The sequence below is a fragment of the Citrobacter sp. Cs237 genome (assembly GCF_030332325.1).
Classification (GTDB): Bacteria; Pseudomonadota; Gammaproteobacteria; order Enterobacterales; family Enterobacteriaceae; genus Citrobacter_A; species Citrobacter_A sedlakii.
The window spans coordinates 1-49514 of the sequence record NZ_JAOWIB010000110.1 but is presented as its reverse complement, the minus strand read 5'-3'; the positions used below and the strand labels follow the sequence as shown (position 1 = coordinate 49514).

General features: G+C 52.5%; 45 protein-coding genes and 1 pseudogene. 37 read left to right on the top strand and 9 right to left on the bottom strand.

The features are described 5' to 3' along the window. Window positions 1–110: 110 nt before the first annotated feature. From OGY07_RS23140 to OGY07_RS23115, 6 genes are all read left to right on the top strand, one after another. Window positions 111–479, top strand: a complete 369-nt coding sequence (locus OGY07_RS23140) for a hypothetical protein (RefSeq protein ID WP_165463604.1) — start codon at window positions 111–113, stop codon at window positions 477–479. Between the two features lie 55 nt (window positions 480–534). Continuing rightward, window positions 535–891: a hypothetical protein gene (locus tag OGY07_RS23135; RefSeq protein ID WP_165463603.1), complete on the top strand. Its 357-nt coding sequence runs from the start codon at window positions 535–537 to the stop codon at window positions 889–891. Between the two features lie 92 nt (window positions 892–983). Then, window positions 984–1130, top strand: a complete 147-nt coding sequence (locus tag OGY07_RS23130; protein WP_033876058.1) for a hypothetical protein — start codon at window positions 984–986, stop codon at window positions 1128–1130. Between the two features lie 45 nt (window positions 1131–1175). Next, window positions 1176–2000, top strand: coding sequence for an N-6 DNA methylase (locus tag OGY07_RS23125; RefSeq protein ID WP_165463602.1), 825 nt, complete (start codon window positions 1176–1178; stop codon window positions 1998–2000). A gap of 723 nt (window positions 2001–2723) precedes the next feature. Continuing rightward, window positions 2724–2936, top strand: a complete 213-nt coding sequence (locus OGY07_RS23120; protein WP_165463601.1) for a hypothetical protein — start codon at window positions 2724–2726, stop codon at window positions 2934–2936. Between the two features lie 61 nt (window positions 2937–2997). After that, window positions 2998–3819 (top strand): DUF932 domain-containing protein, encoded by an 822-nt coding sequence (locus tag OGY07_RS23115; RefSeq protein ID WP_284556511.1) that lies wholly within the window; start codon window positions 2998–3000, stop codon window positions 3817–3819. Between the two features lie 35 nt (window positions 3820–3854). Here OGY07_RS23115 and OGY07_RS23110 read toward each other — a convergent pair whose 3' ends face one another. Further along, the gene (locus OGY07_RS23110; protein WP_165463599.1) at window positions 3855–4400 is read right to left on the bottom strand and encodes a lytic transglycosylase domain-containing protein; all 546 of its coding nucleotides are present in this window, start codon (window positions 4398–4400) and stop codon (window positions 3855–3857) included. A gap of 577 nt (window positions 4401–4977) precedes the next feature. On the opposite strand from OGY07_RS23110, the gene OGY07_RS23105 reads away from it, so the two are divergent. Then, window positions 4978–5373, top strand: coding sequence for a relaxosome protein TraM (locus OGY07_RS23105; RefSeq protein ID WP_284556510.1), 396 nt, complete (start codon window positions 4978–4980; stop codon window positions 5371–5373). A 32-nt stretch (window positions 5374–5405) separates the two neighbouring features. Here the strand turns inward: OGY07_RS23105 and OGY07_RS23100 are convergent, their stop codons facing one another. Then, on the bottom strand, window positions 5406–6047 hold the full coding sequence (locus tag OGY07_RS23100) for an Arc family DNA-binding protein (RefSeq protein ID WP_284556509.1): 642 nt from the start codon (window positions 6045–6047) through the stop codon (window positions 5406–5408). 195 nt (window positions 6048–6242) lie between these two features. Here OGY07_RS23100 and OGY07_RS23095 point away from each other — a divergent pair, with 195 nt between their 5' ends. The 28 genes from OGY07_RS23095 (at window position 6243) to repA (ending at window position 37989) form a co-directional block, all read left to right on the top strand. Next, window positions 6243–6596, top strand: coding sequence for a type IV conjugative transfer system pilin TraA (locus tag OGY07_RS23095; protein WP_019843218.1), 354 nt, complete (start codon window positions 6243–6245; stop codon window positions 6594–6596). A 3-nt stretch (window positions 6597–6599) separates the two neighbouring features. Then, window positions 6600–6902: a type IV conjugative transfer system protein TraL gene (gene traL, locus OGY07_RS23090; RefSeq protein ID WP_019843219.1), complete on the top strand. Its 303-nt coding sequence runs from the start codon at window positions 6600–6602 to the stop codon at window positions 6900–6902. A gap of 5 nt (window positions 6903–6907) precedes the next feature. Next, the gene (locus OGY07_RS23085; RefSeq protein WP_284556508.1) at window positions 6908–7492 is read left to right on the top strand and encodes a TraE/TraK family type IV conjugative transfer system protein; all 585 of its coding nucleotides are present in this window, start codon (window positions 6908–6910) and stop codon (window positions 7490–7492) included. 11 nt (window positions 7493–7503) lie between these two features. Continuing rightward, window positions 7504–8244, top strand: a complete 741-nt coding sequence (traK, locus tag OGY07_RS23080) for a type-F conjugative transfer system secretin TraK (RefSeq protein ID WP_165463596.1) — start codon at window positions 7504–7506, stop codon at window positions 8242–8244. Further along, a complete protein-coding gene (gene traB / locus OGY07_RS23075; RefSeq protein WP_284556507.1) occupies window positions 8241–9644 on the top strand; it encodes an F-type conjugal transfer pilus assembly protein TraB in 1404 nt (467 codons plus the stop codon). The genes traK and traB overlap by 4 nt, the downstream gene beginning before the upstream one ends. A gap of 86 nt (window positions 9645–9730) precedes the next feature. Continuing rightward, window positions 9731–10285 carry a type IV conjugative transfer system lipoprotein TraV gene (gene traV, locus OGY07_RS23070; protein WP_284556506.1) on the top strand — a complete coding sequence of 185 codons (555 nt, stop codon included), beginning with the start codon at window positions 9731–9733 and terminating at the stop codon, window positions 10283–10285. Beyond that, window positions 10285–12885, top strand: coding sequence for a type IV secretion system protein TraC (gene traC, locus OGY07_RS23065; protein ID WP_284556505.1), 2601 nt, complete (start codon window positions 10285–10287; stop codon window positions 12883–12885). The genes traV and traC overlap by 1 nt, the downstream gene beginning before the upstream one ends. Beyond that, window positions 12882–13295, top strand: a complete 414-nt coding sequence (gene trbI, locus OGY07_RS23060; protein WP_284556504.1) for a type-F conjugative transfer system protein TrbI — start codon at window positions 12882–12884, stop codon at window positions 13293–13295. Before traC ends, trbI begins: the two co-directional genes overlap by 4 nt. Beyond that, complete coding sequence (gene traW / locus OGY07_RS23055) at window positions 13292–13927, top strand: type-F conjugative transfer system protein TraW (RefSeq protein ID WP_165463592.1); 636 nt, start codon at window positions 13292–13294, stop codon at window positions 13925–13927. Before trbI ends, traW begins: the two co-directional genes overlap by 4 nt. Next, a complete protein-coding gene (locus OGY07_RS23050; protein ID WP_019843227.1) occupies window positions 13924–14217 on the top strand; it encodes a hypothetical protein in 294 nt (97 codons plus the stop codon). Before traW ends, OGY07_RS23050 begins: the two co-directional genes overlap by 4 nt. Then, the gene (locus OGY07_RS23045; RefSeq protein WP_080218295.1) at window positions 14208–14777 is read left to right on the top strand and encodes a hypothetical protein; all 570 of its coding nucleotides are present in this window, start codon (window positions 14208–14210) and stop codon (window positions 14775–14777) included. Before OGY07_RS23050 ends, OGY07_RS23045 begins: the two co-directional genes overlap by 10 nt. A gap of 103 nt (window positions 14778–14880) precedes the next feature. Further along, window positions 14881–15102, top strand: a complete 222-nt coding sequence (locus OGY07_RS23040; protein ID WP_080218296.1) for a hypothetical protein — start codon at window positions 14881–14883, stop codon at window positions 15100–15102. A gap of 63 nt (window positions 15103–15165) precedes the next feature. Beyond that, window positions 15166–15492 (top strand): hypothetical protein, encoded by a 327-nt coding sequence (locus OGY07_RS23035; RefSeq protein WP_165463589.1) that lies wholly within the window; start codon window positions 15166–15168, stop codon window positions 15490–15492. Then, complete coding sequence (traU, locus tag OGY07_RS23030; protein WP_284556503.1) at window positions 15489–16475, top strand: conjugal transfer pilus assembly protein TraU; 987 nt, start codon at window positions 15489–15491, stop codon at window positions 16473–16475. The genes OGY07_RS23035 and traU overlap by 4 nt, the downstream gene beginning before the upstream one ends. Window positions 16476–16484: 9 nt before the next feature. After that, window positions 16485–17105, top strand: coding sequence for a type-F conjugative transfer system pilin assembly protein TrbC (trbC, locus tag OGY07_RS23025; protein WP_284556502.1), 621 nt, complete (start codon window positions 16485–16487; stop codon window positions 17103–17105). Further along, window positions 17102–18931: a type-F conjugative transfer system mating-pair stabilization protein TraN gene (gene traN / locus OGY07_RS23020; RefSeq protein ID WP_284556501.1), complete on the top strand. Its 1830-nt coding sequence runs from the start codon at window positions 17102–17104 to the stop codon at window positions 18929–18931. Before trbC ends, traN begins: the two co-directional genes overlap by 4 nt. Further along, the gene (gene traF / locus OGY07_RS23015) at window positions 18928–19707 is read left to right on the top strand and encodes a type-F conjugative transfer system pilin assembly protein TraF (RefSeq protein WP_284556500.1); all 780 of its coding nucleotides are present in this window, start codon (window positions 18928–18930) and stop codon (window positions 19705–19707) included. The genes traN and traF overlap by 4 nt, the downstream gene beginning before the upstream one ends. A gap of 33 nt (window positions 19708–19740) precedes the next feature. Beyond that, a complete protein-coding gene (locus OGY07_RS23010) occupies window positions 19741–19959 on the top strand; it encodes a hypothetical protein (RefSeq protein ID WP_165463584.1) in 219 nt (72 codons plus the stop codon). After that, on the top strand, window positions 19949–20557 hold the full coding sequence (gene trbB, locus OGY07_RS23005; RefSeq protein ID WP_284556499.1) for an F-type conjugal transfer protein TrbB: 609 nt from the start codon (window positions 19949–19951) through the stop codon (window positions 20555–20557). Before OGY07_RS23010 ends, trbB begins: the two co-directional genes overlap by 11 nt. A gap of 16 nt (window positions 20558–20573) precedes the next feature. After that, window positions 20574–20843: a hypothetical protein gene (locus OGY07_RS23000; protein ID WP_284556498.1), complete on the top strand. Its 270-nt coding sequence runs from the start codon at window positions 20574–20576 to the stop codon at window positions 20841–20843. Beyond that, complete coding sequence (gene traH, locus OGY07_RS22995; RefSeq protein ID WP_284556497.1) at window positions 20836–22197, top strand: conjugal transfer pilus assembly protein TraH; 1362 nt, start codon at window positions 20836–20838, stop codon at window positions 22195–22197. The genes OGY07_RS23000 and traH overlap by 8 nt, the downstream gene beginning before the upstream one ends. After that, the gene (gene traG, locus OGY07_RS22990) at window positions 22197–25763 is read left to right on the top strand and encodes a conjugal transfer mating-pair stabilization protein TraG (RefSeq protein ID WP_286603461.1); all 3567 of its coding nucleotides are present in this window, start codon (window positions 22197–22199) and stop codon (window positions 25761–25763) included. Before traH ends, traG begins: the two co-directional genes overlap by 1 nt. Continuing rightward, window positions 25760–26476, top strand: coding sequence for a hypothetical protein (locus OGY07_RS22985; RefSeq protein WP_284556495.1), 717 nt, complete (start codon window positions 25760–25762; stop codon window positions 26474–26476). Before traG ends, OGY07_RS22985 begins: the two co-directional genes overlap by 4 nt. Window positions 26477–26606: 130 nt before the next feature. Beyond that, a complete protein-coding gene (gene traT / locus OGY07_RS22980; protein ID WP_277109003.1) occupies window positions 26607–27338 on the top strand; it encodes a conjugal transfer complement resistance protein TraT in 732 nt (243 codons plus the stop codon). Window positions 27339–27566: 228 nt separating this feature from the next. Then, entirely contained in the window at window positions 27567–30125 is a 2559-nt protein-coding gene (gene traD / locus OGY07_RS22975; protein ID WP_284556494.1) for a type IV conjugative transfer system coupling protein TraD, read from the top strand. Further along, window positions 30122–35548, top strand: coding sequence for a conjugative transfer relaxase/helicase TraI (gene traI / locus OGY07_RS22970; RefSeq protein WP_284556493.1), 5427 nt, complete (start codon window positions 30122–30124; stop codon window positions 35546–35548). The genes traD and traI overlap by 4 nt, the downstream gene beginning before the upstream one ends. Window positions 35549–35572: 24 nt before the next feature. After that, window positions 35573–36355 (top strand): DsbA family protein, encoded by a 783-nt coding sequence (locus OGY07_RS22965; RefSeq protein ID WP_206160276.1) that lies wholly within the window; start codon window positions 35573–35575, stop codon window positions 36353–36355. Window positions 36356–36972: 617 nt separating this feature from the next. Then, window positions 36973–37989 (top strand): plasmid replication initiator RepA, encoded by a 1017-nt coding sequence (gene repA / locus OGY07_RS22960; RefSeq protein WP_284556492.1) that lies wholly within the window; start codon window positions 36973–36975, stop codon window positions 37987–37989. Window positions 37990–38790: 801 nt separating this feature from the next. On the opposite strand, the gene OGY07_RS22955 is transcribed toward repA, so the two are convergent. The 4 genes and pseudogenes from OGY07_RS22955 to OGY07_RS22940 all read right to left on the bottom strand — a co-directional run bounded on the left by OGY07_RS22955 (window position 38791) and on the right by OGY07_RS22940 (window position 41722). Then, a complete protein-coding gene (locus OGY07_RS22955) occupies window positions 38791–39558 on the bottom strand; it encodes a TraX family protein (protein WP_284556491.1) in 768 nt (255 codons plus the stop codon). Between the two features lie 710 nt (window positions 39559–40268). Further along, window positions 40269–40771 (bottom strand): annotated as a pseudogene (locus tag OGY07_RS22950) (Tn3 family transposase); the annotation flags it as partial. 29 nt (window positions 40772–40800) lie between these two features. Next, window positions 40801–41136, bottom strand: a complete 336-nt coding sequence (locus tag OGY07_RS22945) for a colicin E1 family microcin immunity protein (protein ID WP_284556490.1) — start codon at window positions 41134–41136, stop codon at window positions 40801–40803. A gap of 214 nt (window positions 41137–41350) precedes the next feature. Continuing rightward, entirely contained in the window at window positions 41351–41722 is a 372-nt protein-coding gene (locus OGY07_RS22940; RefSeq protein WP_284556489.1) for a type II toxin-antitoxin system VapC family toxin, read from the bottom strand. A gap of 956 nt (window positions 41723–42678) precedes the next feature. On the opposite strand from OGY07_RS22940, the gene OGY07_RS22935 reads away from it, so the two are divergent. Beyond that, window positions 42679–43725 (top strand): SIR2 family protein, encoded by a 1047-nt coding sequence (locus tag OGY07_RS22935; RefSeq protein ID WP_284556488.1) that lies wholly within the window; start codon window positions 42679–42681, stop codon window positions 43723–43725. After that, window positions 43722–45548, top strand: coding sequence for an ATP-binding protein (locus OGY07_RS22930; RefSeq protein WP_284556487.1), 1827 nt, complete (start codon window positions 43722–43724; stop codon window positions 45546–45548). Before OGY07_RS22935 ends, OGY07_RS22930 begins: the two co-directional genes overlap by 4 nt. 27 nt (window positions 45549–45575) lie before the next feature. On the opposite strand, the gene OGY07_RS22925 is transcribed toward OGY07_RS22930, so the two are convergent. From OGY07_RS22925 to OGY07_RS22915, 3 genes are all read right to left on the bottom strand, one after another. After that, on the bottom strand, window positions 45576–46664 hold the full coding sequence (locus OGY07_RS22925; protein ID WP_284556486.1) for a transcriptional regulator: 1089 nt from the start codon (window positions 46662–46664) through the stop codon (window positions 45576–45578). Window positions 46665–47121: 457 nt separating this feature from the next. After that, entirely contained in the window at window positions 47122–48540 is a 1419-nt protein-coding gene (locus tag OGY07_RS22920; RefSeq protein ID WP_284556528.1) for a PIN-like domain-containing protein, read from the bottom strand. Between the two features lie 206 nt (window positions 48541–48746). Further along, window positions 48747–49451 carry an IS6-like element IS26 family transposase gene (locus OGY07_RS22915; protein WP_001067855.1) on the bottom strand — a complete coding sequence of 235 codons (705 nt, stop codon included), beginning with the start codon at window positions 49449–49451 and terminating at the stop codon, window positions 48747–48749. Between the last annotated feature and the right edge of the window lie 63 nt (window positions 49452–49514).

Here is a 49514-nt window from a genome sequence, read left to right as displayed (position 1 = left end):
CTTTTTGTCTCCGCCCCCTGCGCTCCTCCCTGCGGCGTTGCTCCTTTGCCCTTCGCCGCGAGAGAACTCACCGAGAGATGACTTAACCACCAGAAAAGGGGACAACCAGAATGCACACACAGAACGTCAAAACCGCCGCTCCCGAATCTTCCGAAAGATGGGGTGAAAAATCATGTCTGCGGACTGATGGCTTTATCCGCAACCTTCATTCATCAAATGCGTTTGATGTGATCCGCGCTGATGTGGTGCTTATCCGAATGGAGGCACAGGCGAACCGGGGATGTGGTCTGCATTACGAAATTTTTGAATCCCGTCTGTTAGGGGCGGCAATGGGTTATCTCGAAAAATTACCGGTAAAAGACCGCCCGGTCTTTATGGGGGCCGCCGCCCGCCGTGGATATTCCTTAACGCTGGCTCATGAGCAACAGGCACACAATGACTGTGATGAACTCATGGCCGAACTGGCCCGCGATTACTGACACAACGTTTAGCCTGGCGGCCTGCGCCGCCTTAACCAACCCGAAGGAGAAAACCATGCTTACACACATCACTGAATCATTACGTTATCCGGCGATTAACGCCAGCGCCGAAGCCGAGCGGGCTTACTGGATGGGCCGCGAAAGAATGGCAGTAAAAGCGCCCGAAGAAATTGATGTTCATCGTTTTCACGATGCGCTGGGGCGTATGTACCCGCTCAACTGGGCATCCGGTGATAACGGGGAAAGTGAAACGTTTATGAGCGCGGAAATGTACTGCGGGAACGTGACTGAAATTTTTACCCGCATCGGCATCCGTTATTACCGTATGCGTGATTACAGCAACATGAACCACGCGCAGATCGTGCAGCGCGTTAAGGAGGTGTTTTACCGGGACAACGACAGCCAGAAATGAAAAAAGCAGGCTTACGCCTGCTCATTCCCGCCGGGTTAACGCCTAGGAACGTAAGACCCGGCAACCATCAAATTTCAGTAGAGGATAAATCTATGAATTTCGACCCGCAAATCGTCGCACAGGCGAAAGCGTTTGTAAACGACTTAAGAACGAAAGGAAGCGCCCGCGTCCCGGCCCTGAAGCTGGAGCACTGGCAGCAGTTTATGACTCAGGTTTACGCGGGCCTGGGGCTCGCGTGATGTGAAATCAGCCGCCCCTGACGGGGCGGCTTTAAGGAGAAACGCATGTCACAGCTAAGCCTGGATTCCCTGTTTGATGCCTTTGATAACCTGCCCGCCGTTGTTAACAGTACGCCAGCCATTCAGACCGCCCCGCCGGTTAAAACTGTTTCGCGCATGGTCACGTATGACATCGCAAAAAAGCAGTTTATCAGCGTATTTAAAGCCACCGGGCGGCATCTGCGGCGCTGGGATGTTTTCAGTGATTTTATTACCCTTGCCGCCAGTGAGCTGGATATGGCGCGGATACGAACGCAGGATAACATCGAGCGAAGCCGTAAAATTTGTGAACGGTACGACGGGCAGGATCAGGAAAACCTGAAAATGCTGTTTTGTATGCTCGTCGCGGCGCTGGAAGGTAAGTTTCAGGATTTTCTCGGATCGATATTCATGGAGCTTGAACTGGGTTCCGGTGACATGGGCCAGTATTTTACGCCGTACAGTGTCCAGTCCATGATGGCCCGTTTGCTGATACCTGGTGTGGCGGAAATCATCCGTGAAAAAGGATGGTTCACCCTCAGTGAACCGACCTGCGGCGCGGCGGGTATGGTGATTGCGTATGCTGAATGCCTGCTTGACGCCGGGTTTAATCCTTCGGAACACATGTTTGTTCAGTGCATCGATATCGATCCCATTGCGGCGGATATGGCTTTTATTCAACTGAGCCTGTTAGGCATCGCCGCAGAGGTGACCACCGGGAATACGCTGACGTTGCAGTGCAGCCGGGTGCGGTACACACCAGTGTATTACCTCAATGAATGGGAAGCGCGCCTGAAACTGCGCCGACAGGTGGACGCGATGAAAGATTTTCTGGCCAGCCTGGCAGCATAAATAACCGGGCAGGGGACACCCTGCCTTTTTCCGGCCCCGTAAACCCGCAGCGCCTGACGGCGCAGGGAAGGGCAGCGCTGACGCGCTGCCCCCATCCCTCCGCGTAAGTTTTTGTCCCGTCTGCATTCCAGGTCATTCCGGGAATAGCCTTTGTTGTCACTTACGGGTTCCTGTCCTGGTGAACATCTGGCCTGTGGTCCTGTACCGCTTTTCGTTCAGTAAAAGACAGATCAACACCATGCTGGCCCCCTTCGGCTCCTGACCCGCTGCGCGGTTCAGTCGTCGAGCCAGACTCCGACAGGCAGCTGCTTCGCACCGGCCAGTCTCCGCCGAACCCGCAGGGCGGTTTCGGGCCTGACGGCTACTGTCTGATGGCGGAGGTCAAGGTCAACAGCATGCAGCCGGCATTCGCCGGCGCGTTCACCGCACCGGCGTGCCGGTGCTCTGAAGTCGCCACGCCGTTCCGCCGTGTCGGGTGTGTGCATTCTGCCGGTTGCCCGGTGTCCATCTCCCGGCCGTTCTCACGCGGAGGGCTGTTCGTAGCACCGCCTTGTCGTCGCACAAGGGGTGAAATGAACTCCGCCAAAAACTTTTTGCGAAAGGACTGCAAAAACTTTTTGTCTCCGCCCCCTGCGCTCCTCCCTGCGGCGTTGCTCCTTTGCCCTTCGCCGCGAGAGAACTCACCGAGAGATGGCTTAACCACCAGAAAAGGGGACAACCAGAATGCACACACAGAACGTCAAAACCGCCGCTCCTGAATCTTCCGAAAGATGGGTTTTGGCATTTCCCGAGCCGAAAACGGCGCGCCTTATTGCTGTTTATGGCACAGACGTCAGCTACGCCAGAAATGTTCTGGAAGATTTGAAGGCCGCCGGTGCCTCTTATTCCCGTCGAAATATCATCGCCGATATGTTCCGCCGTCTGGGGGTTAATTAATTCTTTTGTGAGCCCGCAAATCATTTAACTGATATGAAAACCGTAAATTAAGGAGAATGTTATGACCCGTCTTGCATCCCGTTTTGGCGCTGCTCATGTTATCCGCCAGGAACGTCCCTTAACCAATGATGAGCTGGCAAAATATGTACCCAGCGTTTTTACGGGCGATAAGCATGCGTCACGTTCGGAGCGGTACACGTATATTCCGACCATCACACTCCTGGATAAACTTCGCGAAGAAGGGTTTGAACCTTTTTTTGCCTGCCAGACCCGTGTGCGTAATTTTGACAAGCGGGAATTTACGAAACATATGTTACGTCTTCGCCGCCGTGACCGAATTACCGGAACAGAAGTGCCGGAAATTATTTTACTGAACAGCCATGACGGATCCAGTAGTTATCAGATGATCCCGGGCATGTTTCGGTTCGTCTGCACAAATGGCATGGTTTGCGGACAGACGTTTGGTGATATTCGCGTACATCACAAAGGGGATATTGTCGGGCAGGTCATCGAAGGTGCTTACGAAGTCCTGGGAATATTTGACAGGGTTGATGAAAATATCGATGCCATGAAAAGTTTAACCCTGTCACCGGCAGAACAACGGGCCTTCGCAGGTGCGGCGCTGGAATATCGTTACGGAGAAGAACATAAACCCGTGACTGTTGACCAGCTGCTTGACTGGCGTCGTCGCGACGATAACAAGCCCGATTTATGGAGCACATTTAACCGGGTGCAGGAAAATATGATTAAAGGCGGCGTGCCTGCCCGTTCAAAAACCGGGAAGAGTACCCGAACGCGGGCGATAAACGGAATTGACGGAGATGTAAAACTCAACCGGGCATTATGGTCACTGGGTGAGGAAATGATAAAACTCAAAAACTGAAAATTTAACCCGCCATCCGGCGGGTTTTTTGTGCACTATTGCGAGACTTTATTTAACTGACCGGGGGAGATATTTTCGGAAAAGGTGGCTGCCGCTGTTTTCTGACTTTCGTGCACGGATGAATTTTCGGACACGATTTTTCTTGCCAGCAGTACGCGATATATTCTCTTTATATGATCGGCATAAGCCCGCCGTTTTTTTATGAACTTTTCAGACGGCCCGGTGTTATACATCCCGACACTGTCCCAGTTCCTTCCCCATGCGCTGAAGTTATGCGCCAGTACCCATGCTCCGGTATAGACACATATACACGGATCCGAAAGAAGATCCTTTCGCGTAATATTAAAGTTTTTCAGCTTCCCGTAGTGCGAACTGTTGATCTGCATTCCACATACATCTTCCGTTCCGTTGCTGTTACTGCCGTTTATGGCATCGGGAACAAGACGCGATTCTTTAATTGAAATAGCCGTAAGCAGCAGCGGGTCGATGCCAAAATCACGCCCGGCCTGGTTAAAACACATTTCCGGTGCCGCGCGTGCAGATAATGAGATGGCAAGGAGAACCAGCAGGCTTTTTTTCATTTAGGCTATTCCTTCAGGGATGCATCCAGGAAACTCCAGGAATGTTGCCCGTAAAAATACCCCCGCCGATCGTCTTAATCAAGAAATTTCCTTACAGACGCGCAGGAGGCGCTTATTTTAAACATTTTCCGGCAGGCTCAAATAAAGAGAAATGAGGAAATCTCTTTATTTCAGGCCGCTCTTTGCCTGACCCTTAAAACATCACACCCCACGCAAGACTTCGTCTTGCAGATTTTTGCTTTAATTTCAGTTGGTTGTCTTTAGTAGTAATGCGGGTCGTTTGAGTTATTCGGGTTTTTGTCGTACACACCGACACTAATTTATCGTAGTAATGTAATACCTGTTAGTGCAGGTATGTGTTACCTGTATCGTACAATAGTAGATATCATTGAATATTATTGATTTAGATGTCGCACAGTGTCACACTGTCGTAGACGTTAGTGTCTGATTGTACTACTGTATAATCAGGTTTAATATTGCTTTCGCCGGTATCTGTCATACAATTCTGCGATATCATTAAACTCATTATCAAAAATGATAGTGTCGGATTCGACACTATCAAGGAAAGGCCAAAAATATGGGCAGAGTGGGAATTTACCTTAAAGACAAAATAGAACGTGAAGTACGTGATATTGTTCAGCATGACCTGCAAAATGGAGCAAATCCGGGAGAAGCAAACATATCTGCTACCTGCAATGAATTAATAAGACTGGGTTTGCTGGTTTATAAGAGGGATGATTCTGACGGCCACAGATTCGATCTGGAAGGGTATCAACGCGACCTTATTCGAAAAGCAGCGGGCTCCCGCGAGGGAACGGTATTGATAGCTACGTTACTTTCAGAAATGTATCTGAAAATGACTGAAAAAGATGGTCACGGGAAACTGGAAGAAACGCTGAATATGATTATAACTGGTATAAACGATGCGGAAGACGAGGCTGAATCGCGGCATTTTGTTAATCAGGACGATTAAAACTGTGGCCGGAGAAATCCGGCCACAGGCGGTCACAGATGGCTGTCCTTATCCCACGGCAGTTCCCCTTTTTCTGCCTCAGATATTCTGTCTTTCAAAAACACTTCAAATTCCATACACAATACTTTCAGTGCCTGCGTATCTTCGTTCTGGTCGAGTATGCGCCCGGTAAAATAACCCAGTGTATTCATCAGGCGGGTCAGCATCTCGTCGTTCAGGCTGCGTTTATGTACGCGTGCCATCACCCGTATCTCTTCGGCCAGATTTTCAGGAATACGCATACTGTACCCGGTCGTTTTACCCGGAAGTAATATTCTTTCTCCGTCACGCCACATCCACAACTGCTCTGACTGCGTCTTTGTTGCTTTAATTTCTTCATGCTCAGCCTCACCAGTGTCAAGCAACTGACCAAGCCACTCCTCAAACTTTACCGCCAGGGAAATAAGCTTTTCTGCTTCAGCAGTTTTAATTACAGGCAGTCCCGGCTGGTAATTAAGCGATAACAGTAAGCGCGCAATAATTTCATCGTTAACACTTCTTTTGCCCACCCTGGCACATATTCGTAATTCCATTAACAAATTATCCGGCGCACGCAGCCGCCACTCCACGGCTTCGCCCGGGCGGAACTTACGCGGGCGGCCACGACCTTCCCACATTTTTTCTTTAACTTTCATATAGCTGGATCTCGCAAGCATTACCAGGTTAACTGCCCGACCAAGCCTACCCCCTAATATATTCAGATAATTCTGAAACAATCCGCAAATGTGTGACATGTGTCACGGTTTTTTTTTTTAGGGTCATGGGATAATAACGCTCGCGTAAACAAGCACTTACGCGAATCACTTTTGTTTACTTCGGAGAAAACAAGCATGAAAACCAGTGGCAATGCCCTTCAGGCAGGAAAGGGATGGGCGGTAGCGTCTTTATTTCGCAAGGCGCGAAATAATCTTAAGTTAAATAAATGGGCAAAATACGGAGGACTTGCCTTAATTTCATTTATGTTTGCTCACCCGGTTCTGGCTGCAGGTACGGATTTATTGTCCAGTCAGAACACCACCGTTAATTCAACATTCGGTTCCGGTTCTTCTCTCGTTAAATGGTTCTATATCGCCGAAATCATCATGGGCCTGTTTATTTATATTAAAACCCGCTCGCCCCTGGTTTTCGTCGGTATTGTCATGGCTATCATCTTTACCCGGGTCGCTTTCGGTATTGCGAGCTAAAAGATGAACGGGGAAGATGATAAATATTACTTCCCGGAAACGCTGAATCAGCAGGCTCGCTACTTTGGTTTACCGATTGATGAATTACTGGTTACGGCACCGCTTGTTGTATTTGGCGTGCTGAACAATATAGCGATTGAGTTAACCGCAATAGCGGGCCTTCTCTGGTTTGTCATGAAATATCTCAAGAAAGGGCAGGGGTCATACTGGCTTCTTAATTTCTGTTACTGGCACCTTCCATCCTTTTTATTCAGGATGACTTTTCGACAGATACCTGATTCAAGTTTCCGGCACTGGAGAGCCTGATTAGTATGAAACTAAAAATTAAAGGAGAACGGGATAAGCAGCTGCGATATACATTTATTGGAATTTCCGCTCTGGCTCTGTTTTCAACAGCCGGAACTGTAATTACCGGTTCACTGGCATGGTATTTCGCCATGAACCAGAAAACCATTACCACGCCAATGACCTTCAATCATCCCTTCAGCTCAGATGCACTCACCGCCGATGCAACCGGTATGACCATGTTCGCCACTTCCTTTATTTACTGGCGTTTGAATGTGAGTCCGGAAAACATTGATAACAACCAGAAAATGCTGCTCGGATTTGTTCCCTCCGCCAGTCGGGACACGCTGAAAAAAGCGCTGGATGTTGAAGCTGAGCGCATCAAAAAAGGCGGCATAACCACCCGCTTTGAGACAAGGGAAGTACGGTCAATGAACGAGCCTGGTGTGGTGGAGTTCAGCGGAACGCTGAAGTCTTCCACCACAAACGGAGCTATCACCACGCCCCTGAAGGACCAGGATAAAACCTACCGGCTGAAAATGAGCTACGAGAGCGGACAGATTAACCTCCTGACTTTTGAAGAGCTTCAGCCGGTTCCCACCTTAAACTGACAGGACTGCCAATGAAATCTCGTTTTTCACCGGTGGCTGCTGCTGTATTAATGACGACAGGACTTTTTGCAGGCGGCCTCCGGGCCGCCACTGCGCCTGCCGCCATCCCGTTTGAGAACGACGCCGCCTTTAACGTCGTGTTAAGTAACAACAGTCCCAATAAAGTTGTTATAGACGGGGAGCTGATTACCAGCATCAGCGGACCGGCCGGAGCGTACGACCAGAGCACCACTGAAAGCGGTGCGCTGATTCTGTCTCCGCTGGTCGGCCAGAACTTCACGCTGTTTATTCAGACTGAACGAGGCTCAGCCCTGAGTCTGAATGTCAGTCCCCAGCCCGGAAGCGGCAGAACGCTGCGCTTCACGCCTGTGTCGCCCCCTCTGCGTAAGAATGAGGATGCGAAGACATGGGAAGAGGGTCAGACTTACGAAAAAACACTCGTCACCCTGTCCCGTGCTGTCGTGAATGGCCAGGTTCCTGATGAGTATGAGGAATATCCGGTCAGTCGCATGACTGCATATGCGCCGGCAGTCAGCGTGCGACTTACTCCGGAACGCCAGTTTGTGGGCAACCATCTTCGCGTGGTTCGCTTCCGTCTGACTAACCCCGGAAGTATCACGCAGAACCTGCGCGAGCGTGATTTCTGGCGCAAGGGGGTCCGGGCCGTCATGCTCTCGCAAAATCAGCTTTATGCGGGCGGTGAGGGGTATGCATGGATTGTCTTTTCAGATGACGGAGTACCACGCTCATGAATCTGAATGAAAATCTGAAAACGCGCCGCCGGCAGCTGACCATTCTCGCAGGGGTTCTCGCCGCCGGTTCAGCACTTGCCGGTGGCGTGATGTGGTACGGACAGCATCAGGAAGCAAAGAAAAATCCGCCTCCTGCTGTCGCACCTAATATGACCGGCGTTGTCACTGCCGCATTCAACGAACAGGTCAATGACTCCGCGCTGGCGCAGCAACAGGCCAAAACGTCTGCACTTGAACAGCAGATTGCTGTGCTGGCGCAACAGGTTACCCAGAACAAACTCACCACTGAACAAAAACTCGCTGACAAAGACAATCAGATTGCGCTCCTGACCGAGCAGCTGTCGAAAGCCTCCGGTGGCAACCAGACCACGGGCCCGCAGACACCACCTGCGGGCACGAACGGCACACCACTGCCCGGTCCGGTTGCTGCCGGTCAGGCCCGGCCACCCGAATACACACTGACCCCTGCTTCCTCACCGGCCGCCACTGGTGCAGTGAATATGGGGCAGGGTACAGGGTTCTATCCTGGGGGGTCAGGTCAGCGCATCACAGGTGGCCTGGCCACCACGTCTTTCAGTTACGACACGCTGAAGAAGAAACCCACGAAACTACCCTGGATCCCGTCAGGCTCCTTCTCTGACGCCATCATGATTGAGGGGGCCGATGCCAACGCCAGCGTTACCGGGCAGCAGAACACCCGCCCTGTGACGTTTCGACTTATGGGTAATATCCAGATGCCCAATAACAAGGAATACAGCGCGGATGGGTGCTTTGTGGTGGGGGAAATCTGGGGTGACATCTCCAGTGAGCGGGGCGAAGTCCGGACAAAGTCTATCAGTTGCGTGCTCAAAAACGGAAAGCACATCGATATGGCGTTTAATGGTCATGTCAGCTACCAGGGCAAGGGCGGTATTCGCGGCAAACCGGTGATGCGTAACGGTAAAATTATTGGGTATGCCGGTGCGGCGGGGTTGTTGTCCGGATTTGGTGAAGGCATCAAATCTGCCGCCACACCGGCAGTGGGGCTTGGCGCAACGGCCAGTATTGGTGCCAGCGATGTGTTTAAGCAGGGCATTGGTGGCGGTGCTGACAAGGCCGCTGACACACTGAGTCAGTACTGGATCAAGCGTGCTGAACAATACCATCCTGTGATTGATATCGGTGCCGGTAACCGCGTGACGGTGGTGTTCCAGGAAGGCTTCCGTCTTGAAACCCTGGAGGATGCAGAAGAAGAAAAAGCCAGAGAAGCCCTGCAACAGGCCGGTAATGCCGCGCAGGGAGCGGTGGCAGCACAGCCCGCCAGTCAGATATCTTCCGGCACTTCCTCAGTGGAAAATCTTAACCCGGATGATGTACTCCGCCAGGCCAGCCAGTTACGACTTGGTGACACCATCAACTGAGGTGAAAAATATGAAAGCGGCCCCTGTCAGCTACACGCCTTAGTCCCGGCCCCTGTTAACCCCCTTAAACCAACCGGAGTTATCCCATGAACAAACTATTGGGTGCTGCACTGCTGTGCAGCGCGCTGACCGGCTGCGCCGGTATGAATGGTGATTTCGACTGTAATAAAACCGCGACCGATCAGTGCCTCACCACGGGCGAGGCCAATAAACTTGCCGCTCAGGGCAAAAGCCTTGACGACCTGACGTCGCAGAAAGCCACAAAAAAGCCTGCGGGTGAAACCCTGCCGGCACTGCGTAACACAGCGCCTGTCGTTAATCCGCAGCGTCCTGTTTCCGTCGCAGCAACCGGACCGCTGTCAGCAAAACCCATTGCGCCACGTCCGCTTGCCACCGTGCCTGCGGGGACCGGTTCAGTGGTGACCCCGCCTGCCACAACGAGCCATGTGACGCCGTTAACGCCGGTAAACACAGCAGGCCGCGTACCGGTGCAGCGTATTCCGGATGCGACCCAGCGTCTGTGGATTGCGCCCTGGGTGGACACGGACGACAACTTCCATCAGCCCGCCGTCGTGGAGTTTGTGAAAAACAAATCTCACTGGGATGAAAGCTACCGGGTAATCGGTGAGGGAGACGAGTAATGACCGTTTTTGACAGTCTGATCGATATGATGAAAAACGGCAAAGAGGCCGATGGTGCAGCCACTGCGCGTAACAACCTGTCCCAGACATGGGACTATCCTTCCCTGGTTGCGTCACTGCCTTACCGCTATTACGACGAGACCAGTGAGCTGTTTGTGAATGCCGGCACCGTGGGCTTCATTCTGGAAGCCGCCCCGTTGCCCGGTGCCAACGACCAGGTGATGGCGGCGCTTGATGACATGCTGCGCAAGAAACTGCCCCGTAAAACCCCGGTCACCGTCATTCTGACCGCCAGTAAATGTGTCGGTGAGCGCATTGCAGGGGGGGTCAGTACGGATATGTGGAAAGGTCAGATGGCCGATCACCTGAATAAAATTACCCGGGCATTCTGGCAGCGCTCAGCCTTACACGGACTGGCTAACGAGCGCGACTATCCACTGTATCTGCGTAATTACCGCATCTTTCTGGTCTACGGCAAACCGGTTAAGCGTGTGACCCAGCAGGTGATGGATGACCTGGTGCAGATACGTAACACCATCCGCGTTTCACTGGGCGCGGCCCGTATCGACTGCATGAATACTGACGTTAACGCCTTTCTGTCGGTGATGCGTGAGCTGATGAATTACCGCCATGAGCAGGTAATGATGTCCTCCGGCGATTATAACGAGGATGAAAAGCTCAACCGCCAGGTGGTTGATCCGGCCATCGATTTGCGAGTGTCGCCCTCTCACATCCGTGTCGAGCTGCCCGAGTCGATTGATGCTAACGGAACCCGTCTTCCGGCGTCGGCGTGCCGCATCGTGAACATGCAGCTCAGTAAAAACCCCAGGCGCTTTGCGCTGTGGCAGGGAGCCGACAATTTACAGAATCTGCGCTTCCCGGATCTGGGCATTCCCTGTCCGTTTATGCTGACCTGGACCACGGAACTGGAGGAACAAACCAAAAGTCAGAGTGAGGCGTTCCGCAAGGACCAGGACCTGTCCAAAAAAGCCAACTCTGCCTATGCGGCTTTGTTTCCGGGAACCAAAAAGGCGGCGGAGGAATGGCGGCGCACCCGTGAGCAGCTGCACAGCAACGAGATTGCGCTGTGCAGCACCTACTTCAACCTGACCCTGTTTACGCCGGACAACACCATGGCATCGCAGGAATGCGAGCTGGCTGCCGTCAACGTGTTCCGTAAAAACGAACTCGAAATGGTGACCGTGCATTATCAGCAAATGCGCAACTGGCTGGCGGGTTTCCCGTTTGTGATGCAGGAAGGCATGTGGGAAGACCTGAAGGTGACGGGCGCCACGCTGCGCGCCAAATCCTGGAATGCCGTCAGCCTGATGCCGGTTGTGGCCGAACGGCAGCTTTCCAACGTCGGAATGCCGCTGCCGACGTACCGCAATCAGGTTGCCTTCTTTGATATGTTCGGGGAGGAGAACGGCAGCACCAACTTCAATATCGCCGTTACCGGCACATCGGGTGCAGGTAAATCCTTTCTTACGCAGGGTATTTTACGCGACGTGCTCAATGCCGGCGGGTATGCCTGGGTAATCGATATGGGCGACAGCTATAAAAACTACTGCCACCAGGCAGGCGGTGTCTACCTCGATGGCGCGAAGCTGCGCTTTAACCCGTTTGCCAACGTGAAAGACATGAAGCACTCAGCTGAAGGGATTGTGCGCCTGCTTACCGTGCTCGCCAGCCCCACGCAGCCGCTTGATGCGGTCTGCGAGGCTATCCTGCAAAAAGCGGTTGTGGATGCGTGGGATAAAAAACAGCACCACGCCCGCATCGATGATGTCCATCACTATCTGACCTGTGAGGACGTCAACCGGACCTTTGCCGACAAGCCGACCATCATCGCGCGTCTGGCCGAGCTGGCCATGTTGCTGGAAACCTACTGCACCTGGGGACCGGACGGCGAATACTTTAACGCAGACAGTCCCACACTTGATGGCGAAACCCGCTTCGCTGTCCTGGAGCTGTTGAGTCTGGAGGATAAGCCGAAACTGTTGTCGGCCATTCTGTTCTCACTGATCCTGGCGATACAGGAAAAGATGTACCACAGCCCGCGTGACCTGAAAAAAGTCTGCATCATCGATGAAGCCTGGCGACTGCTGGGTGGCTCCAACCCCCACGCGGCACGCTTCATCGAGACTGGCTACCGCACCGTTCGTCGTCACCGGGGAGCCTTTATCACCATCACTCAGGGTATCAAGGACTTCAGTGCCGGTAAGGAAGCGGAGGCGGCATGGAATAACAGTTCCACCAAAATCACCCTGCTGCAGGACGCGAAAGCCTTCAAGAAATACCTGACCGAAAACCCGGATCAGTTCACTGATATGGAGAAGGAAGTTATCCGGGGCTTTCAGCCGGCGCTTCTTACGGGTTACAGCTCCCTGCTCATCAGCGCCGGTGAATACAGCTCCTTCCACCGTCTGTTTGTCGACCCGGTGACCCGCGCGATGTTCAGTTCGCGGGGTGAGGACTTCTCTTATATGCAGAACGCCCAGAAGGCGGGTGCATCCTCTGAAGAAGCTGCCTACCTGCTGGCAGAGAAGAAATACGGTGATGAACTCCGGGAACTTGAAGAATGGGTGAAAGCCGCATGAGTGATGAAAACATAAAACCGCATGACGAGGCCGCCCGCGGAAGTGCAACGACGTCGCGCCTGTTGTCTGCCCGTGGTGTGAGACTGGCCGCCTTCATTCTGGTCCCGCAACTGATTATGACCATGGCAGGGTGGGGCTACCTGAAAGTCACCACACCAGAAATCGTGGTGTTCGACATGAAGGGCACCATTGATCTCTTTAAAGAGCAGTCTGCACGCCAGAGCCTCGATGAGGAAAAGGCGCAGCGACTGACCCGCCGGTTTAACACAGCACTGACCGACAGTCTGGGAGACTGGCAGTCCAGCCATAACGCCATTCTGCTGGTCAAACCGGCCGTTATCAGCGAGCAGACGGATATCACACAGGAAATCCGTGCGGACATTGCCCGGCGTATGCAGGAGGGACAGTGAGAAGACAGAAGCAACTGATAGTCCTGCTTCTGCTGGCGTTATCTGCAGGCTCCGGCGCAAAAGACCTGGGTACCTGGGGCAATGTGTTTGAACCGGCAGAACAGGACATGCTGGTCTTTATCCAGGACCGACTGAAAGGAATGGAGCAGTCCGGCGAGCTGGACCGGCTTCGCGAAGAGGCGATTGAGCGGGTGAAGCGAAATGCGGTGCGACCCGCGCCGGTGAAAGGCCTGACGGCAGCCACCACATACCGGACATTCCCTTTTGATCCCACCTTTACCGTTAATGAAACCATCACTGACATGCAGGGAAACATCATTGCGCGTCGGGGGGACCAGGTGAACCCACTTGATAAGGTGGCATATGACCAGGTGCTGTATTTCATTGATGGCGATAACAGGGATCAGGTGGCGTGGCTCCGGCAGCAGATTGCAGGCGGGACCACGCACAAGGTGATTCTGGTGAACGGCAACATCCGGGAAACCAGTGAGAGGCTGGATGAGCGTATTTACTTCGACCAGTCCGGCATTCTGACCCGTAAGTTTGGATTTCAGCATATCCCCGCGCGTGTCACCCGGGATGGCCGTGTACTGAAAGTGGAAGAGATCCCGATGGAAGGAGCGAAAAAATGACAACCACCACGTTAGGCGATTTGTTTCCGGAACTGCGTAAGGCCGTTGCGGAAGAGAAACAAAGAAAAATCAGTAACAAAATCACCCGTGCCGGGACCGCAGAGCGCCTTAAAACGCTCTACCCCGAAATCGAATCCTGGAGCAATGTCTTTGCCGTTAAGGCGTGGTGGATGTGGCTTCAGTCGAACGGCATGGAACTGGTTGAGCCGGAAGAAAGGGACGAGCGTTTCCCGCAGTACCTGGTTGGACTGATCCGCAAAAAAATGGTGGAGATAGGGTCATGGCGCTGACGGACTGCTTTATACCTGCCGACTCGCTGCAGGCGTTTATGACCTGCGTACGTGAAGGGGAAAATCTGATCGGCGTGGTGATGGTATCCCTTGTGCTGGGCGCCTGGCTGGCGTTGCAACTGATGCGTGAAATGCGTGTTCGTCGCCGGGCTGTGGAGGTGGCAGCTCGCCGGGATGTACCCGCTAAGTTTGCCAGCGTGGAGCATGCCGGTGCCGTCTGGCGGTACGCCAACACCGATATGTACCAGTATGTCCTGGCCGAGCTTGAAAAAACGCTGACTGCAGAGGGGTATTCGCTGACACGAACCCGCAAAATGAGTGTGATGTTATCTGATACCTGCCGGAACCGGGTCGCCAGAGAAGTATTCCTTGCCCGCGAGCGATTCCTGACGCCGATGAGACCTGAAAGCGAGATGGAGGCGGCGGCCGATGAGTGCAGCCGGAACGGCTATTCGGCACAGTGGCTGGCCTGCTTATTACGTGGATGCGAGCTGCAGGGCTGGTACGTTACGCGATATGCGCCATCACCGGCTATGTCACCCGCCTCTGCCTCCCACTGACCCAACCGCCACCCCGTTCAGGATGTTCGGTGCTCACTGCGTTGCGCTCCGCCTCAGCCTGAACGTGCTGCCGGTTTTCGATCAACCCCGACAAGGTAACGCCATGAAACAAGACCCTGAAAGCGAAAAGGGCCGGAATGTCATCATCTCGTCAGTACGTCACGATGAAGGTTCGGCCAGACAGCTGAACGAGATCCTTAACAGTAATCCACTGTACCGCCCGTCTGCGGTGCTGCGGGGTGCCATTCTTGCCCTGTATGAAATGGACAAGGAACAGCAGCTCGCCATCATCATGAAAGCCGCAGCCAGCGGCAAAAATCATTAACCCCTTCTTTTATATAGCCCTTCCGCCAGCTCGGCGGTGACGGCGCTCCCGGAGACAGCATCCATGACTCTTCCTGAACATATCGGGCCGGTGACGGTCGTTCGTGATCCTGACGGCTTCTGGACCCACCCACATTATTATTCTCCTCCTCAGGACAGTATCAGCGTCAGCGGCGGGTTTGATGACTGGTTACACCGGCACAAGCTGACCTGTTCACTTTGCTGGATGGAAAACGACGCATCACCACAGGTTATTGAGGGCTGGGCTGCAGGAAACTGCGACATCAGCGACTGGCAACCGTCCACGCCGGCAGGCGAAGGCTGGTTTATCGGATCTGTCCACGATACCGAAGATGGGCCGGTGTGTGTCTGGTTGCGGGAGGTAAAATGAAAGGGTATGGCTGGTTACTGATCCTGCTCCTTTGCACGCCCGTCGCGGTTTCAGCGGCGTCCACGAATGCCGGTGACGGCCGCTGGGTTAATCCCATATCCGATGTGTGCTGGAAGTGCCTGTTTCCGATGTCAGTGGGGAGTGTAAAACTGGCCTCGGGGCCACAGCCGGACACCAGTAACCCTGCGTCTCCCATCCAGATATGCTCTTATGGCGTGTTATACCGCATGGGACTGGCCATCGGGTACTGGGAGCCCACAGCGATGACCGATGTGACCCGTGAGCCAGGCGTGATGGTGAACATGGGCGGTTTTAAAATCAATCTCGGGCGCACGGGTACCGGCACTGCCGGACAGAGTGACCGTCCTGCAGCCGGTGCGTTCTATCACGTTCACTGGTACAAATATCCGCTGATTTCCTGGCTCAGTATCATGACCAGCACCGGCTGCTTCCAGGGTGGAGATATGGACATTGCCTATATGTCTGAAGTCGACCCGCTCTGGAACGACAGTACCCTGTCGATGATGATAAACCCCGAAGCTTCCCTGTTTGGCAACCTTGTCGCCCAGGCCGCCTGTGCAGCGGATGCGGTGGCGAGTACAGCCGGTGTGCCATTGTCGCCACTGTTCTGGTGCGCCGGCAGCCAGGGCAGCATGTATCCCTTTACCGGGTTTACCAGCGGAGAATTTTCACCTCTGGAATCCTCGCTGCTGGTCAGTGAGCGTATGGCCTTCAAGCTGCACCGGGAAGGACTGGTGATGAATACCGTGGGCGCGGATTTTGCGGTCTGTTACCAGTACCCGTCACCTATCGTGCCGAAAGAGCGCTGGCGGTACCAGATGGTCAATATGTATCCGGAAACCAACAGCTGTCATGCTTTTGGAGCCAGCACCCAGATCTGGGGCACGCCACATAACTCCCCGCAATCAAAAAAGAACTTCGGATATCTGCTCTGGCGCAAACGCAACTGCGTCTATACGTGAGAGAAGCCCATGAAAAATACCCTCCATTGCGCGTTGTTTATCAGCGTGCTGATGTCTTATGTGCCGGTTTCGCTGGCCAGCGAACAGGTCGGTTTGTCAGCCAGCGACAGGGACTGGATGAAACAGCAACAGCAGGCGCTTGAGGCATTCAAAATGAGACTGCAAGGGCAGTCAGTACAACTTCCAGCGGAACAACAGAGCCTGGTTGACAGGCTCCAGGGCGGTATATCCCGCCAACAGGCAGAGCGTGAGGACGGGCAGAAACGAACCTTTCCGGCGGTGTACTTCGTGAGCCTTGGACTCCCACGCGAAGGGTTGTTACCAATGTTGAAAGACGCTAACCGCTATGGCATACCGGCGACGTTACGCGGACTGGTGAATAACGATATTCGGCAGACCGCGTCGGCCATGTTTGAATTGGCCAAAGAAGACAGGAATATCGGGGTACAGATTGACCCCACGCTTTACACCAAATACCACATCACAACTGTTCCCGCTCTGGTTGTCACCTGTCCCGGACATTATGACGTTATACGCGGCAGCCTCCCGCTCAAACAAGCGCTGGAAAAGGTGGCACAAAGCGGTGAATGCGCTGTTACCGCCAAGCAACTGCTCAAGGAGGCTAAATGAAACCTTTTCTTGCGGCCCTGATCCTTATAGTACCTTGCTTTGTTATGGCGGATTCAGTAACTGATGCCTACAACGCCGGTGCGGCATACGGTAAGGGCAGTGCCGGACAGGGCACAGGTAGTCTCAGTAATCCGGGTTCAGTGACTGACTCCATTCCTGGTTACACCCCGAGCCCGCCGCAAAGCGGTTACTATGGCGGTGTACGGGGGGGAGACGGGGGACTGGCTGACAAAGGGCAGGAGGCTTTACAGAATAACGATGCCGGTCAGGCTGTTATCGACTCCGGGGTTAAAAACCCTCTTCCGACGCTGGATCCCCTGGCCCCGTATATCACAGCAGGTAAAAACGCAGAGTCCAGTGCAGACAGTATTGTTAACGGGACTGGTAACGCTCAGCAGTGCCAGCAAACAACGGTTAACAAGACTGTGTTTGAGAGATACACCTGTGAACGTGATGCCTGGGTAGAACAAAGTTGTGTACGGAATGGCACTGCAGGTGGAGGCTATGGTCCGCCGGTTGAAACCGTGAGTACCGTGGTTATAGGGCCCGAAAATTTCAAGGCTGTTAACCGGCAATTCATCTTCACGATGCCCCAGGATATGACGGTGACTGATGCCACACTAACGGTGACGTCCTCCGCCTGGGTTTCGGACGTACCTGCAATGTTTATGGGCCTCATCATTCCCCTGGAGTACGCGGGTACTCAGACTTTCGCACTCAACCTTAGCGGCGTTTTGCGGCAGGGACAGGAATTTACCTCGGTACAAATGTGTCCGAGCCAGTGCAACGGTGTGACCAGAGCGATGATACAGAGGTCGATGGAAGGCGTACGGTTTACCATAACTTTTAATAAACGGGACTATTACCATCCGTTTCAGCCTTCCGTGAGCTGGGCAGAAGCCTGTGGCTTCAGTAAGGCAGGGGCGGTACAGACATCCAGCGTTTGCACCGTCGCAGGTGGCAACCGTACTGTCGTGTTTGATGGCGTTGCCCGTTCAGTCTGGAGTGACTGCTGGCAGTACACCGATCAGTATCTTGTTAAGTCAGATTCGAAAGGTACCTGTGAATCGCTGATGAATAACCGGGCCTGTACGCAAACCGGTATAACCTGCCAGACCGCGTACGGGGCGTATTGTGAACACGAAACGGTCAGTTATGACTGTCAGAAAACCTACAGCTCGGGCGGTCTGGTTTGCGGAGGGCAGTATTTTTGTAAAACCGGTAACTGCAGCGATACCAGCGGTGCCGGTGACAGCGGATTTGACACGGCCGTGGCCAAACTGGCGGGCCTCGCCTCGGCGGCTGATGACGTGAGTAAACAGCAGGATGGTGTTGACGTCCGGGCTTTCACCGGCAGTGTAATGAGTTGTCGCAAGGCCGTCGCCGGATTCTCGAACTGCTGCAAGGATTCCGGCTGGGGCGCTGATGCTGGTCTGGCGGCATGTAACAGCGATGAAATGGCGCTGGGTAAGGCCAAGGCCAAGAAGGTCACCGTGAACATTGGAGAGCGCTGTGACCATGAAGTGTTAGGCGTTTGTGTACAGAAAAGCAAAGTGTACTGCGTTTTCGGTGGCAAGCTGGCCCGCATCATTCAGGAACAGGGGCGTCGTGATCAGCTGCACGTCGGATTCGGCAGTGGTAAAAACCCGGACTGTCGTGGGATCACAATACCTGAGTTGCAGAATATCGACTTCGACCGAATTAATTTCGCTGACTTCTACGAGGACCTGATGAATAACCAGAAAGTCCCGGATACAGCCACGCAGGTAAAACTCATCAAAGACCGCATAGCTGCCCAGGTGAATCAGCAGGGAGGCCAGAAATGAAATATTTTGCTCTGGTAATGATGCTGGCCATGAGCAGTTTGCCGCTCAAAGCGGAAGAGATCATCACTCCCGCTAAACCGTTCACCGGCTGGTCCTGGTATAACGAACCGAAAAAGGGGCCCGAGCTAAAACCCGCACCGGCACCGAAAGCTCAGGCGGTGCCGGATTTCAGTAAGCTGTCCGCGCAGGAGCAGGCGAAGGTGCTACGGGGTTTCACGATGGAGGCGCTTAACCGCGCCATTCTGTACCCGACACGGGAAAATACGGCGACGTTCCTGCGCTGGCAGCGGTTCTGGACAGATCGCAGTTCGATGTTCAGCCAGTCTTTTGCCGCCGCGCAGTTGAGTCATCCGGAGCTGGATTACAACCTGGAGTATCCGCATTACAACAGCATGGCGCCCTTTGTACAGAGTCGTGATCAACAAAAGCGGCAGGATGCTGTGGTGCAACTGGCACAGCAATACGGGCTCTTTTACTTCTACCGGGGCAGTGACCCCATCGATGTGCAGATGGCCGGGGTGGTGGCGGACTTTGCCAGAACTAACGGGATATCACTGATCCCGGTATCGGTTGACGGACAGGTTGCGGCCTCGCTGCCGCAGAGTCGTCCGGATACCGGGCAGGCCCGGACGATGAATATCACGCATTTCCCGGCGCTGATGCTGGTTGAACCCAAAAGCCGCATCTTTCGCGCGCTCTCGTATGGCTTCATGACTCAGGACGATTTGTCAAAGCGGTTCCTGAACGTGGCCACCGGCTTTAAGCCTAATTCGTAAAGACTTTTGTTGTGCAGAAAAAGGAGCGCTCTGGTGAACATTACTCTCTATATCAGCCTTACCCTGTCGGGCCTGCTGGCCCTTGTACTGAGCGAAATAATGACGTTTCCCGTTTCCGCCGTCCGGACCGGACTGACATGGTTTGGCTATGGCATGTGGGCCGTTGCCGCAGCGATGCTTGTGTATGCGCTGCTTCGTGCACGACAGCAACGGCGGGGCAGAAAAACTACGGAGGCCCGCCATGAAGTATAAAACAGGTCTCGCCCTGATCTTTTTTATGCCGGTATTGTCTCTTGCAGGCGCGCGTGAGGAGCTGATGGCGCTGGAAGCGGGTAAAACCGGCGCGCCCTTCACGATCACAACCACGCAGACTGCCCCGCAGCCGGTCACGCCGCCGGAAAGCCTGATGGCCCTGCCGGACGGACGCCGGGCAAATATGAAAGACTATGCGGTGGTGCTTTTTATGCAGTCCCACTGCCAGTACAGCGCGAAGTTCGACCCTCAGCTCAAAAGCTGGGCGGATCAGCACAATATCCGGGTGTACCCTTATACACTCGACGGCGGTGGGGATTCAGCTTACCCGATACCTATGATCCCACGTAAGACGGACCCGGCCTCACCTATTGCCGACGAAATCGTGACCTTTTTTGGGAATGGTCTTCCCATTGCCACACCGACCGCATTTGCCGTGAACGTCAACACCCTGAAGGCTTACCCGCTGACACAGGGCATGATGGACATTCCTGCGCTGGAAAGCCGCTGGGCCAGTCTGGTCCAGGCAGATATGGACAACCTCGATCCTGGCATGCTGCCCCCGATGCCCGCGAGCAGTCAGCTCACGCCCCAGTAAGACAACCGGATAAACAATGATGACAAACACGTATGCAATATCGCGTATCGAGCGGGCGTGGCTTTTTTTCAGCGTCACGCTGCTTGTATCCGCCGCCTTTTATGGCTTTCTCGCGGCCCGGGTGGACAGGGCAATGTCCCGACCGGAACTGACATTTTTCATTCAGGATATCCCTGTGTTGCTGCTTATTTCGCTGAGTGCCGGATTTTTCCTCTCCGCTGTCGGGCATTACATTCTGCGTGCCGCAATGAATGAAAAAACACAGGGGGAGGTGAGACATGGTTAAGCCTTTAGTGGCTGCGGGCATGTTTTTGTCCGCACTTTTTGTCTCCCCCGTTCTGGCTGACGTAAACGGTGACCTGAATGGATTTTTCAGCAGTCTCGGCTACAGCGGGAACGTCTCGCAGGCCCAGGCCTGGCAGGGACAGGCGGCCGGATACTTCTCCGGTGGTTCTGTCTATCTTCGTAACCCGGTCAAAAACGTTCAACTGGTCTCGATGCAGTTACCTTCCCTTAATGCCGGCTGCGGCGGTATTGATTCCTACCTTGGCGCATTCAGCATGATCAGCGGTGAAGAAATACAGCGTTTCGTGAAACAAATCATGAGCAACGCCGCCGGCTACGCGTTTGATCTGGCACTGCAGACAATGGTGCCGGAGCTCAAGCAGGCAAAAGACTTTCTGCAGAAGCTGGCCAGCGATGTGAACTCCATGAACATGAGTTCCTGTCAGGCGGCGCAGGGGATCATCGGCGGATTGTGGCCGGTTACGCAGGTGTCCCAGCAGAAAATTTGTCAGGACATTGCCGGCGAAACCAATATGTTCGCTGACTGGGCGGCCTCACGTCAGGGCTGTACGGTGGGCGGCAGGGGAGACGCCGTAACCGCACGGGCAAGCGATGCGCAAAAGGACCAGGTGCTGAAAAACAAGAATCTTATCTGGGACACGCTCAGCAAAAACGGGCTGCTGGCTGGCGATCGTGCACTGAAAGAACTGGTGATGAGCACTGTGGGTTCCATCATTTTTAACAATGCAGGCAACGTCACCATTCTGACGCCGCTGGTCGATAACCGGGACTTACTGAAGGTACTGATGCGTGGCGGAACGGCGAAAGTCTACGGCTGTGATGAGGCATCCCTTTGTCTGGCACCTGTCGTGACGAATCTGTCAATAACAGAATCCGCTGCCCTGGTGACAAAGGTCAAAAACCTGCTGCTCTCAATGCAGAACAAACTTACAGATGATGTGGCGCTCACCGATGAGGAGAAGGGTTTTGTTAACACCACCTCAGTACCGGTACTGAAATACCTGACCAATGCGCAGAGTATGGGTATGAGCGCCACCTATCTGCTGCAGGTCTCTGATTTTATTGCGCAGGACCTGATGATCCAGTACCTCCAGGAGCTGGTCAAGCAGGCCAGCCTGTCCCTCGCCGGAAAAAATTTTCCCGAAGAAGCCGCAGCAAGACTGCGGGACAACGTAATCCATGCGCAGGGCCTGCTGGCTGATATGAAACTGCAGTCCGCGGCAGACCAGAATGCGCTGGACGGGATTGACCGCAACATGCAGTACCTGCAGCAGCAGGTGTCCACTATCGTTTCAGGCTCGTATCAGAGCAACTACCACTGGGGTGATCGCTGATGCTCGAAATATATACAATTTACGGCGGGGGAATGTGGAAAACGTCGTTTGACGCCGTGGTTACCCTTCTGGGAAGCAGCTCATTCAATACCCTGATGCGCATGGCCGGTACGTTCGCAGTACTGGCCGTCCTGCTGACATTTATTAAACAACGTAATCCCATGGTGTTTGTTCAGTGGCTCGCGATTTTTATGCTGATTAATACCATTCTCCTGGTTCCGAAACGTAACGTGCAGATTATCGACATTTCGGACCCGGCAGCAGTCTGGAAAACGGATAACGTACCGGTCGGGCTGGCTTCCATCGCCTCGCTGACTACCAGTATTGGTTACAAAATGTCGACGTTGTATGACACCCTGATGGCGAGACCTGATTCGGTGACCTACAGCAAAACCGGGATGTTGTTTGGCTCGCAAATAGTGGCTGAAACCAGTGACTTCACCACCCAGAACCCGGAGCTTGCGCAGATGCTGCCGGACTACGTGGAAAACTGTGTGATTGGCGATATTTTGCTGAATCACAAGTACACGGTGAATGAACTGATGAACTCCACGGACCCGCTGGGCCTCATCACCAGTCAGCCGAGCCCGCTGCGGGGCATCTTTAAGACCACCGCCTCCACCCGCGAATTTCTGACCTGCCGGGATGCGGCGACACAAATCCGCGCGCTGGCCAACACGGAAGCGAACACCACCAGTGCCACGTTCAGCATGCTGACCCGCAAGATTTTCGGCAACCGCGTGAATGGCTCCACCCTGCTGGCGAAGGCAATGGCTGAAAGCTACGGATATTTCTACGCCGGTGGAATGAGCGCGGCGCAAATCATGAAAAACAACATCACAAACAGCGCGGTTCGCCAGGGCGTGAAAGGGTTTGCGGCCCGGTCTTCAGATACCGCCAACCTGCTGAATCTGGCCACCGAAAACGCGGCAACAAAACAGCGCCTCAGCTGGGCGGCCGGAAACGCGCTGGCAACGCGTACGCTTCCGTTCGCGCAGTCACTGTTGATGATGATCCTGGTGTGTCTGTTCCCGCTGGTCATTGCGCTTGCTGCCAGTAACCACAGCTTGTTTGGACTGAACACACTGAAGATATACGTCGGCGGCTTCATCTACTTCCAGATGTGGCCGGTGATGTTTGCCATTCTTAACTACGCAGCCAATTTCTGGCTGCAGACGAAGACGGGCGGCACGTCACTTGTGCTGGCCAATACCGACCTGGTTGCGTTACAGCACTCTGATGTCGCAAATCTGGCCGGATATCTGGCACTTTCGATACCGGTGCTGGCGTTCTATCTGACCAAAGGTGCCGCAGCGATCGGGTCGCAGGTTGCCGGCAGCGTACTCAGCTCTGCCGCGTTTGGATCGGCGGGGGTTGCGGCAACCACTGCGGACGGTAACTGGTCGTTTAACAATATGTCGATGGACAATATTAACCAGAACAAGATGGACACCAACCTGGTGCAACGGCAGGGGCAACAGACCTGGCAAGCCGATAACGGCTCAACGCAGACCATGACGGCCGGAGGACAAACGGTTATTGATGGCGCAGGTGCGATGTCAAACCTGCCGGTGAATATGAAACTTAGCCAGCTGGCGAGCAGTGGATTCCAGGAATCGGCGCGTAAATCGCATGTTGAAGCGCAGACCGCGCTCGACGGTTACAACCACAGTGTAACCAGCGGCTGGTCACAGTTGTCGCAATTGTCTCGCCAGACAGGTACCAGCACTACTGTGAACAGCGGTACTGAAAGCAGCCAGACTACAAATGCTTCGCGTGGCGCCAGCATGATGATCTCGGCTGTAGAGAGTTATGCGAAGGCCAATCATATCTCCTCACAGGAAGCATACAACCAGTTGATGAATATAAGTAATCAAGGTTCAGCCTCCGTTGGCTCAAAAGTTTCTGGTGGTGCTGGTATTAATATCGGTGTGGCGAAGGTTGGCGGTGAAGTTTATGGTGGTACAGACCTTCGCCATTCCACTGGAAGCTCACGAGGAACGCAGGACTCTCATAGCAGTAACAACGATTCTCGTCATGATAAAAATAGCCAAACTATCCAAGACTTTAAGCAGGGGATGGATATGGTTACGAGCAACAGAGTGACGGATGGCACAAGTCAGAGTGAAAACGCAGCAACTAACGATGTCCAACAGTTTGCAGCCACGCTTAATGATACCCGGAGTCAGTACCATCAGTTTACAACGAGCTCTACTCAGAGTGATGAGTACAGCCGTATGGCCACACTCACGCAGAACGAGAGCGCTGGGCTCGATACGAACTACACCCAGGAGTTTGTGAACTGGGCTGCTAACCGGTATGGCGACAAAACTCAGAGCATACTCACCAGTGCGCCGACAGCACGTGAAGCGGCGATGGAGTTCGTTAATGAGCGACTGAAGCCGGAAATAATGGGCGATTATCAGCTGGGACGCTCAGATCTTGATGCAGGAAGAGAGCATCCAGCATTCAATGACGCGCACATTGTTCAGCCGTCAACGATATCCGGGCAGCAACACTATCCGGTATCTGCTTCGGTTGAAGTAAGTCAGCGTCAGAGCATGCAGCCGGGCTATGTCGGGGCATCCACACTGCCGGGGGCACCGTATGGGCAACGTCCGGGAAGGGGTGAAGGACAAATCTACACCGATAACCCAGCTACTGACGTTGTTTCAGGTACAGAGAATGTGGGCCGTAAGGATCTCACCGGCGGATACTCCGGATCAGCGTCGGGACAACGGCGGGAAGATGAGTCTGTGGCTTCTGCCAGTCAGTCTGGAGAACCTGCAATTTATCAACATGCAGGACCGAATAACCTGCCTGGCCAGAGCACCGGTAACGTAACGGGTGTCCAGAATGTCCACCATGCAGCTGGTCAGCAGGAAAGCCCCCAACCCTTTACCGGGAGCCGCTCCGGCGGGTATACAGCGTCCACCCCAGCCGGGACAGAAATCTTGTCTGGCCAGAGCACCGGTAACGTAACGGGTGCCCAGAATGCCCGCCATGAAGCTGTTCAGCAGGAAAATGCTCTACCTTTAACCGGGAACCACGCAGGTGGATCTACAACAACATTGATAGGTCAGAGTACCAGCAACATGACTGGCGATCAGAACAGTCGTTATGCTTCAAGGCAGCAGGATACCGCACCGGCTACATCTACCCCTCGTCATATAAGCAGTGACGCCCAAAATGTTGTATCAGGTGGAACGGGTGATTATTCGCAAGTGAAAAACACATTCCAGGAAAACCAGAACAAATTGCATGAACAGGCGGCACACAGTTTTGAGTCTCAAAATGCATTACAAAGACAAGCTATCGAACAAAGATCTGAAAACGAGAGAAAAATAAAAGAAAATATTGATGAAATAAACAAAAATCGATCCACTGTTCAGGCATCCAGTGATATTCTTAAAGATGAGAATTCTAATGCCCAAGGGAAGTTTCTTATTGGCCAAAAAGTGGCCCAGATAGATCAACAGATACCTGGGATAGATGTGGATAAAAAAAGAGAGCTCGAACAGCAGCTCGCGAAATTAAAAGAACGTCAGGCTAAGGGGGAGCTATGAATTTTAAAAAATTAGGCAAGTGCTTTTGTATCATTATGCTTGCCATTTATTTCATGGGTCCAATTATAAGAGATGTCATTCCAAATTATATTTTTTATGATTATGAAGATTGGCTCGCCCTTGCTGGAATGTATACGGTAGGTTTAATTGCAGCATTCCCATTAACTCTTCCACTTGTCAAGCCCCGTAGATATTGGGATAGAGCTTCGGGGGTATTATGCTGCATTGCCTTGCTGGGTATAATGCTGCAAATTTTATGCGCGATTTATTTCTGGGCAAACGGAGTCATTATGTACCTTTCCATGTCTATTGTCATATGCCTGGCTGGCGTAGCGGCTATTTATATGGGGAAAAAATCCTGCAACCATTCTCATGGCGCCGCGATTTCATCCGTAAATCGGTTGCATAGTAATTTATATGATAAAAGAGAACCCGCATCTTCTTTTTTATTGAAACCTTTAGGATACAATGCGGGGAGATTGGGAAATGTGCCAGACTCAAATAGTGCTTTACCCCAACCCTTATCTACTACCTTCGTAGATGATGCTATCAACCGTGACTTTTCTCCTGAGATGAATATAGATACTTCAATCAATCCAACGACAGGGTTGCCAATGATAGGTGGGATATCGGGACTAGATGTGGAGGGGAATATCTGGGGTGCGAGTCACGTTGATGATTCAAGTACGTACGACACCAATCGCGAATATTAATCCTTAGACTATAGATCTATTTTAATTTCCACCTCAAATAACCTCTAAATAATTCCGTATTATTACCGATAATAACCAGGTTAACGCTCAATCGTTAACCTGGACGCTTTTCTACACACAGGATGAATTCATGAAATTAAAACAATATGCAGTCGTTGGCGTTGTGGCATCCACTCTCGTACTGTCTGGCTGTGGCGCAATGTCCACCGCTGTAAAAAAACGTAACCTCGATGTAAAAACACAGATGAGTGAAACCATCTGGCTTGAACCCTCTTCTGAAAGAACGGTGTACCTCCAGATCCGTAATACTTCCGACCAGGATATGTCCGGCCTGCAGCCTGAAATTACCCGTGCGCTTTCAGCGAAAGGGTATCGCGTGACCAACACTCCGGACGAAGCGTATTACTGGGTACAGGCTAATGTCCTCAAAGCCCAGAAAATGGACTTACGTGAAGCGCAGGGTTTCCTGAAAACGGGCTATGAAGGTGGTGTAATGGGTGCAGCGCTGGGTGCCGGTATCACTGCCTACAACTCGTCATCCGCTGGCGCCACGCTGGGCGTGGGGCTGGCCACCGGTTTGATTGGTATGGCTGCGGACGCCATGGTGGAGGATGTGAACTACACGATGGTGACCGATCTGCAAATTTCAGAACGCAGCAAGGCAACGGTGACGACAGATAATGTTGCCGCGCTGAAGCAGGGTTCTTCCGGCGTTAAAGTTCAGACCAGTACTGAGCAGGGTAACCGCGCCAGATATCAGACCCGCGTTGTGTCGAATGCCAACAAGGTTAACCTGAAGTTTGAAGAAGCGAAGCCGGTGCTCGAGGCGCAGCTTGCCAAATCCATTTCCGCTATTCTGTAATCCTCCGGGCTGTGGCAACTGCCACAGCCAACTCCCCTGAAAGTCCTGGTCCGGTGCCCGGTTCGGCTTCGGGCGCGTACGTGCTCTGCTTTATCTCTGTGATATTTCGCTTCCTCACATGACCGCGCTGGCGCAGTCATGTTTGCGGCGAGCGCCGGATTTTCTTTTTTAACCTCAACTTCAGTCACGTCACCGTTACGGTGATGCGATCACTGTCGGGTATTTTCTATGAGCTTCGCAGGTAAAAACCTCACCCAGGGCGGGCAAATGACTGCCTACCGGTGGCGTATGTTTCTTCAGGTGAATAACTGGATCAGTTTCTGGGTATTCCTGCTGTTTGCAGGCCTGACCGCCGTCATTTTTTTCCTCAGTATTCCACGGGAGATGCTGGATAACGGCTCCCTGTGGTGGTTTGCCTGGATAAACAACAGCTTCATCGATCTGATGCCACCCAATGGCACCGCCAGACTGTATGACATCCATTACTGGTATGCGCCCACCCGTACGCAGATGGTTCTCAAAATGACCCTGCCGCAGGTGTATGCAGATCCGTATATGCAGGCAATGGGGAGCCGGTTACAGGATGAACTGACCTGGGCGGCACTTTGCAGTGGGCTGTTCAGTGTCGTCGTCTTTGCGGCAGTCGCCTGGTATATCACCGGTATTGGCCGACGCGAGAGCGAAGATGAATACATCTCCGGTATGCGGCTGACCGACAAGCCCGCCGAGGTGAATAAGCTGTTGCATAAAAACGGTGAATTGTCCGACTTACGCGTGGGTGATCTGCACATGGTCAGGATGGCGGAGGTACTGAACTTCCTGATGCACGGTACCATCGGTGTGGGTAAATCGACCCTCATACGCTGGCTTCTGGACTACATACGCAAGCGTGGTGACCGGGCCATCATTTATGACTCCGGCTGTACCTTCACCGAAACCCATTACAACCCTGACACCGATTTTATTCTTAACGCCCATGATGAACGCTGTGCCAACTGGCAGATGTGGGGCGAGTGTGTTGATGCGGTTGACTATGACAACCTGGCCGCCAGCCTTATTCCGGTGGAAGGGGACTCCGATCCGTTCTGGGTATCCAGCTCGCGCACTATTTTTGCCGACCTGGCCATTCGCATGTCTGCAGACCCTGACCGAAGCATTGAAAAGTTTCTGAAAACGCTGCTTTCGCTCAGCATGAAAAGTCTGCGTGACTATCTGGTCAACACCCCTTCGGCCAACCTGGTTGAGGAGAAAATCGAGAAAACAGCCATCTCCATCCGATCGGTTGTGACTAACTATGCCAAAGCCCTGCGTTACCTGCAGGGACTGGATGACGGTACCAAACCACCTTTCACCATCCGTGAGTGGATGACACAGCCGCAATATGACAGCAGTTGGCTCTTCATTTCCACTCAGGCCCGACACCGCAAAAGCGTGCGGCCGCTGATATCGCTCTGGGTTTCGCTGGCAACGCTGATGCTCCAGAGCATGGGAGAAAACAGCGATCGCCGCGTGTGGTTCATTATCGATGAAGCACCCAGCCTGCAGCGCATCCCGGAACTGGCCGAGACGCTGGCGGAGGCGCGTAAGTTCGGTGGCTGTTTCGTGCTGGGCATGCAGAACATGGCGCAGATGGTTCACGTCTACGGCCGCGAGCTGGCAAAAAGTATCTTTGACCTGATGAACACTCGTATGTATGGCCGCTCTCCGAGTGCGGAGATGGCCAAAGTGGTGGAAGAGGAACTGGGTAACCAGCGCAGGCGTAAAATCCGTGAACAGAACAGCTACGGTCTGGACCAGGTGCGTGACGGTGTGTCGCTTGGCAAGGACGAGGTGAATAACCCCGTTGTTGATTACGAGCAAGTCATGCGACTGCCAAACCTGAGCTTTTACGTCCGTCTCCCGGGCGAATATCCGGTTGTCCGTCTGAAGCTGAAATACCGATCGCTGAAGAAACACCATGCTGGCCTGATGGAGCGCAACATCCGTGACGCCCTCAGCCCGGAGCTGGAAAAGGTTATACAGGAAAACGAGCGTGCGGCCACGGCGGCAGGACTGAAGTTCCCGACCGGTGACGAAGCGCTGGAGAAGAACGGTGACGCGGTATCTTCAGCTGAAGATGCTGCGCCTGCGGCGACTGCAGACTCAGTAAAAACGAGACGTCTATCACTTGGCGAAAAGCCCGCAACTGCCGTTGCCCCCACCCAGCACGAAACCCGGATGGTACCAGCAGAACGTAACCCACTGCCGGTCAGGGAGCAGCCCGTAACCGAAACGGAGAGCAGGGCCGGGGAACCAAAAGCGCAGATCCACAACACAGTGACAGCTTCTGTCACCGACGAGAAAAAAAATATCGTTGTCTCTCTCCGACCTTCAGCGATCCCACCCGCAGATGCGGCCTCCGGGTCGAAGGGCATCCCTTCAGCACTTCAAAAAATCAGAGCCAGAACACAGGGAGAAGAATCGGTTGAACCGCCTCCGTCCGGTGCCCTCGGCTTGCTTAAGTACCGGCTGAATTCCGGAGCCACCCCGTCAGGAGAGAGCGATCCGGCCAGCGAGAGTGCAGGCGAGACCATGAATCTGGATATGAAGGTTGCCATATTGCCTGATGGTGGTCTCAGCCTGACAACGGCCGGAAAAAGCGTGAAGGCCAGTACGCCGACTGAAGAACACCAGACCAACCGACAACTGGCGCGGGAAGAAGAGAACATTCTACTTCACCGAGACGCGGACGACCCGGGTTACGACGAAAACGACCAACACTATTACGAAAGAGAGCCTGAACTATGATGTCTGTTGCCCCAGTAGCGTCAGCCGGCGAGGCTGCAGGCTACTACAGTAATTCCGATAACTACTATTTTCTGGGCAGCCTGCAAAGCCTGTGGATGGGTGAAGGCGCGAAAGAACTGGGCCTGGAGGGAAACGTCCGGGGAGATGACCTGACTAATGTACTGGAGGGGCGTCTGCCGGACGGCTCGCGCCTCGGTAAGGAGGTTAACGGGCAGCACGTCCACCGTCCCGGTCATGACCTGACGTTTTCTGCCCCCAAAAGTGTCTCGATACTGGCTTTAATCGGCAACGATAAGGGGATGCTGGAAGCACACAACCATGCCGTCCGTGTGGCGGCCGGTTATGTGGAAAAGCTAATTTCTGCGCGTAACACGAAAGAAGGTGTCACCTCTATTGTTCACACCGGCAAGATGGTGGCAGCTGCCTACACGCATGACACATCACGTAATCTTGATCCCCAGCTGCACACTCACCTGCTCATCGCCAACATGACGGAGTACGGAGGCAAATGGAAGGCCCTTGCCACCGACTATATTCATAACGCCGGCTTTATCGAAACCGTCATGAAGATGCAGGTGACGCTCGGGAAAATCTACCGCAGCGCCCTGCGTCAGCGCGTGGAAGCGCTGGGCCATGAAGTTGAAGAAGTCGGCAAACACGGCATGTGGGAAATTAAGGGCGTGCCGGAAGAGGTTCGCGAAGATTTATCCTCCCGGGGACGTGAAATACAGGGTGCTGTCGGGGCGGAAGCCACGCTTCGTAGTCGCGATGTGGCGGCAAAGGACACCCGGCAGGCAAAGGTTGACCCGTCACGCCTGCGTCTGATGGAACGCTGGCTCGGCCAGCTGAAAGACAGAGGCTATGATCTGAAGGCCTATCAGGACAGCGTGGTGCCGCGCAGTGATGCATCCCGTGACATGCGTCCGCAGCCGGTTAAGTCAGCGCCGGAACAGCCAGGCAGAACGGAAACTGTCGACACACCCGGGATGCAGTCACCTGGAATCACCGCAAAAGGCGAAGATAAAGGCGGTAACGGCGCTGAACGCAGTGACCCGCCATCCCTTCAGGTATCCACGCCGCAGCCCCACAGCGCGCCGGTGCAGCAGCCCCTGAGTATCACAAAACCTGAGCCCCTGAAGTCACTGGCACCTGCAGAGGAACCGGTACAGGTACCGGAAGTGATGGATGCGGTACGTATGGCCATCTCGCAGCTGAGCGACAACCGGACCCGTTTTACCTTCGGGGAGCTGATGCTGACGACCGCTGAGCTGAGCGAGCAATTACCGGAGATGAATGTCATACGCCAGGCCATTGATGCTGCGCTGAAGGAAGGCAGTATCGTCCCGCTGGACAGCGAAAAGGGCGTGTTCACCTCACGGATTCACCTGCTGGACGAGCTTTCCATTCAGGCGCTGAGCCAGGAGCATCTGAAATCCACCGCCGTGGTCAGTTTTCAGCGTCCTGCACAGTATGCGCCCGCAGCGCTGGAGGTGGTGGAGCAGGATGCGCTTGTGCTGATGAATGCCCCGTCGGGCGTGGCCGGAATACGTGAACTGACTACGCAGCTGACCGACATCTCCATGGCACAGGGCCGGGAGGTGCAGGTGCTGGCGAGTTCAGCCGAGCGCGCCATTTCGCTGGCCAGGTCTGACACGTTGCGCGATCGTCTGGTGAGCCGTCAGCAGGTGCTCAGTGGTGATTTTCATCTGAAACCCCAGAGTACGCTCATCATTGAGGGCGCGGAACGTCTGGGCCTCAAGGAGACACTGGTACTGCTGGGTGAAGCCCGCGCACAGGATGCACAGCTGGTCTTTCTCGACAGTGCCGGTCGCCAGGCGAACGGCAATGCCATGTCAGTGCTGGAATCAGCCGGTGTACCACGCTCACGTCGCACCGAGCCGGCGCCGGGGCTCGAAGCCGAAGTGATAAGTATCGCCAACAAGCGTGACCGCTACGAGGCGCTTGCCGGGCGTTTTGCGGATCTGAGCGGGAGTCATGAAAACGTAACTGCCGTGGTGGTGGGTAAACGAGAACAGGCCCAGCTCACCGGTCTTATCCGTGACGCGCTGCAGAATGCGGGCCAGCTGGACCGGAACGGTATCAGCATCGAAGCCCGTTCGCCGGTGTGGCTGGACAGTAAGACCCGCCGGATGCCGGGATCATACCGGTCCGGGATGGTACTCGAGGATCGCAGCAATGCAAAAGAACGCCATTCCTATGTTATCGATCGTGTTCATGAGGACACGCGCATGCTGTCCCTGATTGATGGTGACGGGGTACTCACCCGGATGAAAATCAGCGAAGTGACCGCTGACTGGCGGCTTTTTAACCGCGAGACGCTGAACGTGGCGACCGGGGAGCGGCTGATGGCGGTGGCGGGCGACCGGGAACATGATCTGAAGGCCAAAGACAGGCTTGAAGTGACCGGTGTCAGTGATCGGGGCATTGAGGTCAGGCGCGGTAACGACGCCCTGATCCTTCCCCGCGATAAGCCGTTATATCTCACCCACGCATACGTCAGCGCACCAGGAGGACGCGACAACGACAGTGGCGTGGTACTGGCCGCGCTCAACAGCCGGGATATCTCCAGTCAGACCATGAACTCTCTTGCCCAGAGTGGCCACCGGGCCGAAATTTTTACAGCCGAGGTACAGGACCGGGCCGAAGCACGCCTGCAAAGGATGAAAACCAGTGCGTCTCCCGTGCAGCTGGTCCGCAGTCTCAGCGGAAAGGAGGACGTTAATGAGGCAGTGGGACACCTTCACGACGGGGTTCGTACTGAGGCTGGCCTGGCAGTCTGGCGTGCCGTTAACGATCAACGGACAGTGGCTTTCAGCGAGCTGGCACTGGCGGAAGCCGCAGAGAAATTTCTTCCTGATTTTAATGCAATTGGGCAGGAAATCGCCTCGATGGTAAAAGACGGTGCGCTGATGCGTGTCTCCGTCAGGGGTGAACCGTATCTTGTTGCCCGTTCGACCTGGGAGATGGAGAAGTCCATCCTTCGTACGGTGGAGGAGGGGAAAAACACACAGCAACCCCTGCTCGACCAGGTGCCTTCAGCCGTGTTAAACGGTCTGACCGCAGGTCAGAGGCAGGCCACAACGCTGGTTCTGAGCAGCAGGGACCAGTTTACGGGCATTCAGGGCTATGCCGGTGTGGGGAAAACCACGCAAATGAAAGCCGTTGTGGCCGCACTTGATATCCTGCCGGCAGAGGTGCGTCCTGAGATAACTGGCCTCGCTCCCACGCACCAGGCGGTAAAGGAAATGAGTGACGTGGGCGTCCGGGCCCAGACCATTAAATCCTTCATTGTCGAGCATGATCAGGCCACGGCGGCAGGAGAAAAACCGGATTATAAAGGGCGTGTTTTCCTGATAGACGAGTCTTCCATGGCCGGTAATCAGGATACCGCGGCGCTGTTTCAGGCCATTGCAGTCGGTGGTGGCCGCGCCGTCTCGATGGGAGACGTCGACCAGTTTGAATCAGTGGACGCCGGCACCCCGTTTAAGCTGATGCAGGAACGCAGCCCCATGGATGTGGCCATCATGAAGGAGATTGTCCGTCAGAAAGACGTGCAGTTGCGTGGTGCGGTGCATGACATCATTGATAACCGTATTGATGCCGCGCTGAACCGGATCATTGCCCAGCCTTCCGACAGGATTGCCCGGGAAGCCGGCGCAGAGGGACCGGAAAGTGCGCTGCAGGAATCACAGGCACCGGTTGCCGATATTGTCAGTGACTGGATGGGCCGGACGCCGGACGCACGGGCACGGACGCTTATCATCACGCAGCTTAACGCCGACCGCCATGCCGTTAACGCCGGTATTCACGAACGGCTGACTGTGCGTGGTGAGCTGGGTAAAGACGCGATAACCGTACCGGTCCTCGATAAAATCTCCCACACCCGCCATGAATTTAACAAAACCGCTGCCTGGGATGCAGGAATGGTGGTGAAGCGCGGCGATCGCTACCAGGACGTACTGGCGGTTGATCGCAACGGAAATACGGTCACGGTGCGTGATGAAGACGGAAAGGTTGGCCTGTATTCGCCCCGTGAACTGATCACCGGGGATGTGGAACTGTTCAGGCGAAGCCAGATAGAAGTGCGTGCCGGCGACCTTGTGCGTTTTACGCTCACCGATCGTGAGCAGGGGCAGACGGGAAACCAGCGGTTTACGGTGGATGCCGTCAGTGACACGGGAGATATCCGGTTACGCAGTGAAAAAGGCAGTGTGACCATTAATCCCGGCAATACCCGGGCCCAGCAACATATTGATTATGGGTGGGCTGTCACCGGCTATGGCGCACAGGGTGCCAGCACAGATTACGTGATTTCGCTTGAAGGCACTGAGGAAGGGCGCAAGGCGCTGGCCACCCGGCGGGCTTTTTATATTTCAGCCTCGCGAGCCAAAGAGCATGTCCAGATTTACACCGACGGTAAGGCAGACTGGACGAAAGCGCTCACCATGCCCGAGCGGGAAATCAAAACAGCGCATGACGCGCTGGCTCCGGAAACTCAGCGTCAGCAGGCTAAAGCGATCTGGGCCATGGGACATCCGGTGCTGAAAACAGCCATTGGCCGCGCCTGGGTCCGGCATCAGGGAATGGGCGACGCATCGCTGACCGCAAAAATTGTTCCGGCAACCCGCCGGTTTCCCGAACCGGCACTGGCTCTGCCGGTTTATGACAACAATGGCAAAAGTGCGGGACTGGCGCTGGTATCGCTGGTTTCCAGTCCGGAAGGCAGACTGACTCAGGGAGATACCCGTCTGGTGATGACTCCACGGGCACAGGGTGCCGTGCTACAGCGAAGTCAGTCGGGCAAAACGCATGTAGTGAAAGATATTGCTGCCGCGCTTGATGCCGTAAGAGCACATCCGGATGACGGGGTTGTCTGGCAGACGGGTGACGAAACGCCATCAGCCCACCTGATGAAGCTAACAGGTGGCATACGACCAGACGAGGAAATACGGCTTAATCTCACCACACGGTCAGACCAGGAAGCGTTACAACTTCAGAATGAGCAGAAACAGGCGGAACAGATCCGGGAACAGGAAGCCGTACGTAAGCAACAGAATGACGATAGCGGAATTGCGTTGCCGTCAGATGCTGTAGTGACGCTGCGGCCGGAGGAACTGAATCCGGTCAGGCACGGGGCGCAGGCACCGGACAGTGTCCTTATGGCCAGCATGCGCGAGAGCGACAGAACCTACGATCCTGAACTGCAGCTTGCACTGCGCGTGCGTAGCGACCTTACAGTGCCGGACAAGTCAGTGGGAGAGCTTGAAAGAGCCTCAAGCGTTATAGCTGAACTTTCCCGCGCAGAACAGGAATTGCTACGGCAGGCTGATAGTAGTGAACGTGGTCGTATGCCGGAACGTGAAGAACAAATCCCGCCACGCATCATTCAGAAAGAACGTTGATTTGATAAACCACGAGACTTAATCATGAAAAGAGTAAAATCCTTCGCCAATATAGTTACAACATACATATTATTTATTTCATTAGCACAGGCTTCCGGCTCCCAGCTGTCATTCTCACCGGAGCAGGAAGCAAAAATAGGAGAGATCGCAGCAAATTATCTTGTCGCACACCCTGAAGTGCTTGTCTCCGTAAGCCAGCGTCTGCAGCAACAACAGAAGCAACGCGAGCAGATGAGTTTTGCAGTTAGCGTTATGGAAAATCAGGCAACCTTACTTAATGACGCAGCAACACCGGTCTACGGTCCTGACAACGCACAGGTAGCTGTTATTGAGTTCTTCGATTATCAGTGTACGTACTGCATCGCTATGGCTCCGGAGCTTCAGAAGGTCATGAAAACCCATCCTGAAGTGCGGTATGTCTTTAAAGAATGGCCAATTTTCTCCGGTAGCCGTGAAAACTCTCTGTTAGCTGCTCAGCGAGGACTTGCTGTCTGGAAGGAAAAAGGTGCTGAGGCTTATGTGACGTACCATAACGCCGTTCTTGCAGCCGGCAGGGACTCCGGGGCTGTGACGAAAGAGAACATTGAGGAAGCGGCCGTTAAAGCAGGCTGGCAGGAAAAGGAAAAGACAGATTTTCGGGATGTGATTGCCGGAAACGATGAACTGGCCAGAACGCTGGGGCTGAGCGGCACACCGGGCATTATTGTTATGCCAACAAAAGCCGCCATGCCCAACAACATAACGGTATTTCCGGGCAAGGTGTCGGCAGAAATGCTGGAAAAAGCTATCCGGAAAGCTGGCGATTAACGCCAGGTAAATGACTGAAGCGGTTTTCCGCCAGAGGCCGCTTCCGAGACTTACAAAAGCATACCGCCGCCATCACGATGAATTCAGCATCAACACAACATGTTCCTGATCCTCACTGACACCAGATGGGATCTTTCATCTGGAAAAGTTACAGATGAAACGGTAAACTTATGATGTTTTCGGGAGCCTTGTGGTGGGGTATTCCGATGATTTGACTTATGTTTGTGACCTGAATCAAATGTCATGTTTGACTGCTTTGTGGTGAGGCAGTAGGTGGCAGACCATTCCGGGAGTAATGCGGACTTCCGGAATAAGGGAATGAGGACAGGGCGTGTCCGGTAAGACGCCCGGGAGCAGGTAACGGATTATCCGGAGCCTGAATGCACAAACCCCCCGATATCTGCATGAAACTTGGCGGAATCGTCAGATATCAGGGGGTCCAAAAGCAGGCTCAGCGCCTGTGAAGGATTATAACGCATGCACCATATAAAACAACACCCGGCCGCCATAAGAACAGGCCGCCGTGAATGAATATCTGATCACACCTGCGCACTGCCGCATCCCAGGCCAGTTCCGCGCATCCTGTCTGTCCGGACATTTCACCGGAGGGCGGCATCATGACTGATAATATCCGGTCTGCCGTTCACTGGTCTGCGCTTGCGCCTGATGAGCAAATCCGGTTCTGGCAGGAGGTTGATGCCGGAAAACAGGACAGTTTCCTTGTCCCCACGGTAAAAAAACTGACCCGCCGCCGGCGCGGGGAACATTCAACAAAACCCAAATGCGAAAACCCGGCCTGGTATCGCCCTGAGCATTATAAAAAGCTTACGGGACAGCTTGGCTATGCCTACAACAGGCTGGTAAAAAAAGACCGGGAAAACGGTCAGGTCAGCCTGCGCATGCACATCTCCCGTCATCCGCTGTTTGTCGCCGGCCGCAGAAAGGCGGGCCGTAAGTATGGCTTCCGTCCGGAGCGCCAGCGTTTACTGGATGCGCTCTGGCCCGTGTTGATCAGTTTTTGTGATGCGGGCAAACATACCGTGGGGATGTGTATCTCGCGTCTGGCGAAAGAGCTCAGTGCCAGAGACGTCAGGGGCAATGTTATCCCCGAAACAGAGGTGACGGTGTCACGACTTTCCCGGCTTATAGAGGAACAGGTACGCTTTGGCGTGCTTGGCCTGGCTGATGAACGCCGGTGGGATCGTGAATCGAAGTCCTGGCTGCCCACATACGTGTTCATTACACAGGCCGGGTTCCGGATGCTCGGGGTAAACCTCGACAAACTGGCCCGGGAGCAGGAAAAGAAACTGCGTCTCAGCGCGGAGCGTGAACAGCTGATACGTGAGGGCGTGATGGGAGAGCATGAGGACATTTCCCCGCATGCTGCCCGTAAACGCTGGTTCAGTATGAAACAGCGTGATGCCCTGCGTTTTCGTCGCCAGCGTGGCGCGGAGCGCAAGCGTGCCGGCCGCCTGATTAAACTCCCTGTGGATGAACAGATCCAGGCCGTATCGACGTGGCTGCTGAAATCCATGCCGCCTGATGAAGCCTACTTCTGTACAGCAGAACGGCTGAGGGAGCTGGCCATACAGCAGCTTTATCAGCTGGATCTGGCGTTATCCCCCCCGGACTGAGCCGGCAGACAGACTTTCTTTTTCACATGCTCCTCCCCGGGGCTTTCTGCGCTGGCGCCGGCTCAGCAGTCTGCATCTTTTTTGTACACCGTGTGTCATAGCACCACGAAATCCTTATCGCCCCTCCCGGACAGGCGGGATTTAAAGCGTTAAGGATTTTTTTTACACAGGATCCCGCAAATGAATAACTGACCAAACCTGCATGCAGATAACACTGAACCCGCAAAACAGTCTTAACCCCCCTTTTTTATCTCCCTGTAAGAAAATAACAGGGTAGTTATCTGTCCGGCGCAGCCCTGTGGATATCCGGATAAGGCCTTCGCATGCAGCGGCCTCCGGCCACGCGCTCAGATATGATGTTCCTCCCGTCGCAGGCGCCGGGCCCCTTCTCTGGTCACCGCCGGCATCCCTCCCCCGTCCGGCCATGCAAAACCGCCGCCGCCCCGGCCCGCAGGGCCGGAACAGAGTCGCTTTGAAATGGATGTTGTAACTAGCACGTGATGCCGCTGCGGGCTGGTACGGAAAGCCCGGAGATATGCGCACGTAAGCGCGCCTCACGGCTCGCTAACGCGGAGATACATTCCGGCTTCGCCGGAATCACTCCGACAGCGCAACAGGCCTTCGGGGGTACGTTCAGCTCTTTTTTTCTGGCAGGGAGGAGGGGTGTTTCTGGATCTGCCTGGTCCGCTGGGCCCGGCGGACAGGCCATTTACCTCTTAAAAGCAACGGAGAGCCGCCTTCCATGCCCTGACGGGCATAAAAACACAGCAGCGTGAGACCCCACACCTCTTCCCGGCCGCATCACCGGAGGAAGGTCAGGAACAGGGCAAGTAGTAACAGATGACCGGCATACGCGTGGTAAAAAAACCGCCCGGGCATAAAGCGGGGTGAACCGGCGGGTTTCAGCCGGACGGCCAGCCAGATCGCCATAACGGGCAGCACCAGACCCGGCAGGACCGCGATAACCAGCGTATCCAGGGGGCGCGCGATAAGATGGGTGATACCGTTCAGACAGAACAACGCGCCGGCGGCGATAATCATGACGATTTTCCTGAATGTGGCAGCCTGCGCGAGCGGGGAAAAGACGGCCACCACCGCAGAGGAGAACACGAGGCCCGTCACGCCGTAACTCGCCGGGTGCAGGGGGAACGCCAGGATGAGCAGCAGAAGGATGCCGGTCAGCGTGCCGGTGAACCCGTAACGGTGACCGAGCGCGACCAGCTGCGTCACGCCGGCGAACACAAACAGAATATTCAGGGCATACCAGGGCTGTTGATGCCGGAACGCCAGCCAGAACGCCGGCTGGGCGATGAGCGCCCACATCCACATCCGCGTGGCCCGGGTCTGCAGCGATGCCGGACTGTGGCTGAGGTTCCTCGCCCAGATGATGACAAACACCGGGAACACCATCCGGCCCAGCGCATACAGTTCCGCTGACGGGGGATTCAGAAAAAGGATGTTCAGGTGGTCGAGAAACATGGCCGTCAGTGCAAACACCTTTACCAGGTCGATCGCGCCGGGGCTCATCGTCTCCACAGACATTAACGCCGTGTGTATCTGTTTTTGCATTTTCCGCTGAACCACTGTAGTTAATCTCACCCGAAGGCTGACAGGCCGTACTGATATAATCCTGTACCCATTTCCAGAAAAAACGGCCTGTCAGTGAAGGCACGCGAATACGGCTTTTCTCAAGGATTTTCCTGGCCGCGAATTCTGATTTGTCGCGTAAGACAAGCATTGCGCTGATTTTATCTTTATTAGAAATAAACGTGCTGAAGTTATGAAAAGAGTTCATCCTGAATATGTAACGTCCCGAATTAAATAAGTATTTTCGGCAGTTACGGGTAAAACTTTATAACTAATTACAGTTAAATTAATGTGGTATATAACACAGTGCACAATTGTTCAGAGAATATAGTGAATGTATTTTTACATTCAATCATTCCATGAAAATAGATTCTCCTGTGACCATGACCTTTACCTCTGATATGACTTCATACTCCTTTATATAAATATCAACGTACCATGAGGTTCAGGCATTATGGTACGGTATTATAAATGACGATTACTCAGTCTTACAGATATTTTGTTTTATTTAGTGGTTCCCTGCGTGGAAAATTAATCTGGATCATTCAGAAGAAATTTCATCAAGCTGACTTTTCCTGACCCTGAGTTCTTTCGCTACCGGCTTCCATTTGTTCGCCCATACCTTATCCAGTCGCCCTTCGCCAACAATTTTCAACGCGATGCCATAGGGGGGGCAGTTTGGATATCGAAAATTATTGTACATTAAGCTCATTTTTTGACCTTTCCACTTTAGCTGGCCTCAGCCGACGAAACTTACCGGAAGCCGGTATCCGGTTGCTTTTCCAGATATAATCGCCTGTCAGATTGATGTGCTCCCAGCCTGACGGCGACAAATGCGACAGCAGTTGATCATTGAGCTTCAGCCCTTTAAGCTTCAGGGCATCGATCGTCCTTTCCATATAGACGGTATTCCACAGCGAGATAACTGCCGTCAGCAGCGTCAGTTCACTGGCGCGATAGCTCTGATTCTCCGGTTTTCGGTCCCTGATTTCACCCAGACGGTGCAGGAATACCGCACGCGTCAGTGCGTTACGAGCTTCACTTTATTCAGTCCCGCCTGGACCCGCCGACGCAGTGCCAGATCGCGGAACCAGTCGAGCATAAACAGCGTTCGCTCAATACGGCCAATTTCCCTCAGCGCTTTGGCAAGTCCGTTTTGCTTGGGGTTGCTGGCAACCTTTTTCAGCATCAGGGTATTGAGTTATGATAATCAAGGGCCATGTATTACATGGCCTTTCTTTTAAAGCCTAAATAGATCAATCTTGGTAATCCCAGCGGGATGGCTAAAGCAAAACTCAGCGCGTAATAAAAAAGCAATAAGCTATTTTTACCCACCCCGTCAGCCAAAATTCCTGCGTTCCAGAACTCCCGCGTCGTAAATCTTAAAGCAAAATTCTCAATGGCATTCTTTGCGAATGGATAAAGAAAGCAACTAAAAAAACCAGCAATCATAATCCACTGCAATATGGAGTTTTCTCTGTCCCGGCTCCATATAAAGATAATAAATCCGAGAAATGTTAGTCCCCAAATGCTACTAACAAGATAATACTTCCACGTCATCTTCATCCTTAAAAAACCTGCCTTTTAATTTATAAATAAGCTCATAAAAAGCGAATGATCGAATATTAACACAACTACCTGAATCTGAGCGTTGCGTCAGTTTACAAATGCCGGAACTACGTCTGACTATCCTGGCTACTAAGGCTGAGATGGCTTTTACATTACGCATCGCTGGGAGCTGGGACATGTGCTAGGGGTATCCTGCTCGCCTCGCTTACTTCACCCAATCTTCCAGAACCAGACCAGGCACGCGCTCAAACTCCCGCGTATTACTGGTCACCAGAACGGCACCGGCAGCGATGGCCTGTCCGGCAATCGCTGTGTCATTCAGGCCGATCGGTGTCCCGGCAGCGGCGAGCGTGGCCCTGGTTTCCGTCGTGGCGTCCACTGCTGTCCGGTCCCAGGCCAGTACGGCATCGAGGCGGGCACAGAATGCGTCGACCAGCTGGGCATGGCGCGGTGAAGCTTTCCTGCCAACAGCTCCGAAGCGCATCTCGGCATACGTGATGGCCGAGACCACAATGCGGTGATTACGCAGGACTGCATTTTCAAGGCGTTTAAGCACGGCATCCGGCTGCTCGCGCATGATTTTCGGTAACAGACATAGAAAAAGAGCGGGGGTAAAAAATTATAAGAAAGCTTTAATTAAGGCAGCAAAGTGAGTAAAAGAAAACTACTCAATCATATTTTGAATTTTTTTTCTAAGTTATTGACACCGCCTTTAGGCCTTATGATATCGGCACTTAACCAAAAACGTCGTTTCGCATCCTCAAATTAACATCAAAATCAACTCTTGTTCTGAAAAGAATCCCTACTAGAATCGCTACATAGATAAGGCACATAGTTCTTAAACACGATATATGGTTTTTGAAGAGGCATCGGCGGAATGAAAAAAGCCCGGGTGATGAAACCGGGCTTTTTCTGGGCAATAACAGCAACCGTGTTACTGACCGTGCCGAATGTATCTGGCAGCTGAGTTAAGATTATCAGTGAAATTCCTGAGCCTCCAAATTTTTTTATGACTTGAGGGTATTGATAAAAATTTATTGTTTGAATGTATTGAAGATTTAACCCTTTCCCTGGTGATGCGGGGATTGTGCTCGAACCCCGTTTTAGTCGAATGTATCTGGCAGCTCAGGTACGCAACTGCAAAGGTAAGTGGAAGGGCATTTGCAGTGAGACTAAGCATGAATAAGGGATAACATTTATGTTATTACTGTTCATCAAACTGCTTCACCCAGTAGTGTCTATCATTATGATTCTGCTAGAATTCTGGAAGCAGCGCTAAAGTCATTCCCGGCCCGCACCTGCGGGTCGGGAATGTTAATTTCGTCCCTTCATTATTTTAACGGCCAGACGGTATTCACCTTTCGGGCAGTCCGTCAGTTCACGATAATCTAATAATGGTTTTGGATCGGGGTATATCCTATCTTCCCGCTACAGCAGGAAAAAGTTTTCTTTTATAAACAGGCAGGCTGAGCGCAGTACACGGCCAGCCAAAAAAGGTAAGATCCCATCCATTGTGTATAAGGAAAGCAAGGCATGGCTTTTTTGCGCGCATACTACGGTCAGGACAGAGACCGGGAATACTTTGAACGCATTTTCCAGTCTGCAAACATCAACTTTCTTATCGGCTCGGGCGCATCCCTTCCAGCAATCCGGGTGCTGGGCGATATCGAAAATGAGCTAGAAGCCCTCGTCCGCGCAGGAAATGATGAAGAGTATTTTAGTAAAGCAGAGCAGTTTCTTGAAAGCGTATGGAGAGCCACTGATGTGCTTCTCAAACGAAAACGCGCTTATGAAGATCAGCTTCCGGCGCTGACCGGACTTGTAGAAGACACTCACCAGAATTATACAGCATTCATTCATGCGCTTGAAATGCTCCTGACCCGGCGCCGGTCCGGCCTTCTGCCCAGGCGCATCAACCTGTTTACCACCAATTATGATTTGTTTATAGAGAATGCAGCGGTCACGAATAACAACATCATTCTTAACGACGGATTCCGGCAACGCGCAGATATTTACAACCGGATGCTGTTTGATGCGAAATGTTTTTATCAGACTGTGCATGCGACTGGTAATTTGTATAATTACAGTGTAGAGCTTCCCACCGTGAATCTGATTAAACTGCATGGTTCACTCTCCTGGTTTAAATATCAGCAGGATATCTATTATCACATTCAGGAGATGAAACCGGAAGCGTTTGAAACGTCCGTAAAGAGACAGGAATGGGTCAACAGTCATCAGTTGGTATTACCCAGGAAGGATAAGTTCCGGGAAACTGTACTGGACAATGTATATTATGATTTGCTACGAACTTACTCTAATGAACTGGATAAAGAGGGAACTCTTCTGGTGGTGTTTGGATTTTCTTTTGCGGATGAACACATTGAAACGCTGACCAAGAAAGCATTACGTAATGCCACACTCAAACTGATTATATTTGCGTACAATGAAGCATCGAAATTGCTCTTTACGGAAAAATTTCGTGATTACTCAAATGTGGATGTGGTATATACACCCGGCGTGGCGCTTGATTTCTCTAAAGCGAATGAAATTATTACCTGCTTTCTTGGGAGAGCGAAATGACGTCCGCATTCATTAATGAAGAAGCCGTATTAAGGATTGGGGAAGTCTGTGAAGTTTCCGGAAGAACAGTAAGCGTGCTGGTTGATAAAAATAAAAATCTCAGCGACCTGTTCTTCCACGGAAAAGTCCTCAAAAATGTTTCAGTAGGTAGTTTTATCGAAATTAAAAAAGGCTTTATGAGCCTTATTGCAAAGGTGGAAACGGAAAAGATTGTGGAAGAAAAATTCCTGTCCGGAAGTGGAAGCGATTCGCTGCGTTATCGCAGGTATCTCACCGCGACCCTGACCGGATACGTTGATCGGTACGGCAGGTTTACCGGCGGCACTCGTGAACTTCCACTCATTGGTAATGAAGCTTTTATCCTGACAGAAGAGACACTTCACCTCATTCACTGTATCGCAGGAACTGCCCGGAACGGGCTTCAGTTCTCTCGTACGGATCTGGAAGATATTGATATTACACTTCCATTGAGCGGTCTTCTTAATTCGCATATTGCTATTTTTGGCAACACGGGGAGTGGTAAATCGAACACGCTTGCCGCCCTATACCAGCACGGGTATGCCGCACTGGCTAAGCTACTTGGTGGGGGTTTTAAAAAACAAGCCCGTTTCATGCTGCTCGATTTTAATGGTGAGTATGGCTGGGATGAATGTATCACCCGGGACAAGGTGGTATACAACCTGAACACTCACCACGAAGGCGGGGACCGAATCCCGATGCCTGCGGACGTGTTGCTTGAGCATGAGATCCTGTCTGTCCTGACAGATGCCACAGACAAAACACAAAAGCCTTTCCTTAAGCGCGTACTAGATTTTAGGCGATATGTGGAAGCAAAAGAGCAACCCCAGGCCTACTTTCGTGGGATCCTTACAAGGCGTGTAACGGAAACACTTTTCGGATGCGATAAAAAGAAAAGCGATGACCTCATTGATTTATTCCGTCCCATCCTGAGGGATGAGGATCTTATTGCCGACATTGATTTTTATTTCAAAGATGGGGTGTGGCGCACAAAAGGTGGTATTTATTTTACAACGGAGGATAAAACGCAACAGTGTAATATGTACCGCAAAGCGGCAGAGTACCGGTTTCCTGATGACATTATGGAAGAACTACTCGACTATATGTACCTGCAGCTGATTAATGAATATCTCTCCAGCCGCTCTAACCCGGAGCATATCTCTCCGGTGATTAACCGGATGAGAGGGATCCGAAAAGATATCAGGAAGATATTTGATACTACAGTGGGCGCAGATTTGTGGGCTGTGACGAATTTTATTGTGCTCAATCTGAATATGGTCAACCTGACGATGAAAAAAACGCTTCCCTTAATGATGGCGAAGTGGGCCTATTCTCAAAAGAAAATGAATCAAACTCCTTCCTCCCTTCACCTTATTATCGACGAAGCCCATAATATTCTTTCCAGTGCTTCATTTCGAGAATCGGAAAGCTGGAAAGATTACCGCTTGGAAACCTTTGAAGAAATTATTAAAGAGGGTCGCAAATTTGGCGTATTTGTTACTATATCCAGCCAGCGGCCAAATGACATTTCACCCACCATTATCTCTCAGGCGCATAATTACTTTATACATCGCCTGATAAATCAAAACGATCTGTACGCAATTGAAAAGTCGGTTTCCTATATTGACCGCCTGACCGAGGAATCCATTCCAACGCTGGCAACCGGCACATGTATCTTCAGCGGCGTGATCTGCCCGATGCCGCTGAGGCTACGTATTGCTGAACTGCACCATAACGAAAAACCGCGAAGTCATACCCTGACCTTCGAAGAGCTGGCGCGGTTAAATATGCCACCGCTACCCTGAACGAAAGACGGCGGACAGCTATACTGGTTACAGATCTCCGTAAAGACAGCGCAGACTCTCCAGCGTCTGCGACAGCTGCCCGTGCTCACAGCGAGTGACGAGGCTACCGATCAGCGCAGCAAATCCCGCCTCCGGGAGATACACCCGCAGGGCGTCCAGACCGAGCATGACATCCTGACTGGCCGTCACCCGGGTTGCAAAGACCACACTGTTGCCGTCGAATCCCTGCGTCAGCACTGCCGGGTCATGGTGGTAAACGGACAGGGTGCGCAGCAATTCACTGAACTGTGCCCAGCCGAAGGGCATCACAAACTCCTGACCGCTTACCAGCAGATACAGACGCGGCATTTCATACCACTCTCCGGGGCGGCTGTCCGGCTCCTGTCCACTGATGCGTATTTCAAAGCGCAGCGTACCGGCCTGCAGGGTTTCGCGCGCAGCGGCTACCACCGGGCGAACCTGATCAGTGAACCGTCGCAGATCACTGAAAGACCAGTCCCGGGCATACATGCACAGCGGAAAGACAGCCTTCAGCCGGCTGCGGGTAAAGATGGCTGCGATAGCCTCATCAGGCAGCGCATACAAATCAAAGGCCCGGCTGGCCAGCGGACGGAGCAGGTGTTCGGCATAATCCTGGGTGACAGCCGGCGTGAGCCCCGCCATAAATCGCTCACTTTCCGCGCGCCAGTCCTCGCCGGTCATGCCGAAAATACCCTTCAGATACGGGGCATCCACCGGCTGACCGTTTTCCACCTGCCAGGCCAGCAGTTCAAAGGTCATGTCCAGCAGTACACGCAGCCGCGACATACTGACCAGTTGTCCCTGGCCCCGCCGGTAGGCCTGGTGTGCCAGCTCCACCATGAACTGCAGGGTGTCCCGGGACGGGGCGGCAGCCCCGAAGGTCTGACCGAGGATCAGCTGTCGGTACAGCTGGCGCACGGCTTCATCCGGATCCGTAACGAGGCGCAGGTATTCCTCACCGGCGGCACTGCCCTGCAGGCTGCTTTCCATCAGTCGTTCGGCGAGGGCGTTCACGGAGGTGTTTTCGGTGGCGGCGCGGTTCTTGAGCCGCTCGATCAGTTTTTTCGGGAAACGCAGGGTCAGCTGGCTCAGCACGGTTATCTCCAGTCAGATTTGCCGGGATGGTGTCATACAGGGAAATGCATCAACTGCACGACACGCATTTAACATTCTTTAAAGTATACACGGCCTGTTTTATGAATGCCTTCTATCTTTTTGACATCATGTCAAATCACAGAAGTGAACGCAGTGTACTTCTTGTTTTTTACGTTCAGATCCGAAAACCCCAGAAGTCGGATCTGGACTGGCTAATCGTATTGAAGGGCGAAAGTGATACGGCAGGAAGGAGTTCAGGGCAAAACGCAGGTGGGAATGGAAGGTCCGCATTGAGCGAAGAGCGGACCTGGGATTGTGGCATGTTAACTTACGGGGAGTATGTCAGTTTCATAGCAGGGTTAATGTAAAGTCGTTTTTCCCAAACCAACTTTACATTTACCTACTAATTTAAAGAATGCTAATAGTGCGCGAGATTTTTGTCGCCTGGATTATATAATCACTCCATTGATAAAAAAAATGATTTAGGTATGTATAATTCTATGGTGAAATTTTTTTGTTCTTGTACTATATGAGTATCAATTCCATATTGGTGCATCATTTTTTTTATCATATCGATTCCTGAACCTCGTTCAGAAAATCCATTATGGGCAGATTCAAGTATGTTGATTGCTTCGCTGCTCGAGTGATTAGTAGGAATTTTGTTTTTGAACCTAAGTACTATATAGTTTTCGAGTTTTTTAGCTTGGACACCTACATAGTTATTTATGCCATGATGTTGTGCATTTCGTAAAATCTCAAAGCAGCTTGAATAAAAGTGCTGGCAATCTATATTTATTGGAGGTAACGATTTAACAGAACTACCAATTCCAACTCTAATGCCATTTATGCTTAGAGCAACATCGTTAATCAAATCGTGAATTAATGTAACTCTACCCTCAAGCGCAAATCTATTTTTTCTAGATCTCTCAATCAAATCTTTCGTCTGAGTAATAGATGTGTCACTGATGTTCACAGAAAGTTCAGATTTTGCGTGCTTTAAAAAGGTTGATGTATCATACATGTAAAATGTTTTAAGCTCGGGAACTTTTGAGTAGATCTCATTTAAAAGTTCTTTGCGAGGACCAAGCTTTTTACCTCTTTTTTCTATCCACCAATCCTCTTTAACATCACCTGTTATCAGCACCACATAAGGTGCTTTTTTCTCTGCAGCCATCTTTATTATTTCTTGCCATAATATTAAATCTCCGAATTTTCTAACAAACTCCCTATCTTCTACATGATACGAACCTGTTTTTTTAACGTCCTTATATCCTGGCGGCGTGTTGTTTTTATATCGTTCCTCCCCCTCTTTATAAATTTTCTCAAGCTCTTCTTTAGTGAAGCCTACTCCTACTTTACCATTAAACATCTCAAGGACCGATTTTTTAATTTTGTCCTCATCATTCACATCTGATTGTTTGTTTTCTAAATTTAACAAGTCTTCAATGAATAACTCAAGGAATTGCTTTCCATTTTCAATATTTCCTGATGTAAGGAATTTGTCAGGATCTATTAAGGAGTGACGTTGCTTGAGTTTTAAATTAGACATTTCCTTTATCAGGTTTTCGAATATTAAGTCATACTGTTCGATTGATTCGTTGAGTAGTTTCTTGACTGTGGTGAATTTATTTTTTTGATCACTTATAGCCTCGTGTCGGTTACTCAAAAACTCAAGTAACACTTGAAATCCAATCCATATTTTCTTATTGAACCCCTTATTACTTAAAACTCCAATTAAGTCTTTAGTGGCTGATTCTGGCAGTCTGTAAAGGTCAAGAAGGACATTAGAATCAAAAACAAAAATACCTTCCCCCCAGATTCTTTTAAAATCCACTCCTTCAGAGTCAGTATGTATCTTTAAAAGCGTTTCAATCATATCCAATCTCCAATTTTATTATTATTCAACCGCAAGACTACGGTTTTCATTTTCATTTGTCAGGATTAATATATTACTTAGTTTAGTACACATATCAACTACGAAAATGCTTGTTCATCTGACGATGATCAATAGCTTCTGGTATACAATAGGAGGCACTGTTGCAAAGTTAGCGATGAGGCAGCCTTTTGTCTTATTCAAAGGCCTTACATTTCAAAAACTCTGCTTACCAGGCGCATTTCGCCCAGGGGATCACCATAATAAAATGCTGAGGCCTGGCCTTTGCGTAGTGCACGCATCACCTCAATACCTTTGATGGTGGCGTAAGCCGTCTTCATGGATTTAAATCCCAGCGTGGCGCCGATTATCCGTTTCAGTTTGCCATGATCGCATTCAATCACGTTGTTCCGGTACTTAATCTGTCGGTGTTCAACGTCAGACGGGCACCGGCCTTCGCGTTTGAGCAGAGCAAGCGCGCGACCATAGGCGGGCGCTTTATCCGTGTTGATGAATCGCGGGATCTGCCACTTCTTCACGTTGTTGAGGATTTTACCCAGAAACCGGTATGCAGCTTTGCTGTTACGACGGGAGGAGAGATAAAAATCGACAGTGCGGCCCCGGCTGTCGACGGCCCGGTACAGATACGCCCAGCGGCCATTGACCTTCACGTAGGTTTCATCCATGTGCCACGGGCAAAGATCGGAAGGGTTACGCCAGTACCAGCGCAGCCGTTTTTCCATTTCAGGCGCATAACGCTGAACCCAGCGGTAAATCGTGGAGTGATCGACATTCACTCCGCGTTCAGCCAGCATCTCCTGCAGCTCACGGTAACTGATGCCGTATTTGCAGTACCAGCGTACGGCCCACAGAATGATGTCACGCTGAAAATGCCGGCCTTTGAATGGGTTCATGTGCAGCTCCATCAGCAAAAGGGGATGATAAGTTTATCACCACCGACTATTTGCAACAGTGCC

What these genes read in the sequence shown, in the direction of transcription:
- OGY07_RS23140 (WP_165463604.1), top strand. Translation starts at nt 111, where the DNA reads ATGCACACACAGAACGTCAAAACCGCCGCTCCCGAATCTTCCGAAAGA.
- OGY07_RS23135 (WP_165463603.1), top strand. Translation starts at nt 535, where the DNA reads ATGCTTACACACATCACTGAATCATTACGTTATCCGGCGATTAACGCC.
- OGY07_RS23130 (WP_033876058.1), top strand. Translation starts at nt 984, where the DNA reads ATGAATTTCGACCCGCAAATCGTCGCACAGGCGAAAGCGTTTGTAAAC.
- OGY07_RS23125 (WP_165463602.1), top strand. Translation starts at nt 1,176, where the DNA reads ATGTCACAGCTAAGCCTGGATTCCCTGTTTGATGCCTTTGATAACCTG.
- OGY07_RS23120 (WP_165463601.1), top strand. Translation starts at nt 2,724, where the DNA reads ATGCACACACAGAACGTCAAAACCGCCGCTCCTGAATCTTCCGAAAGA.
- OGY07_RS23115 (WP_284556511.1), top strand. Translation starts at nt 2,998, where the DNA reads ATGACCCGTCTTGCATCCCGTTTTGGCGCTGCTCATGTTATCCGCCAG.
- OGY07_RS23110 (WP_165463599.1), bottom strand. Translation starts at nt 4,400, where the DNA reads ATGAAAAAAAGCCTGCTGGTTCTCCTTGCCATCTCATTATCTGCACGC.
- OGY07_RS23105 (WP_284556510.1), top strand. Translation starts at nt 4,978, where the DNA reads ATGGGCAGAGTGGGAATTTACCTTAAAGACAAAATAGAACGTGAAGTA.
- OGY07_RS23100 (WP_284556509.1), bottom strand. Translation starts at nt 6,047, where the DNA reads ATGAAAGTTAAAGAAAAAATGTGGGAAGGTCGTGGCCGCCCGCGTAAG.
- OGY07_RS23095 (WP_019843218.1), top strand. Translation starts at nt 6,243, where the DNA reads ATGAAAACCAGTGGCAATGCCCTTCAGGCAGGAAAGGGATGGGCGGTA.
- traL (WP_019843219.1), top strand. Translation starts at nt 6,600, where the DNA reads ATGAACGGGGAAGATGATAAATATTACTTCCCGGAAACGCTGAATCAG.
- OGY07_RS23085 (WP_284556508.1), top strand. Translation starts at nt 6,908, where the DNA reads ATGAAACTAAAAATTAAAGGAGAACGGGATAAGCAGCTGCGATATACA.
- traK (WP_165463596.1), top strand. Translation starts at nt 7,504, where the DNA reads ATGAAATCTCGTTTTTCACCGGTGGCTGCTGCTGTATTAATGACGACA.
- traB (WP_284556507.1), top strand. Translation starts at nt 8,241, where the DNA reads ATGAATCTGAATGAAAATCTGAAAACGCGCCGCCGGCAGCTGACCATT.
- traV (WP_284556506.1), top strand. Translation starts at nt 9,731, where the DNA reads ATGAACAAACTATTGGGTGCTGCACTGCTGTGCAGCGCGCTGACCGGC.
- traC (WP_284556505.1), top strand. Translation starts at nt 10,285, where the DNA reads ATGACCGTTTTTGACAGTCTGATCGATATGATGAAAAACGGCAAAGAG.
- trbI (WP_284556504.1), top strand. Translation starts at nt 12,882, where the DNA reads ATGAGTGATGAAAACATAAAACCGCATGACGAGGCCGCCCGCGGAAGT.
- OGY07_RS23050 (WP_019843227.1), top strand. Translation starts at nt 13,924, where the DNA reads ATGACAACCACCACGTTAGGCGATTTGTTTCCGGAACTGCGTAAGGCC.
- OGY07_RS23045 (WP_080218295.1), top strand. Translation starts at nt 14,208, where the DNA reads ATGGCGCTGACGGACTGCTTTATACCTGCCGACTCGCTGCAGGCGTTT.
- OGY07_RS23040 (WP_080218296.1), top strand. Translation starts at nt 14,881, where the DNA reads ATGAAACAAGACCCTGAAAGCGAAAAGGGCCGGAATGTCATCATCTCG.
- OGY07_RS23035 (WP_165463589.1), top strand. Translation starts at nt 15,166, where the DNA reads ATGACTCTTCCTGAACATATCGGGCCGGTGACGGTCGTTCGTGATCCT.
- traU (WP_284556503.1), top strand. Translation starts at nt 15,489, where the DNA reads ATGAAAGGGTATGGCTGGTTACTGATCCTGCTCCTTTGCACGCCCGTC.
- trbC (WP_284556502.1), top strand. Translation starts at nt 16,485, where the DNA reads ATGAAAAATACCCTCCATTGCGCGTTGTTTATCAGCGTGCTGATGTCT.
- traN (WP_284556501.1), top strand. Translation starts at nt 17,102, where the DNA reads ATGAAACCTTTTCTTGCGGCCCTGATCCTTATAGTACCTTGCTTTGTT.
- traF (WP_284556500.1), top strand. Translation starts at nt 18,928, where the DNA reads ATGAAATATTTTGCTCTGGTAATGATGCTGGCCATGAGCAGTTTGCCG.
- trbB (WP_284556499.1), top strand. Translation starts at nt 19,949, where the DNA reads ATGAAGTATAAAACAGGTCTCGCCCTGATCTTTTTTATGCCGGTATTG.
- OGY07_RS23000 (WP_284556498.1), top strand. Translation starts at nt 20,574, where the DNA reads ATGATGACAAACACGTATGCAATATCGCGTATCGAGCGGGCGTGGCTT.
- traH (WP_284556497.1), top strand. Translation starts at nt 20,836, where the DNA reads ATGGTTAAGCCTTTAGTGGCTGCGGGCATGTTTTTGTCCGCACTTTTT.
- traG (WP_286603461.1), top strand. Translation starts at nt 22,197, where the DNA reads ATGCTCGAAATATATACAATTTACGGCGGGGGAATGTGGAAAACGTCG.
- OGY07_RS22985 (WP_284556495.1), top strand. Translation starts at nt 25,760, where the DNA reads ATGAATTTTAAAAAATTAGGCAAGTGCTTTTGTATCATTATGCTTGCC.
- traT (WP_277109003.1), top strand. Translation starts at nt 26,607, where the DNA reads ATGAAATTAAAACAATATGCAGTCGTTGGCGTTGTGGCATCCACTCTC.
- traD (WP_284556494.1), top strand. Translation starts at nt 27,567, where the DNA reads ATGAGCTTCGCAGGTAAAAACCTCACCCAGGGCGGGCAAATGACTGCC.
- traI (WP_284556493.1), top strand. Translation starts at nt 30,122, where the DNA reads ATGATGTCTGTTGCCCCAGTAGCGTCAGCCGGCGAGGCTGCAGGCTAC.
- OGY07_RS22965 (WP_206160276.1), top strand. Translation starts at nt 35,573, where the DNA reads ATGAAAAGAGTAAAATCCTTCGCCAATATAGTTACAACATACATATTA.
- repA (WP_284556492.1), top strand. Translation starts at nt 36,973, where the DNA reads ATGACTGATAATATCCGGTCTGCCGTTCACTGGTCTGCGCTTGCGCCT.
- OGY07_RS22955 (WP_284556491.1), bottom strand. Translation starts at nt 39,558, where the DNA reads ATGCAAAAACAGATACACACGGCGTTAATGTCTGTGGAGACGATGAGC.
- OGY07_RS22945 (WP_284556490.1), bottom strand. Translation starts at nt 41,136, where the DNA reads ATGACGTGGAAGTATTATCTTGTTAGTAGCATTTGGGGACTAACATTT.
- OGY07_RS22940 (WP_284556489.1), bottom strand. Translation starts at nt 41,722, where the DNA reads ATGCGCGAGCAGCCGGATGCCGTGCTTAAACGCCTTGAAAATGCAGTC.
- OGY07_RS22935 (WP_284556488.1), top strand. Translation starts at nt 42,679, where the DNA reads ATGGCTTTTTTGCGCGCATACTACGGTCAGGACAGAGACCGGGAATAC.
- OGY07_RS22930 (WP_284556487.1), top strand. Translation starts at nt 43,722, where the DNA reads ATGACGTCCGCATTCATTAATGAAGAAGCCGTATTAAGGATTGGGGAA.
- OGY07_RS22920 (WP_284556528.1), bottom strand. Translation starts at nt 48,540, where the DNA reads ATGATTGAAACGCTTTTAAAGATACATACTGACTCTGAAGGAGTGGAT.
- OGY07_RS22915 (WP_001067855.1), bottom strand. Translation starts at nt 49,451, where the DNA reads ATGAACCCATTCAAAGGCCGGCATTTTCAGCGTGACATCATTCTGTGG.